At 72.2% G+C, this 57671-nt stretch carries 44 protein-coding genes (1 of these 44 only partly in view); 26 read left to right on the top strand and 18 right to left on the bottom strand.

From position 1 onward, the window contains the following. Positions 1-3193: the 3' portion of a type VII secretion protein EccCa gene (gene eccCa, locus AB0L00_RS20965; protein ID WP_364436519.1), read on the top strand. Its footprint begins 755 nt before the window's first position; 3193 of the gene's 3948 nt are visible here — the last part of the coding sequence; the start codon falls outside the window, past its left edge; its stop codon occupies positions 3191-3193. Positions 3194-3325: 132 nt separating this feature from the next. Here eccCa and AB0L00_RS20960 read toward each other — a convergent pair whose 3' ends face one another. Continuing rightward, positions 3326-3883 carry a sigma-70 family RNA polymerase sigma factor gene (locus AB0L00_RS20960; protein WP_364436516.1) on the bottom strand — a complete coding sequence of 186 codons (558 nt, stop codon included), beginning with the start codon at positions 3881-3883 and terminating at the stop codon, positions 3326-3328. A 291-nt stretch (positions 3884-4174) separates the two neighbouring features. Continuing rightward, entirely contained in the window at positions 4175-5431 is a 1257-nt protein-coding gene (locus tag AB0L00_RS20955) for a S8 family serine peptidase (RefSeq protein WP_364436513.1), read from the bottom strand. Between the two features lie 157 nt (positions 5432-5588). Between AB0L00_RS20955 and AB0L00_RS20950 the strand changes: the two genes are divergently transcribed. After that, entirely contained in the window at positions 5589-8906 is a 3318-nt protein-coding gene (locus AB0L00_RS20950; protein WP_364436510.1) for a right-handed parallel beta-helix repeat-containing protein, read from the top strand. A gap of 4 nt (positions 8907-8910) precedes the next feature. Here the strand turns inward: AB0L00_RS20950 and AB0L00_RS20945 are convergent, their stop codons facing one another. Beyond that, on the bottom strand, positions 8911-9474 hold the full coding sequence (locus tag AB0L00_RS20945; protein ID WP_364436507.1) for a hemerythrin domain-containing protein: 564 nt from the start codon (positions 9472-9474) through the stop codon (positions 8911-8913). A 239-nt stretch (positions 9475-9713) separates the two neighbouring features. On the opposite strand from AB0L00_RS20945, the gene AB0L00_RS20940 reads away from it, so the two are divergent. Beyond that, on the top strand, positions 9714-11165 hold the full coding sequence (locus tag AB0L00_RS20940) for an aminotransferase class V-fold PLP-dependent enzyme (protein ID WP_364436504.1): 1452 nt from the start codon (positions 9714-9716) through the stop codon (positions 11163-11165). Positions 11166-11207: 42 nt separating this feature from the next. Here AB0L00_RS20940 and AB0L00_RS20935 read toward each other — a convergent pair whose 3' ends face one another. Further along, complete coding sequence (locus AB0L00_RS20935; RefSeq protein ID WP_364436501.1) at positions 11208-13319, bottom strand: ATP-binding cassette domain-containing protein; 2112 nt, start codon at positions 13317-13319, stop codon at positions 11208-11210. A gap of 183 nt (positions 13320-13502) precedes the next feature. Between AB0L00_RS20935 and AB0L00_RS20930 the strand changes: the two genes are divergently transcribed. The 3 genes from AB0L00_RS20930 (at position 13503) to AB0L00_RS20920 (ending at position 16886) form a co-directional block, all read left to right on the top strand. Further along, positions 13503-14411 (top strand): YndJ family protein, encoded by a 909-nt coding sequence (locus AB0L00_RS20930; RefSeq protein ID WP_364436499.1) that lies wholly within the window; start codon positions 13503-13505, stop codon positions 14409-14411. Then, positions 14398-14943 (top strand): DUF1990 domain-containing protein, encoded by a 546-nt coding sequence (locus AB0L00_RS20925; RefSeq protein ID WP_364436496.1) that lies wholly within the window; start codon positions 14398-14400, stop codon positions 14941-14943. Before AB0L00_RS20930 ends, AB0L00_RS20925 begins: the two co-directional genes overlap by 14 nt. A 401-nt stretch (positions 14944-15344) precedes the next feature. Further along, complete coding sequence (locus tag AB0L00_RS20920; RefSeq protein WP_364436493.1) at positions 15345-16886, top strand: cellulase family glycosylhydrolase; 1542 nt, start codon at positions 15345-15347, stop codon at positions 16884-16886. 70 nt (positions 16887-16956) lie between these two features. On the opposite strand, the gene AB0L00_RS20915 is transcribed toward AB0L00_RS20920, so the two are convergent. From AB0L00_RS20915 to AB0L00_RS20905, 3 genes are all read right to left on the bottom strand, one after another. Continuing rightward, complete coding sequence (locus AB0L00_RS20915; RefSeq protein ID WP_364436490.1) at positions 16957-18792, bottom strand: glycoside hydrolase family 76 protein; 1836 nt, start codon at positions 18790-18792, stop codon at positions 16957-16959. Positions 18793-18902: 110 nt separating this feature from the next. Beyond that, positions 18903-19961 (bottom strand): cobalamin-dependent protein, encoded by a 1059-nt coding sequence (locus AB0L00_RS20910; protein ID WP_364436488.1) that lies wholly within the window; start codon positions 19959-19961, stop codon positions 18903-18905. Further along, entirely contained in the window at positions 19958-21541 is a 1584-nt protein-coding gene (locus tag AB0L00_RS20905) for a PP2C family protein-serine/threonine phosphatase (protein ID WP_364436485.1), read from the bottom strand. The genes AB0L00_RS20910 and AB0L00_RS20905 overlap by 4 nt, the downstream gene beginning before the upstream one ends. Positions 21542-21979: 438 nt before the next feature. Here AB0L00_RS20905 and AB0L00_RS20900 point away from each other — a divergent pair, with 438 nt between their 5' ends. The 8 genes from AB0L00_RS20900 to AB0L00_RS20865 all read left to right on the top strand — a co-directional run bounded on the left by AB0L00_RS20900 (position 21980) and on the right by AB0L00_RS20865 (position 31392). After that, a complete protein-coding gene (locus AB0L00_RS20900; RefSeq protein ID WP_364436482.1) occupies positions 21980-22801 on the top strand; it encodes an alpha/beta hydrolase in 822 nt (273 codons plus the stop codon). A gap of 167 nt (positions 22802-22968) precedes the next feature. After that, the gene (locus tag AB0L00_RS20895; RefSeq protein ID WP_364436479.1) at positions 22969-25767 is read left to right on the top strand and encodes an AAA family ATPase; all 2799 of its coding nucleotides are present in this window, start codon (positions 22969-22971) and stop codon (positions 25765-25767) included. A 614-nt stretch (positions 25768-26381) separates the two neighbouring features. Continuing rightward, positions 26382-26705: a GNAT family N-acetyltransferase gene (locus tag AB0L00_RS20890; protein ID WP_364436476.1), complete on the top strand. Its 324-nt coding sequence runs from the start codon at positions 26382-26384 to the stop codon at positions 26703-26705. Between the two features lie 5 nt (positions 26706-26710). Further along, positions 26711-28003, top strand: a complete 1293-nt coding sequence (locus AB0L00_RS20885) for an acyltransferase (protein ID WP_364436473.1) — start codon at positions 26711-26713, stop codon at positions 28001-28003. A 223-nt stretch (positions 28004-28226) separates the two neighbouring features. Further along, complete coding sequence (locus AB0L00_RS20880; protein ID WP_364436470.1) at positions 28227-29996, top strand: SulP family inorganic anion transporter; 1770 nt, start codon at positions 28227-28229, stop codon at positions 29994-29996. Between the two features lie 57 nt (positions 29997-30053). Then, complete coding sequence (locus AB0L00_RS20875; RefSeq protein WP_364436467.1) at positions 30054-30515, top strand: universal stress protein; 462 nt, start codon at positions 30054-30056, stop codon at positions 30513-30515. Positions 30516-30697: 182 nt separating this feature from the next. Continuing rightward, positions 30698-31105 (top strand): DUF202 domain-containing protein, encoded by a 408-nt coding sequence (locus AB0L00_RS20870; protein ID WP_364436464.1) that lies wholly within the window; start codon positions 30698-30700, stop codon positions 31103-31105. Next, the gene (locus tag AB0L00_RS20865) at positions 31102-31392 is read left to right on the top strand and encodes a DUF202 domain-containing protein (RefSeq protein WP_364436462.1); all 291 of its coding nucleotides are present in this window, start codon (positions 31102-31104) and stop codon (positions 31390-31392) included. The genes AB0L00_RS20870 and AB0L00_RS20865 overlap by 4 nt, the downstream gene beginning before the upstream one ends. Positions 31393-32112: 720 nt before the next feature. Here the strand turns inward: AB0L00_RS20865 and AB0L00_RS20860 are convergent. Next, positions 32113-32622: a hypothetical protein gene (locus tag AB0L00_RS20860; RefSeq protein WP_364436459.1), complete on the bottom strand. Its 510-nt coding sequence runs from the start codon at positions 32620-32622 to the stop codon at positions 32113-32115. A 222-nt stretch (positions 32623-32844) separates the two neighbouring features. Here AB0L00_RS20860 and AB0L00_RS20855 point away from each other — a divergent pair, with 222 nt between their 5' ends. Beyond that, the gene (locus AB0L00_RS20855; RefSeq protein ID WP_364436456.1) at positions 32845-34260 is read left to right on the top strand and encodes an NAD(P)/FAD-dependent oxidoreductase; all 1416 of its coding nucleotides are present in this window, start codon (positions 32845-32847) and stop codon (positions 34258-34260) included. Between the two features lie 113 nt (positions 34261-34373). Here the strand turns inward: AB0L00_RS20855 and AB0L00_RS20850 are convergent, their stop codons facing one another. After that, positions 34374-36035 (bottom strand): beta-N-acetylhexosaminidase, encoded by a 1662-nt coding sequence (locus AB0L00_RS20850; protein WP_364436453.1) that lies wholly within the window; start codon positions 36033-36035, stop codon positions 34374-34376. Between the two features lie 445 nt (positions 36036-36480). On the opposite strand from AB0L00_RS20850, the gene AB0L00_RS20845 reads away from it, so the two are divergent. After that, complete coding sequence (locus AB0L00_RS20845) at positions 36481-40080, top strand: discoidin domain-containing protein (protein WP_364436450.1); 3600 nt, start codon at positions 36481-36483, stop codon at positions 40078-40080. 69 nt (positions 40081-40149) lie between these two features. Here the strand turns inward: AB0L00_RS20845 and AB0L00_RS20840 are convergent, their stop codons facing one another. Beyond that, the gene (locus AB0L00_RS20840; protein WP_364436448.1) at positions 40150-41061 is read right to left on the bottom strand and encodes an NAD(P)-dependent oxidoreductase; all 912 of its coding nucleotides are present in this window, start codon (positions 41059-41061) and stop codon (positions 40150-40152) included. A gap of 124 nt (positions 41062-41185) precedes the next feature. Here AB0L00_RS20840 and AB0L00_RS20835 point away from each other — a divergent pair, with 124 nt between their 5' ends. Together AB0L00_RS20835 and AB0L00_RS20830 are read left to right on the top strand one after the other, a co-directional pair. After that, entirely contained in the window at positions 41186-41503 is a 318-nt protein-coding gene (locus tag AB0L00_RS20835; protein ID WP_364436445.1) for a YciI family protein, read from the top strand. Beyond that, positions 41500-42687: an RNA polymerase sigma factor gene (locus AB0L00_RS20830; protein ID WP_364436442.1), complete on the top strand. Its 1188-nt coding sequence runs from the start codon at positions 41500-41502 to the stop codon at positions 42685-42687. Before AB0L00_RS20835 ends, AB0L00_RS20830 begins: the two co-directional genes overlap by 4 nt. Before the next feature lie 4 nt (positions 42688-42691). Here AB0L00_RS20830 and AB0L00_RS20825 read toward each other — a convergent pair whose 3' ends face one another. Continuing rightward, positions 42692-43324, bottom strand: a complete 633-nt coding sequence (locus AB0L00_RS20825; protein ID WP_364436439.1) for a DedA family protein — start codon at positions 43322-43324, stop codon at positions 42692-42694. A 37-nt stretch (positions 43325-43361) separates the two neighbouring features. Beyond that, entirely contained in the window at positions 43362-43607 is a 246-nt protein-coding gene (locus AB0L00_RS20820; RefSeq protein ID WP_364436437.1) for a hypothetical protein, read from the bottom strand. Between the two features lie 149 nt (positions 43608-43756). Here AB0L00_RS20820 and AB0L00_RS20815 point away from each other — a divergent pair, with 149 nt between their 5' ends. The 3 genes from AB0L00_RS20815 (at position 43757) to AB0L00_RS20805 (ending at position 45865) form a co-directional block, all read left to right on the top strand. Then, complete coding sequence (locus AB0L00_RS20815) at positions 43757-44662, top strand: aminoglycoside phosphotransferase family protein (protein ID WP_364436434.1); 906 nt, start codon at positions 43757-43759, stop codon at positions 44660-44662. Between the two features lie 118 nt (positions 44663-44780). Further along, positions 44781-45389: a hypothetical protein gene (locus AB0L00_RS20810; protein ID WP_364436431.1), complete on the top strand. Its 609-nt coding sequence runs from the start codon at positions 44781-44783 to the stop codon at positions 45387-45389. 215 nt (positions 45390-45604) lie between these two features. Then, positions 45605-45865 carry a hypothetical protein gene (locus AB0L00_RS20805; RefSeq protein ID WP_345350179.1) on the top strand — a complete coding sequence of 87 codons (261 nt, stop codon included), beginning with the start codon at positions 45605-45607 and terminating at the stop codon, positions 45863-45865. A 10-nt stretch (positions 45866-45875) separates the two neighbouring features. On the opposite strand, the gene AB0L00_RS20800 is transcribed toward AB0L00_RS20805, so the two are convergent. Both AB0L00_RS20800 and AB0L00_RS20795 read right to left on the bottom strand, forming a co-directional pair. Further along, positions 45876-46871 (bottom strand): phosphotransferase, encoded by a 996-nt coding sequence (locus AB0L00_RS20800; protein WP_364436428.1) that lies wholly within the window; start codon positions 46869-46871, stop codon positions 45876-45878. A gap of 170 nt (positions 46872-47041) precedes the next feature. Further along, a complete protein-coding gene (locus AB0L00_RS20795) occupies positions 47042-47425 on the bottom strand; it encodes a hypothetical protein (RefSeq protein WP_364436425.1) in 384 nt (127 codons plus the stop codon). A gap of 109 nt (positions 47426-47534) precedes the next feature. Here AB0L00_RS20795 and AB0L00_RS20790 point away from each other — a divergent pair, with 109 nt between their 5' ends. Further along, entirely contained in the window at positions 47535-48152 is a 618-nt protein-coding gene (locus AB0L00_RS20790) for a TetR/AcrR family transcriptional regulator (protein ID WP_364436422.1), read from the top strand. Between the two features lie 121 nt (positions 48153-48273). On the opposite strand, the gene AB0L00_RS20785 is transcribed toward AB0L00_RS20790, so the two are convergent. From AB0L00_RS20785 to AB0L00_RS20770, 4 genes are all read right to left on the bottom strand, one after another. After that, positions 48274-48969 (bottom strand): GNAT family N-acetyltransferase, encoded by a 696-nt coding sequence (locus tag AB0L00_RS20785; RefSeq protein WP_364436420.1) that lies wholly within the window; start codon positions 48967-48969, stop codon positions 48274-48276. Between the two features lie 57 nt (positions 48970-49026). After that, the gene (locus AB0L00_RS20780) at positions 49027-49608 is read right to left on the bottom strand and encodes a helix-turn-helix domain-containing protein (protein WP_364436417.1); all 582 of its coding nucleotides are present in this window, start codon (positions 49606-49608) and stop codon (positions 49027-49029) included. A 100-nt stretch (positions 49609-49708) separates the two neighbouring features. Further along, on the bottom strand, positions 49709-50137 hold the full coding sequence (locus tag AB0L00_RS20775; RefSeq protein ID WP_364436414.1) for a nuclear transport factor 2 family protein: 429 nt from the start codon (positions 50135-50137) through the stop codon (positions 49709-49711). After that, complete coding sequence (locus AB0L00_RS20770) at positions 50134-51711, bottom strand: cytosine permease (RefSeq protein WP_364436412.1); 1578 nt, start codon at positions 51709-51711, stop codon at positions 50134-50136. The genes AB0L00_RS20775 and AB0L00_RS20770 overlap by 4 nt, the downstream gene beginning before the upstream one ends. Positions 51712-51864: 153 nt before the next feature. On the opposite strand from AB0L00_RS20770, the gene speB reads away from it, so the two are divergent. Genes speB through AB0L00_RS20750 form a run of 4 tightly spaced genes read left to right on the top strand, consistent with a single transcriptional unit; the run spans position 51865 to position 57114 of the window. Then, positions 51865-52839, top strand: a complete 975-nt coding sequence (gene speB / locus AB0L00_RS20765) for an agmatinase (protein ID WP_364436409.1) — start codon at positions 51865-51867, stop codon at positions 52837-52839. 2 nt (positions 52840-52841) lie between these two features. Then, the gene (locus AB0L00_RS20760; protein WP_364436406.1) at positions 52842-54278 is read left to right on the top strand and encodes a gamma-aminobutyraldehyde dehydrogenase; all 1437 of its coding nucleotides are present in this window, start codon (positions 52842-52844) and stop codon (positions 54276-54278) included. Between the two features lie 34 nt (positions 54279-54312). Beyond that, positions 54313-55659 (top strand): 4-aminobutyrate--2-oxoglutarate transaminase, encoded by a 1347-nt coding sequence (gabT, locus tag AB0L00_RS20755; RefSeq protein WP_364436402.1) that lies wholly within the window; start codon positions 54313-54315, stop codon positions 55657-55659. 21 nt (positions 55660-55680) lie between these two features. After that, on the top strand, positions 55681-57114 hold the full coding sequence (locus AB0L00_RS20750; protein ID WP_364436399.1) for an aldehyde dehydrogenase family protein: 1434 nt from the start codon (positions 55681-55683) through the stop codon (positions 57112-57114). Positions 57115-57671: the final 557 nt, after the last annotated feature.

Raw genomic sequence — 57671 nt, 5'->3', positions numbered from 1 at the left:
CGCCCCGGACCGGCTGGCGGAGTGGGAATGGGTCAAGTGGCTGCCGCACAACCTGAACCCGCACGACACCGACGCCGCCGGCCAGGTCCGCATGATCGCCTCAGACTTCCCCGAGCTGGAGGGCATGCTCGGCGCGGAGTTCTGGGAGCGGCCGGCGTACGACCCGGAGGCCATGCCCGCGCGGGAGGAGCCCTACACGGTGCTCATCGTCGACGGGGGCACCGTGCCCGCCGGGCACGCGCTGGACGGCCCCGGCATGCGCAACGTCGTCGTGCTCGACCTGTCCGGAGCGCTGACGTGGCGGCCCGGCCGTACCACCCTCCGCCTCGACGTGCAGGACGGCGAGACCCGGCTCGTCCGCACCGACCGGGAGCGCAAGGAGCAGCTCACTCTGCTGGGCCGCCCCGACCGCCTGGGCGTGCGGACCGCGACCGCGTTCGCCCGGCGGCTCGCGCCGTACCGCCTCGGCGTCGGGGCCGACAACACCGAGCCGCTGTCGGCCACCACGGACCTGGCCGCCCTCCTGGGCATCCCCGACCTGTACCGGCACGACCCCCACACCCTCTGGCGCAAGCGCACCGCCGCGGAACGGCTGAAGGTCCCGATCGCGGTCGGCGCCGACGGGAAGCCGGTGGAGCTGGACATCAAGGAGTCCGCCCAGGGCGGCACCGGCCCGCACGGCATGCTGATCGGCGCCACCGGCTCGGGCAAGAGCGAGCTGCTGCGCACCCTGGTGCTGGCGATGGCCCTGACCAACTCCTCCGAGACGCTCAACTTCGTCCTGGTGGATTTCAAGGGCGGCGCGACCTTCCTCGGCCTGGACGAGCTGCCGCACGTCTCCGCGGTCATCACGAACCTGGCCGACGAGGCGGCGCTCGTCGCCCGCATGCGCGACGCGCTGCACGGCGAGCTCATGCGCCGTCAGGAGCTGCTGCGCGCGGCCGGCAACTACGTCTCCGCCCTCGAGTACGAGAAGGCGCGCGCGGCCGGGGCGGCGCTGGAGCCGCTGCCCAGCCTCTTCGTGGTGGTCGACGAGTTCAGCGAGCTGCTCGCCGCGCACCGCGACTTCATGGAGCTGTTCGTCATGATCGGCCGGCTGGGCCGCAGCCTGGGCGTCCACCTGCTGCTCGCCTCCCAGCGGCTCGACGAGGGCCGGATGCACCAGCTCGAGAGCCATTTGTCCTACCGCATCGGCCTGCGCACGTTCTCGGCCATGGAGAGCCGCGGCGTGCTGGGCGTGCCCGACGCCCACCAGCTGCCGCCGCAGCCCGGCGCCGGTTTCCTCAAGACGGGCGTGGAGGCGCTGACCCGGTTCCGCGCCGCCTACTCCTCCGGTCCCTACCGGCGACGCGGCAAGGCCGACCAGGCGCGGGTGGCGAGCCAGGTGGTCCCCTGGTCCGCGTCCCGGATCGCCCAGGTCCAGCCCGCCCCGGTGGAGGTGACGCCGGAAGAGCCGGACGAGACCGCCGAGACCCTGCTGTCGGTGGCCGTCGAACAGCTCCGCGACGCCGGGCCGCCGGCCCACCAGGTGTGGCTGCCGCCGCTCGACCTGCCGCCCACCCTCGACCAGATCCTCCCGCCGCTCGCGCCCGACGACGCGTTCGGCCTGACGACCGTCGACTGGGAGCGGCGCGGCGGGCTCACGGTGCCGGTCGGCATCGTCGACCGGCCCTTCGAGCAGATCCGCGACCTGTTGGTCGTCGACCTGTCCGGGGCCGGCGGGCACGTCGCCATCGCCGGCGGCCCGCAGAGCGGCAAGAGCACGCTCGTCCGCACGCTGATCAGCGCCCTGGCGCTCACCCACACGCCGCGCGAGGTGCAGTTCTACTGCCTCGACTTCGGTGGTGGCACGCTCGCCGGCCTCACCGGCCTGCCGCACGTCGCCGGGGTCGCCAGCCGCCTGGACCACGAGCGCGTCAGCCGCACCATCGCGGAGGTCACCGCGCTGCTCGCCGACCGCGAGCAGTTCTTCCTCCGGGGCGGCATCGACTCGATGGCGACCTACCGGCGCCGCCGGGCGGCCGGGGAGTTCGCCGACCAGCCGCACGGCGACGTGTTCCTCGTCGTGGACGGCTGGTCGACGGTGCGCCAGGACTTCGACCGGTACATCCAGACGTTCAGCGCGATCGCGGCGCGCGGCCTCAGCTTCGGCATCCACCTGATCGTCACCACCGCACGGTGGGTGGAGCTCACGGCGGCCGTGCGCGACCAGGCCGCCACCCACCTGGAGCTGCGGATGGGCGACCCGATGGACTCGGAGGTCGACACCCGCCGCGCGGCGAGCGTGCCGCGCGCCCCCGGACGCGGCATCACCCGCGACAGCAAACTGCACTACCTCACGGCGCTGCCGCGCATCGACTCGGTGGAGAGCGCCGACGACCTCGCCGACGGCATCGCCGGCCTGGTCGCCGCGGTGCGCGAGAGCTGGGCCGGCCCTCCCGCGCCTCCGGTGCGGATGCTGCCGGCGCAGCTCAGCGTGCGGGAGCTGCCGGCGCCCGAGGGCGACTTCCGGGTGGCGATCGGCCTGGAGGAGGAGCGGCTCTCCCCCGTGGTGCACGACTTCGCCGAGACCCCGCACATGGTGGTCGTCGGCGACACCGAGAGCGGCAAGACGAACCTGCTGCGCCTGGTCGCGCGGGCCGTGACCGAGCGGTACACGCCCGCGGAGGCGCGTATCATGGTGGTGGACTACCGCCGTGAGCTGGTCGAGGTGGTGCCCGAGGAGTACCGCCTCGGGCACGCGGTCAGCATCGACGCGCTGCGCGACCTGGTCGTCGGCGCGGGCCAGGCGATCAAGGCCCGGGTGCCGGGACCGGACATCACCCCGGCCCGGATGAGGCTCTGCGACTGGTGGAACGGACCCCGGCTGTTCATCCTGGTCGACGACTACGACATGGTCGGGGCGGGCCCCATGCAGCACCCGTTCGACCCGATCGTCGACCACCTCGCGCTCGGGTGGGAGGTCGGGCTCCACATGGTCGTCGCCCGCTCCGCCGCAGGCGCTGGCCGCGGCATGGGCGAGATGATGATGCGCCGCCTGCAGGAGGTCAACACGCCGTCCCTGCTGATGTCCTGCCCGCCCGACGAGGGATACCTCTTCGGCAACGTCAAGGGCCGCATCCTGCCGCCCGGCCGGGCGATCCGGATCGCCCGGCGCAAGGCCGTGCAGGTCCAGACGGCCATGCTCGACTGAAGCCGAGAGCACGAGGGGCGCCGCTCGATCCGCGACCCGCTCACGAGCGGCGCCGTTCGATCCAGGGGCCGGCTCCCGGGGGCCGACGTACCGGGGGTTCTCCGGGAGGCTCGGAGACCGGAGCGGCGCCGCTCAGTCCATCACGGCGCGGTCGCGCAGGGACGCCCGCAGCGCGCGCATGGCGTAGTGCGCGCGGGACTTGACGGTCCCCGGCGCGAGGCCGAGCGCGGCCGCCGTCTGCTCCACGCTGTGGCCGAGGTAGTAGGTGTAGATCAGGATCTCGCGCTGCTGCTCGGTGAGCTCGTTCATGACCTCGAGCACCGCCCGGAGCGTGACGACGCGCTCGGCCGGATCGGGCACGGCGCGCTCTTCGGACTCACCGTCGCCGACCTCGTTCGGCCGCGCCTGCCGGGCGCGGTAGTGGTCGATCACGAGCCGGTGCGCGACGGTGAACAGCCAGGTGCGGACCCGGTCCGTCGTGGGGTCGAGGATCTCGCGGTGCTGCCAGGCCCGTACCGCGGTCTCCTGGACGATGTCCTCGGCCCGGTGCCGGTCGCCGTTGCAGAGCCGGAGGGCGAAGTTGAGCAGCACGGCGCCGTGCCTCTCGTACAGCACGCGGGAGAAGGCGTCGTCGTGCGCCAGATCGTGCGGCCGGGCCGGAACACGCGGGGCGTCATGCCGTCGCGGCACGGCTACTCTCTGGGCGGCCGCGGACGGCCGGTCCAGCACTCGGCTGCGCGTCATGGAAGGCGACCCCATTCTCACGATTCGTCATTGCGGACCGGCCACGGCGCTACTTGACCTCGGCCGTTAATGAAGCTTCAACGATTCAGCCGTGGTCTTGGCGACTCCTTGCCGCCGACTTGCCGCTATTGACCGGCCGGAGTCAGGTGACCCCTCCGATGCCCTCCCGGTGCGAGGCTCCGGCTCGGCTGCCGGACCGCCGGGGCGGACGCCGGAGACCGCCCCGAACAGGCGTCGTCACGCCGAAGTGGACACTTTCGGTCGTTCTTTCGAGGGGTCGCCGCCGGCCGGCCGCCAGCCCCGGGCCCGGCCGAGCGGGACGATCACCGCCGCGCCCGCGACGAGGGCCACGAGCCCGCCTCCGACCGAGGCGACGACCAGCGCACGGGTGCGGGCGGCGTGTGAGGCGGTCCGGGCCGGCAACCGCATGGCGGCCGCGGGCGTCGGCCGTGCGGCCGCCGGGGACGACACCGCCGCCACGGCGGCGTACGGGTCCAGGACCGGCTTGGTCGCGGGGTAGGCGGACGCGACGAGCCGGTTCGCCACCTCGGCCGCCGTCAGCCGGGGCTGGTACGCGCGCACGAGGGCGGCCGTACCGGCGACGAACGCGGCGGCCAGCGAGGAGCCGGACCCGATGTAGTTCCCGGCGCCCTTGGGGCCGATGCTCACGACGGCGTCACCGGGCGCGGCCAGGTCTGCGGCGAAGACGTTCGGCGCCTCCTGCGGGCGCGAGCCGTCCGGCCCGAAGTCCTCGACCGCGACGACCTGCGGGATGAAGGCGGGGAAGTAGGGCCGCGCGGGCGGCGCCGAGGGCGTCCCGCCGACGGTGGTGGGCACGGCGTCCGGCGCGGCCGGCGCGACCACGACGGCGTCCTTGCGGGTGGCGTAGGCGACCGCGGCCGTCAGCTCCGCTCTGCCCTCGGTCAGGGCCGCGCCGACGTACACGACGCCGGCGCCGCGGTCGACGGCGGCGCGGATGCCCGCCGCGACCGTGCCCGGCGAGGCGACGCCGTTCTTGCCGGTGCCGCGGACGGCGAGGATCCGCGCCTGGGGCGCGATCCCGCCGCCGGTCGCGTCCTCGGCACGCCCCGCGATCAGGCCGGCCGCGAAGGAGCCGTGCCCGACACAGTCCTGCCCGGCGTCCGCCACCGCGGTGACCCGGCCGGCCAGCGCGGGGACGTTCGCGGCCACGCCGGTGTCCACGACGCCGACGGTGACTCCGGTTCCGTCGCTGAGCTCGCGGACCCGGGCCACTCCGAGCGCGCTCATCGTCCACGGCTGCGCGTGGGCCGGGGTGGGGGACGCACCGGTGCACGACCGGCCGGACGCGAGCACCGACGGGATGACGGGCAGGCCGACAGGGCCGGGCGCGGCGCCGGGGGGCCGTTCGTACGCCGTGGCCGCCGCGGCTCCGGGAAAGGCGGAGACGAGAAGCGAGGCCGTGGCGGCGGCCACCGACGCCACGGCGCGCAGGCGCCGGGGGACACGTCGCATGCGCTCAGCGTAGAGATCCGATCTTGTCGTTCTCTTGTCGCCTGGGACAAGTATCCCCGCTGGTCAGAGGCCTTGCGGGCGAGGGTGTCAAGCGGCCCGCGCGAACGGCATGATGGTTGTCTCGTCGGCACCCCCACCGACCCGAGGAGGGTTCAGCGTGTCTCGGCAGTTGCTCACGGTCTCCCCGGATGAGCCAGGCGCTTTCCGGACAATCGAGGAGGCGCTGGCGGCGGCACGTACCGGGTCGGTGATCCGTATCCGGCCCGGCCGGTACCCCGAGAGCCTCTTCATCCGCACCCGGGTCACGATCGTGGCCGACGGGGACCGGGGCAGCGTCGAGATCTGCCCGCGGAGCGGCACCGCGGTGATGCTCGTGGCGGACGCCGTGATGCTCACCGACCTCACGCTACGCGGTGGCGGCGACGACGTGCCGGTCGTCGACGCCGCGCGCGGGCAGGTCGCGATGGAGGGCTGCACCGTGGCCGGTTCCGGCTGGACGGCCGTGCTGGCCCGTGGGTCCGGTTCGCTCGCGATGCGCGGCTGCCGGATCACCAACGCCGAGGGCGCGGGCATCGTCGACACCGCGGACGCGGCCAGCGTCATCGAGGACTGTCTCATCGAGAACCTCGGCACCTCCGCCGTCGTGCTGGGGGAGAAGTCCCGGTCGACGATCCGGGGCTGCCGGCTGCGGGACGCCCGCGGCAACGGCGTGCTCGCCAACGGCGAGGCCCAGGGTGTGATCGAGGACTGCGAGATCTCCACGACCTCGAAACCGGCCATCGCCCTCGAGGGCGACAGCGCCACCCGGATCGTGCGGACGAGCGTTCGCGACTGCGCGACCGGCGTGTACGTGACGAGCGGGTCGCGCCCGGCGCTGGAGGAGGTCGCGGTCACCGACATCACCGCCGGTTCCGGCATCGTGCTGGCCGGGGGCGCGGATCCGCTGCTGCGACGCTGCCGGACGGCCCGTACGAAGGACAGCGGGCTGTCCGTCACCGAACACTCGCGCGGCACGTTCGAGGACTGCGAGTTCGCCGGGTCGGCCGCGCCCGCGATCAGCGTCGTGGGGTCCAGCTCGCCGACGCTGATCGACGCGACGGTGCGCGAATGCGCCGACGCGTCCGCGTCCGTGCTGCTGGCGGACGACTCCGTCGCGGAGTTCGACCGGCTGGAGGTCGTGGACGCCGCCGGCACCGCGATCGCCATCCGGTCCGGCGCCAACCCGCTCGTGCGCAACGCGACGATCACCGCGGCCGGCGGGACCGGCGTCGAGGTCACCGAGGACGGGCGCGGACGGCTGGAGCACTGCGTCGTCGAACGGGCCGGCGGCGCCGCCGTGCGCATCGCGAGCGGGGCCAACGTCTCCATCCGCGACTGCGACCTCCGCTCTCCCGGCGACGCGGGGATCGCCGTCGACTCCGGCGGGATGGGCACGATCCAGGACTGCGCGGTCTCCGGGAGCGACGCCTCCGGCGTGGTCGTACGCGAGGGCGGCGACCTGAGCCTCACCCGGGCGCGGATCAGCGACTCCGGCGCCCACGGCGTGCTCCTCATGGCCGGCGCGCGGGCCACGTTCGGCGACTGCGAGATCACCGGGAGCGTCGGTGACGGCGTCCGGGTCGACACCGCCGAGGCCGTCACCGTCACCGGCTGCGCCGTGCGCGACAACCGCGGCGCGGGGCTGCGGCAGTCCCGCCCCGGCGGCCGGCTGACAGTGCGCGACCTGGACAGTTCCGGGAACGCCGTCCCCGACTCCTGGGGCGACGAGGTCGCCGCGGAGACCGGTGGCGCGCCGGGCGGCAAGGACACCCGCGCGCCCGCGCCCGCCGGGCCGCTGGAGGAGCTGGAGTCCCTCATCGGCCTCGAGGGCGTGAAACGCCAGGTGCGCGCGCTCGTCAACCTGAACCAGCTCTCGCAGCGCAGGGCCCGGCTCGGCATGCCGGCCCCTCCGATGAGCCGGCACCTGATCTTCGCGGGCCCGCCCGGCACCGGCAAGACCACGGTCGCCCGGCTGTACGGCGGGATCCTCGCCTCCCTCGGCCTGCTGCCCTCCGGGCACCTGGTGGAGGTCTCCCGCGCCGACCTGGTCGCGCAGTACGTCGGCGCCACCGCCATCAAGACGACGGAGGCGTTCAACGAGGCGCTCGGCGGCGTCCTGTTCATCGACGAGGCGTACACGCTCGTCACCGAGGGCAGGGGCGGCTCGCACGACTTCGGCCGCGAGGCCATCGACACCCTCGTGAAGCTGATGGAGGACCACCGCGACGAGGTCGTCGTGGTGGCGGCCGGGTACACCGCCGAGATGCAGACCTTCCTGTCCGCCAACCCGGGCATGGCCTCGCGGTTCAGCCGGACCGTGGAGTTCACCAACTACTCGGTCGACGAGCTCGTCACGATCACCGAGAAGATCTGCGAGAGCCACCGCTACGAACTGGACCCGACCACCCGTCAGGCGCTCGCCGCGCACTATGAGCGGATGCCGCGGGACGCCACCTTCGGCAACGGCCGTACGGCGCGCCTGGTCTTCGAGGAGATGATCGAGCGGCAGGCGTTCCGGCTCGCGTCCATGACCGACCCGGCCGAGGGCGACCTCAGCCTGTTGCTGCCGGAGGACGTCAGCGACGCCGCGGCCACGGACGGCGCGGTGGGCGCGGAGCGCGAGACGCTGCTGGCCCGGCTGTCGGACATGATCGGCCTGGCCGGCGTGAAACGCGAGGTCAAGGACATCGTGGACCTCCTTGCGACGGCCCGGCAGCGGGAGGCCGCCGGACTGCCCGTGCCCCGGCTCAGCCGGCATCTCGTCTTCACCGGGTCGCCCGGTACCGGCAAGACCACCGTTGCCCGGCTCTACGCCGAACTGCTGCACAGCCTGGGCGTGCTGCCGCGCGGCCAGCTCGTGGAGGTGGCGCGCGCCGACCTCGTGGGCCGCTACGTGGGCCACACCGCGCAGCTCACCAAGGAGGTCTTCCAGCGCGCGCTGGGCGGTGTGCTGTTCATCGACGAGGCGTACACCCTGACCCCCGAGGGGGCGTCCAACGACTTCGGCCGTGAGGCGGTCGAGACCCTGCTGAAGCTGATGGAGGACCACCGCGACGAGGTCGTGGTCATCGTCGCCGGCTACACCGACGAGATGCGGCGCTTCTTGAACTCCAACCCCGGCCTCGCCTCCCGGTTCTCGCGGCAGGTGGAATTCGAGGACTACAGCACCGACGAGCTCGTCGCCATCACGCGGAACCAGGCCGTGACCGCGGGCTACGAGTGCGCTCCCGAGACTCTCGCCGCGGTGCGCGCGTACCTCGACGCCCTGCCGCGGGACCGGACCTTCGGCAACGCGCGCCTCGTCCGGCAGATGCTGGAGACGATGATCACCTATCAGGCGAGGCGGCTCGGCGGGATGCGGTCGCCCGGCGTGGCGGACCTGCGCCTCCTGCTGCCCGAGGACCTGCCCTCCGCGAACACGCCCAGCGCGCGCTGACCGGTCAGAGCGGGTAGGCGCCGCCGTGCAGATACGCGCGGACCCGTTCGACCATGGTCGTCCCGGAGGTGACGAGCCTGTCCCGCAGGGATGAGTCCGGCTGCGCGAGGTACTGCCGGAGCGACGCCTTCTCCTTGGCCGCCGCCGCGTTCTCCCCGACCGCGACGAGCTCCTCCGGCGTCAGGTACCGGGCCAGCAGCGGGAACAGATGGTTCTCCTCGGCGCGCGCGTGCGGTCCGGCCTCGGCGTTCAGCTCCGCCAGGAGGCTGGAGAACTCGGCACTGGTCAGGTCGGGTAGATCCATCCTCCTCAGGACGCGCTCGAGCTCGATGTGCCCGGCGATCTCGCGCTCGATGATCCGCGTCCCCTGGGGCAGATGGGTGCGGGCCACCGGGTACATGTAGGTCTCTTCGGCGACCGTGTGCCGGACCATCTCGGCGATCAGCAACTGGGTCACCGAACGCCGTAGGCGTTCGAACTCGACCAGATAGCCGAGCTCGATCAGCAGTTGCCGCAGGTCGTTGTGGTCCTCTTGGAGGACGCTGATCAAAGTTTCGGACTGGTTCATGGCCCGGCCCCTCGAGAGCCGCTCGCGACCGCTTACCCCGAGCCCCCTGCCCCGGATGCGGGCGCCGAAACGCCTCCGTGCGGAGCGGCGGCCGGTCGGCCGTGCGGGCCGGTCCGCGACTGACCGGCGGTAATACGGCCTGCAAAGCACTTGTCGCATACCGGAAATCGCGGTTGAATGCGGCGATATGCGACAGATCCGGCGATATGGACTGTCATGATCTCTTGGAGCGTGCGGCCGTGACCGAGCTCAAGGCCGAGCAGATCAGCGACGACAATATCGATGGCGATTTTCTCGCACGTTATCCGGATTATCCGCTGACGCGGCGACTGGACGAGCTACGCGCGACGGACTACGCGTACCTCGACGCGGGCGGTCACCTCTACCTGGACTACGGCGGGGCGGGCCTGCCGGCGGACGGCCAGATCTCCGCGCACGCGGCACGGATGCGCGGGAACTGCTTCGGCAATCCGCATTCGTCGAACCCGACCTCGGCGAGCGCCACCGAGCTGGTCGAGCACACCCGAGCGCGGATCCTCGCCCACTTCAACGCGTCCGCCGACGAGTACGCCGCGATCTTCACACCGAATGCGAGCGGTGCGTGTCGGCTGATAGGTGAATCCTACCGATTCGACCGAGAAAGTCGTTACGTCCTCACCCTTGATAACCACAATTCGGTGAACGGAATTCGGGAGTTCGCCCGCGAACACGGCGCCGGAACCGAATACGTGCCGATGCGGGGCCCCGACCTACGGACCGAAGCGGGCGACGTCCGCGCGGCACTCGGGAAAGGCCGCGGCGGACTCTTCGCGTTCCCGGCACAGAGCAACTTCACGGGCGTGCAACATCCCCTGGAGTGGATCGACCTCGCGCATGAGAACGGCTACGACGTGCTGCTCGACGCGGCCGCGTACGTGCCCACCAACCGGCTCGACCTCGGCGTCACGCATCCCGACTTCGTCTCGGTGAGCTGGTACAAGGTGTTCGGCTACCCGACCGGCGTCGGGTGCCTGATCGCCCGCCGCGAGGCGCTCGCAAGGCTGCGGCGCCCCTGGTTCGCCGGCGGCACGATCCAGGCGGTCAGCGCCCAGGGCGACTGGCACGTCCTCGCCGGGGACGAGACGGCGTTCGAGGACGGCACCCTGAACTTCCTGGCGATCCCGGACGTGGCGGTCGGCATCGACTGGGTGGAGGGCATCGGGGTCGACACGATCCACCGGCGCGTCAGGTGCCTCACCGGCCGGCTGCTCGACCGCCTCCACGGACTGCGGCACACGAACGGCCGGCCGATGGTCGAGGTCTACGGCCCCCACGACACCGACCGGCGCGGCGGGACCGTCGCGTTCAACTTCCGCGACCCGGACGGCCGGATCGTCGACGAACGCGTCGTCGAACGCGACAGCGCCGCGCTCGGCATCTCCCTGCGGACCGGCTGCTTCTGCAATCCCGGAGCGGGCGAGGCGGCGTTCGTCATCGATCGGGACGCCCTCATGAGGTCCGCCGGCCGAAGGGTCGACACGCTGGACGAACACCTCCGGATGCTGGGCCTGCCGAGCGGCGGGGCCGTCCGCGTGTCGATCGGGCTGGCGTCCAATCTCGCCGACGTCGAGCGGTTCGTACGGTTCGCGGAGCAGACCTACCGCGACCGTCGCCCGTCGCATCAGGGGCTGAAGGCACGGGAGCGCTGCTGACCGCCTACGGCGGCGACAGGGTTTCCAGGCCGGACGACGCCGCTACCGTCGGCCGTAGGCGGTCCCGCGCGCCAGCACGACGCAGGTCAGCGCCAGGAAGAGGGCGGTGAACCCGGTGAGGATCACCCAGTCCACGACGACCGGGCGGGAGAAGGTCGCTCCGTACGACGCCAGGAGCGGCGGCCCGAGCGGCGATCGCCCATGGGCCCACAGCCGCGCCACGCCCAGGCTGTGGCCCAGCGCCTCGAACGCCCACCGGTTCGACATCCCGTAGCTGAGCACCCGGCCGGCCACCGCCATGACCGGCACGGGAAGGATCGCGCCGACGAACAGCACCTGCGGGAAGCAGAGCATCGGCAGCGCCATCGTCGCCTGCGCCGGATCGCCGACGACCGCCGAGATGAGCAGGCCGAGGCCGAGCCCCGCCGCCGACGTGAGCAGCAGGGTCACGAACAACTCGCCGTAGGTGGACCAGCCCGCCGCGGGCAGCCGGTCCAGGGCGCGCAGCACGAGGAGCATCACCGCGTCCGCCACCGCGAGCAGCGGCAGCAGGACCGCCACCTTCGCCGCGACGTACGGGGCGATGCCCAGGCCGGCGAGGCGTTCGCGGCAGAGGATCGCCCGCTCCGTGCAGATCTGCAGCAGCCCGTACGTCAGGCCGAAGAAGAACCCGCCGAACGCGATCCAGAACAGGATCATCACCGTGGCGGCCGGGCTGGGGCGCGCGTACGAGAACGCGTGCGGCCGGAACAGCACCGCGAACATCAGCAGGACCATCACCGGTGAGCCCGCCAGGATCGCCGCCGTCAGCCGGTCGCGGAGCAGGATGTCGAGGTCCCGCCGGGTCAGCACCCGCCACTGCCGGAGCGCGCGCACGGAACGGCGGCCCGCCGGGGCACGGGGGCCCGGCGCCGGACGGCGCCCCGCGGCGGGACGGCGGTCCGGCATCGGGCGGCGCCCCGCGGCGGGACGGCGGTCCGGCGCCGGACGGCCGGCCGCGGCGGGTTCGCCCGATGGCGCGGGCGGGTCCTCCGGAACACCGCGGGCGGCCGTGAACCGCCGCGCCCATTCCTCCGGGGTGTCCTCGTCGGCCAGACGCTCGTAGACCTCCTCGATGTGATCGGTCTGGAAGTACGTGCGCGCGGCGTCCGGCGTGCCGAAGAACGCGAGCCGGCCGTCGGTCGTCAGGAACACCACCTTGTCGCACAGGGCCACGTCCGGCGGATCGTGCGTGGTCACCACGACGGTCGAGCCGGCGCCGGCGAGGCGGCGCAGCAGGCGCATGAAGTCGGCCGCCGTCGCCGGGTCCAGCCCCGAGGTCGGCTCGTCCAGGAACAGCACCCTGGGCCGGGTGAGCAGGTCGACGGCGATGCTCGCCCGCTTGCGCTCACCGCCGCTCAGCGAGCCGACCCGCGTGTCCGCGCGGTCGGTGAGGTCGAGGGCCCGCAGTACCCGGCCGACCGCCTCGTCGACGCGGTCGGCGGAGGTGCCCGCCGGAAGGCGCAGCCGCGCGGCGTACCGGAGGGTGCGGGCGAGCGGCAGCTCGCGGTGGATGATGTCGTCCTGCGGGACGTACCCGAAGGAGTCCGGGTCGCCGTCGAGGCGCACCTCGCCGGTCGTCGGCGGGCGTACGCCCGAGACGGCGTCCAGCAGGGTGGTCTTCCCGCTGCCGCTGGCGCCGACGATCGCGACGAGCTCGCCCGGCTCGATGGTCAGCGAGATGTCCTGCAGCGTCCGCCGGCCGCCGATGTGCCGGCCGACCCCGCGCACGTCGATGCGCAGCCCCGCCGTGCCGGTCTCCGCCGTGGCCCGCAGCGCGCCTCGCGCGGTGTCGGCGGGAAGCGTCCACAGCCGCGCCGGGGTGAGCGCGCGGACCGTGCGCCCGTACCGGCCGTCGACCGTCGTCACCGGCCCGTCGAGCTCGCCGGAGGCAACCGCCACGAGCCGGTCGGCCGGACCGGCCTCCTCGCACACGACGTCTCCGGCGCCGACCTCCACGAGCCGCAACTCCGGCTCGAGCTCGCGGAGCCGCCGCCGGGGCAGACCGCCCAGTTCGGGAATCCGCCGCAGGACGCGCAGGCGTTCGCCCACCTCACGCCACCCGCCGTCCACCGCGACCGGGCCTGTGGTGCGCGCGTCCACGTCGTCCCGCACGTCTCCCCCATCCCCGCCCGCCGGGACGATCCGGCGATCGCTCCGTCGCGCGGTCGATGCGCTCGTGTTCGAGGTGGTCTGCCGCGGTCACTCTCACACACGGCGGCGACGGTGGGAAGACGCCCGGTTCGGGGTGTAGGGTGGCCGCGACGTTGAACACGTTCAAATGTGGGGTCGATCGACATGATCGTGCTCGTCGACATCGTGATCGCGGTGGGGATGCTCGTCGTCGTTCCGATGGGGCTGACCCTGATGGACGGGCCGGGGTTGACCCGGCTCCGCACCCTCTGGCCGGCGGGCGCCGCACTGGGCTCGATCGCCTTATGGCTGCCGCGCGGCGCGACCGCCGGCGTCCTCGCCGGCGCGTACGCCCTGTTCACCGTGGCGCTGGCCCTGCAGGCACCCTGGCGGATCGTCCGTCGCCGAACGGCCGCTCGGTCCGACCCGGCGGCGGCCGACCTCGGTCCGCCGCCAGGCCGCTCGCCGCTCCCGCGTGAGCTCGCCTTCCTGACCGCCCTCGTCACGCCCGCGGTCGCGGGCACGGCCCTGGTCGCGGAGCGTTCCGGGTTCCGGCTGTTCGGGTTCCGGCTGGAGACGCTCCGGCTCACCGAGGCGCACTTCCACTTCGCGGGCTTCGCGGCGGCGTTGATCGCCGGGCTGGTCTGCCGGGCGGAAGGCGACAGCGCACCCGCACGCGCGGCGGCGCTCACCGTCCCGGGCGGGACCGCGGTGGTGTTCGTCGGATTCTTCGTCGGTGACTGGGTCCAGTTGGCCGGGGCCGCGATCCTGACCGCCGGAATGTGGCTGGTCGGCTGGCTCACCTGGCGGGACGTACGCGGCGTGGAGACGGATCCGGTCGCGCGCGGGCTGCTGGCGCTGTCGGCGTCCGTGCTGGCCGTGACGATGCTGCTCGCGCTGGACTGGGCCCTGGGCGAGGCGACCGGCCTGCCGCACCTGCCGATCGCCTGGATGGCCGCGACCCACGGCGCCCTCAACGCGTTCGGATTCGCGTTCTGCGGCGTCCTCGCCTGGCGGCGCCTGCGGCCGACCGGACCGGACCCGGCGATCGGAGGCTCCCATGCCACAGGATGACCGCGCCGAACCGACCTACGCCGAGGTGGGCGCCACGCGGGACGGTCCGCTGCCGCCCGGCTACCACCACCTGCGTCATCGGGTCCTCATCGGCCACGGACCGGACGTCATGCGGGCGGCGACGGACGACCTGCTGGAGTGGCGGATGCACCGGGCGACGGGCGCGCGCGTCGGCGGCGCCGCTCCCCGCGCCCGGTCCGGCGTCCGGGTCCGGATCTCCCTCGGGATCGGGCCGCTGCGGCTGGTCGCGCCGTGCCTCGTCGTCTGGGCGGAGGACGGCGAGCGCCGCGCCGGTTTCGGGTACGGGACCCTGCCCGGGCACCCGGAATGCGGCGAGGAGAGCTTCGTCCTCGAACGCGACGACGATGACGCCGTATGGTTCACGATCACCGCCTTCAGCAGGCCCGCCCGCTGGATGACGCGCCTGGCGGGGCCCGCCGCCCCGTTGCTGCAGCGCGCGTACGCACGGGCGTACGGAAGCGCGCTGCGCCGTCTCGCCGCGAAGCGGGGTCGGCCACGCCTCGGGCGGTGACCGACCGCCCGAGCGGATCCGCGCCGACCGCGGCGCCGACGGCGCGTGACCGACGGCATGTGACCGACGGCACGTGACCGACGGCACGTGACCGACGGCACGTGACCGAGGGCACGTGACCGACGGCGCGTGGCGAAACTTTCATGCTCACGGGCGTGCGCCGCCCGCACCGCGGCTCGGCCGGAGGCGGGCGGCGACCCGGCGCGCGCTCGCGTCGGGCCGCAGGTCACCCCCGGCGGTTCGTACCCCAGGGGCATCGGCGCGGACGCCGCGGCGTGGATCTCCGCTCCACCATCCTGGGCGGTCGCCTCGACGTTGCTGTGGGAGCGCTCCCATAATCCGGGACATCGGGGGGACGCCGGGGCCTGAACCGCACGAAATGACTGACGTTAGGTGGTGTCATGCTCGCCCAGGGAGCACGCCTGAAAGTTAGATCCATCCCGCTGGTCGTCCTACTCCTCGCCCTCCTCGCCGCGTTCACCGGCGGCGTCTCCCTCGCTCCGAAGGCACGCGCCGCGGGCACCGGTTACTGGCACACCAGCGGCCGGCAGATCCTCGACTCGAACGGCGCTCCGGTACGCATCGCGGGCATCAACTGGTTCGGCTTCGAGACGGCGAACTACGTGGTGCACGGGCTGTGGAGCAGGGACTACAAGAACCTGCTCGACCAGATCAAGTCGCTGCGCTACAACACGCTGCGCCTGCCGTACTCCGACGACATCTTCAAGCCGGGCACGGTGCCCAACAGCATCGACTTCTCGAGCGGCAAGAACGCCGATCTGCAGGGCCTGAACTCGCTTCAGGTCATGGACCACATCGTCGACTACGCCGGGTCCATCGGCCTGCGGGTCATCCTGGACCGGCATCGCCCCGACTCCTCCGGCCAGTCCGCGCTCTGGTACACCTCCAGCGTCCCGGAGTCGACCTGGATCGCGAACCTGAAGGCCATCGCGAGCCGTTACGCGAACAACCCCGCCGTCGTCGGCATCGACCTGCACAACGAGCCGCACGATCCGGCCTGCTGGGGCTGCGGAGACACCTCGACCGACTGGCGGCTGGCCGCCGAGCGCGGTGGCAACGCGGTGCTCTCGGTCAACCCGAACCTCCTCATCTTCGTCGAGGGCGTGCAGACCTACAACGGCGACTCCGGCTGGTGGGGCGGCAACCTCGAAGGCGCCGGCACCTACCCGGTCCGTCTCTCGGTGGCGAACCGCCTGGTCTACTCCGCGCACGACTACGCCACGAGCGTGTCCGACCAGACCTGGTTCCACGCCTCCGACTTCCCCAACAACCTGCCCGGCGTGTGGGACAGGTTCTGGGGCTACCTGTTCAAGCAGAACGTCGCACCGGTCTGGGTCGGTGAGTTCGGCACCACGCTGCAGTCGACCATCGACCAGCAGTGGCTCGCCGCCCTGGTGAAGTACATGGGCACCGGCACGGACTCGTTCCAGTGGACCTTCTGGTGCCTGAACCCGAACTCCGGGGACACCGGCGGGATCCTGAACGACGACTGGACGACCGTCAACACCACGAAGGACGCCTACCTGTCCTCGGTCAAGTCGACCGCCTTCGACCCGGTCGGCGGGGGCTCGGGCGGTGGCGGTGGCGGCGGAGGTGGCGGCGGAGGTGGCGGCGGCACCTCGGCCTGCACCGCGAGCTACCACGTGGACAACGACTGGGGCAACGGCTTCACCGCCACCGTGACCGTGAAGAACTCCGGCACCGCGGCCACGCGAGGCTGGAAGGTCACCTGGTCCTTCGGCGGCAACCAGTCCGTCAGCAACGGCTGGAGCGCCACGGTCACCCAGTCCGGCGCCGCCGTCACGGCGACCAACGCCTCCTTCAACGGCGCCCTGAATCCCAGCGCCTCGACGTCGTTCGGATTCCAGGCGACCTATTCCGGTTCCAACTCCGCCCCGACCCCGACCTGCGCCGCCACCTGATTCCAGAGAGGACACCGCGCGTGTGGCGTGGCGGCCACCGGCCGCCACGCCACACCGCCGGTGAACCGGCTCAGGGACCGGTTCGGGGCGGCCCGGTGAGGGCGCCCAGGCCGCTGGCCTGGGTGCGCCAGTCGGAGGGGTTGGGGCTGCCGCCCGCCCAGCGCTGGCCGATCCGGTTGAGCGGGTCGCGGTCGGCGGCCCAGATCGAGTCCGCCTGCCGCTGGGCGAACGACTGGTAGGCGGAGCTCCCGGTCGCCGCCGCGAGGTCGGCGAGGTAACGGCTGAAGATCCCTTTGAACTGCTTCTGGTTGTCGTCGCAGGTGCTCTGTCCAGCGTCGCACGACTCGGCCAGGATCCCGTTCTGCGTGAGACCCGTCATCGCCGCGTCCGCGAGTCGCCGCGCGGCCGCGAGCAGCGTGGCGTCGCCGGTGGCGCGCCACGCCTCGACCAGGCCGCCGATGGCGAGGCCCTGGTTGTAGGTCCAGACCGTCTGACCGTTGTTGCGGCAGTCCTGGGTGAGGCCGTCGTTGACGAGGTTCGCGGAGTTGATCAGCCCGCTGTTCAGGTACCAGGTCGCCGCCGTGCGGGTTCGCTGCAGCCAGACGGTGTCGCCCGGCGTGCGGCGGTGGATCGACGCGGCGAGCCGCAGGTAGAGGCCGCTCGTCACCGCGTTCTTATACGTGCGTTCCCGGTCCCACCACACCCCGCCGCCGCACGTGCCCGGATCCCAGTACTGGTTCACGTAGTTCGCGATCGTCGTGGCCATGGCGAGGTAACGCCGGTCGCCCGTGTGGTCGTACGCCGCCACCCACGCGAGGCCCCACCACGCGCTGTCGTCGATGGCACGGCTGACGAAGTTCCCCTCGATCGGATCGGTGCCGCGCTGCCCGGCCGCGAACGTCCCCTTGTTCTGGTCGAACGTGCGGGCGATGACCCAGTCGTACTGGTGGTCGCCGTGGTCGATGAGCGTGGTGAGCGTCGCCGCGGAGTTCCACCAACTGCTCGGCCACCATCCGGCGTAGGGGTCGTAGGAGTACATCAGGGCGTCCGCGGCCGCCGGGGCGCGGGACGGCGCGGGCCGGGCCCATGCCGTGCAGCTGCCGTTCTGCCCGGACACCGCCCGGCCGCAGGCCCGGACGGCGCCGCCGTAGAGCCGGCCGCGCGGGTCTCGGGTGGCGAACATCGTGGTACGGGTGCCCGTCGCGCCGCTCGCGACCGAGAGGCGGCCGAGCGAAGAGCCGTCGGGCCAGGTGGCGCCGCCGTCCCATGAACGGTCGAGCCACACCTCGTCGCCCGGGGCGCCCGCCTCGGTGCTCGCCCAGGCCATCCCGTTCTGATCGACGTGCAGCCGGATCACCCGGCCGGAGAGGGTGGTCGCCGGGACGGGCCGGCTGTCGCCGTTCGCCTGCCCCGCGTCGGTGCGGTCGCAGTGGACGTCGCAGACCGTCGGGTAGACCCAGTCCGTGCACGCGACCGCGCCGGCGTCACCGCAGGCCCGGATGAGGCCGCGGCGGTGGGCGCGCGGGTCGGAGATGTTGTACATGAGCGTCCGCGTGCCGGTCCACGTGCTGGGGATGCTCGCCTTTCCGAGCAGGCCCTCCCACGTCTGTCCGCCGTCCCAGGACCGGTCGAGCCACACGGCGTCGCCGGTGGTGCCGTCGTCGATGCTTCCCCAGGCCATGCCGTCGGCGTCCGACACGTGCAGCACCAGTTCGCGGCGGTTGAGGTTCTTCTGCGGCACCGGGAACGTCTCCTGCGCGGCCCGCGACGGGTCGAGGGTGTCGCAGGACAGGAAGCACACCTGGGACGCGGCGGCCGCCGGTGCCGCGCGTACGCCGGGCACGACACAGAGCAGGACCAGTCCGGCGATGGCGGCGGGGAGACGGCCGAGCGGATTACGTCGCATTTGACGTTGGTAAACCAGGATGGTCAATTCCGTCAATAAGCTAGCGACTTTGTGGGAATCGACCGAATCACCGTGTTCGATTCCGTGGGATTCCTGCGTCCCGCGCCTCGTCAGCGGGGAGTGGGGACGGCGGCGCGGCCCTCGCGGAGCAGGCGAACGGCGCGCGGGAAGTCCTTGAGCTGCTCGGCCAGCAGGTCCAGGCCCAGGGCGACCGAATGCGCGGGGACGCCGCGTGCGGCGAGGATGTCGCCGGTCCAGGAGATGAAGCGGGTGAACAGCGCGGAGTCGTCCAGGTAGAGCGCCACACCGAGGAATTCGGTGATGTGGGCGATGTCCTCGGCGGTGTGCTGGCGCTGCCGTTCGCTGTAGTTCGCCATGGCCGGGAAGCGTTCCTCCAGTGCGGCCAGGATCGCCGCGACGAGGCGGGGCGCGCTGCGGGTGACCAGGGTGTACTCCTGGTCGACCAGGTGCGGCAGGTCGTCCACCGGCTCGTGCACGGGCGGCGGGACGTACGGCCGGACGAGGATCTCCTCGAGACGGCCGGCCGCGGTCCGGGCGTCGGGCGCCCAGGCGTCGGCGCCCAGCCGGTCGGCATGGCGGCCGTCGGGTCCGAAGGCCGCGCCGCCGACCATGACCGGGACACCGGCGGCCTGGCAGGCGGTGATCGTGGCGTGCGCGGTGGGCAGACGCGTGGGGATGGAGGAGGACAACGCCAGCGCGTCGGGTCCCGTACGGTGCAGGTGTTCGATCAGGTGCGGGACGGGTACCTGCGCGCCGAGGAAGTCGACGTGCCAGCCCCGCAGTCGCAGGGTCTCGGCCAGCAGGCGGGCGGGCAGCGCGTGCCACTCGCCGTCGACGCACGCCACCGCGACCCGGCCCCGCCGCGGCCGCCGGGGCGCGGACGCGTGGTGGGCCAGGGCGGCGACGACACGGTCGTTGATGGCCGTCGCGGTGTGCTCCCGGGCCACGCTGATCCGGTTCGCGGCCCACTCCACGCCGACCCTCGCCTGCACCGGCGCGATCACATCGAGCAGCGCCGACTCCGCGTCCAGCCCGGCGTCCACCGCCGACAGCACGACGTCGACGGCGGTGTACTCGTCGCCCTCCCGCACGGCGTCCCACAGGCGGGCGGAGACGGCCTCGGTGTCCATGCGGTCCGTGACGGTCATCGCCGGGTCTCCTCGTGTCGTGAGCGTCGCTCCGCCGGCTCCGGTCCCCCGGTGTGCGGGGCGGTGATCGCCACGACGGCCATGTCGTCGTGGTCGCGGCTCCCGGTCCACTGCGCCGCGAGCATCTGCACGCGCTCCACCACCGCTCCGGCCGGCATTCCCCCGCATTCGGACAGGGCGTCCTTCAACCGCTCATCACCGAACATGGCGTCGCCGAGCGGCCCGCCGCGGGCCTCGGTGATGCCGTCGGTGTAGAGCACGCACGTCTCACCCGGCGCCAACTCCACCTCGGCGGTGGACGCGAAGATGTCGGGGAACGCCCCGATCAGGCAGCCCCGGGTGGCGGCCTCCTCGACCGCACCGCCAGAACGGACGATCAACGGCGGCGGATGCCCGGCGGCGGTCAGCCGCAGCCGCACCCGATCCCCGGCGCGCACCGCCGACGCGAGCACGAGAGTGGCGAACCGGCTCGATCCCGTGTTCAGCAACGCGCCGTTGAGCAGGGACAGCATCCGCAGGTGGTCATCGGCCATGGGCAGCAGCGCCTGCAGCGTGGTACGGATTCGGCCGGTGGTGACCGCCGCCTCCAGTCCCTTGCCGCACACGTCGCCCAGGACGACGAGAGACTCCTCGCCCTCGTCCGCGCCGGGGTGGACGTCGTAGAAGTCACCGCCGACGAGCTCACTGCGCACCGACGCGCGGTACCCGCCGGCGAAGTCCACACCGTGCACGTGGTGCAACCGCGGCGGCAGCAGCTCGCGCATGAGGATCTCGGTGATCCCCGTCTGCTCGGCGTACACGCGGGCCGCCGACAGCGCCGCGCCCGCCCGCGCGGCGAACAGCCGGGCGAAGTGCTCCTCGTCGTCGCTGAACGCCGACCGGTCGTTGCGCCGCAGCAGGACGAACGCGCCGGCCGGGATGCCGTGTCCGGGCAGCGGTGTGATCGCCACCGCGCCGACCGGCCCGTCGAAGCCCTCCGGAATCACCCACGGCGACAGGTCGCGCGGGTCGATCCAGCGAGAGGGGATCGGCGGGAAGCCCTGCAGCGCCTCGCTCAACCCGGGCACCTCGACGGGGTCCACCTGCACCGTGCGGCGGTGGACCGCGCCACCGCGCATCGCGTACGCCACCGGCAGCCGTTTTCCGACCGCGGGCGCGACGAGGACCGCGGCGTCGGCCAGGTGCTCGGCCGCCAGCCGTACCGCGACCTCCATGCATCGCTCGAGGTTCAGGGTCGACAGCAGGGCGTTGGACGCCTCCGCCAGGAGCGCCGTGCGCTTCCGCTCCTTCTCCAGCGCCGTCTCGGCGCGCCGCCGCCCGGTGTCGTCGGCCAGCCACCAGACCACGTTCCCGTCCGGCGCGCGGGTCGGGTACGCCGCGAGACCGAGCTCCCCCACCTCGCCCCGTACGGGCCCGGTCCCGTCTTCTCCCAGAGTGCGGTGCGCCTCCGCCAGCCACCCGGCCGTCGTCGCGGCGAGCTTCGCGCCCGGCGCCGCTCGCGGGAACAGCCGGACGGCGGCCTCATTGAGCTCGACCACCCGGCCGTCGGCATCGGCCGTCACGAGGGGGTACGGGGCCACGCTCCCCGGGGTGCCGGTCACCAGCCCGGGGCCGGGCCGATCCGCGGAAGCAGTGCTGGAGACATCCACGCGTCGGGGCCCACGGACGCGTGAGCCCCCACCACCTTTCCGGTTGAAAAAAGCTTGTCTGACGACAACCGTCCCTTATGGACGGTATAACAGGCAAGTTCCGGCAGCTCCCGCCACGCTAGCCGCTCCCCACGGGTGCCCTGCCACAGGGTCACGGCCCCATGCGCCGCCACGCTAGCCGCTCACCACAGGTGTCCTGCCACAAAGTCACGGCCCCATGCGCCACCCCGCCGCCGCCTCCTCGGGTGCCCGGGCCGGACGAAGTCGCAAGTCATTCGACTTATGTGCGTGCCGCGCCGCCGCGGGACATTGGGACGGCGGTGGTCTCTCGGCCGTCCGCCGACCCGACCTTCCCCTGAAAGGACACCCATGCCCACCATCACGACCGCCGATGGCACGCGCATCTTCTACAAGGACTGGGGCAGCGGACAGCCCGTCGTCTTCAGCCACGGCTGGCCGCTGAACGCCGACGCCTGGGACGAGCAGCTGCGCCTGCTGGCCGAGAACGGCTACCGCGCCATCGCCCACGACCGCCGCGGGCACGGCCGGTCCGACCAGTCCTGGTCCGGCAACGACATGGACACCTACGCCGACGACCTGGCCGCCCTCATCGAGCACCTCGACCTGCGCGACGCGATCCTGGTCGGCCACTCCACCGGCGGCGGCGAGGTCACCCGCTACCTGGGCCGCCACGGCAGCGCCCGCGTCGCCAAGGCCGTCCTGCTCGGCGCCGTGCCGCCGGTGATGCTGCGGAGCGCGGACAACCCCGAGGGCACGCCCCTCGAGGCGTTCGACGCCATCCGCGCCGGCGTGGACGCCGACCGCTCCCAGTTCTACTGGGACCTCAGCGAGAGCTTCTACGGCTTCAACCGCCCGGACGCGGCCGTATCCGAGGGCGCCCGCCGCGCCTTCTGGCTCTGGAGCATGCAGGTCGGCGTCAAGGCCGCCTACGACTGCGTCAAGCAGTTCTCCGAGACCGACTTCACCGAGGACCTCAAGGGCATCGACATCCCCGTCCTGATCGCCCACGGCGACGACGACCAGATCGTCCCGATCCAGGCCGCCGCCCTCAAGACCGCCGAACTGGTCAAGGACGCCACGCTCAAGGTCTACCCCGGCGCGCCGCACGGCCTCTACGGCACGTTCCGGACCGCGTTCGAGAAGGACCTGCTGGACTTCATCCGCGGCTGAACCGGTCGCGCGTTCCGGGCGGTCCCCCGGACCGCCCGGAACGCCGTCCGTCCTTCCCCCTGGAAGGCGGCCCCCCGCCGAGCACCCGCTCGACCAGATGAAACGGTCTTTTAGTCTTGAAGGCCGCAATCATGCGGTTGACCGGCGGAACGGGCGGAGGAGCGGCGATGGGTCGCGGGGGCGATGCGGACCTGCCCGAGAGCCAGGTGATCGGGCGAGAACCGGAGCTCACCCGCATCCGGCGGCTGCTGGACACCACGGGCGCGGACCGCTCCCCCCTGCTGCTGGTCGTCGGCGAGCCCGGCTCCGGCAAGAGCACCCTGCTGGACGCCGCCGCCCGCGAAGCCGGGCACCGGGGCCTGCGAGTCCTGCGCTGTCAGGGCCACGAGGGCGAGACCGGACTCGTCTTCGCCGGGCTGCACCAGTTGCTGGCCCCGATGGCGGCCGACGTCCGGGAGCTGCCCGGCCCCCAGCGCGACGCCCTGCTGGGGGCGTTCGGCCTGGACGAGTCCGGTTCCGCCGGAACGGCGGGGGAACCCGAGCGGCTGCTGATCAACCTCGCCGTGCTGACGCTGCTGTCCGACACGGCGTACCGGCAGCCGCTCTTGATCATCGTCGACGACGCGCAGTGGCTCGACGCCTGCTCGCTGGACGTGCTGGCCTTCGTCGCACGGCGGCTGGCCGACGAACCGGTCTCCGTCCTGGCGGCCACGCGCGGCGAGTCCGTGCCCGAGCAGTTCGGGCCCGAGTTCCCCCGGCTGGTCGTACCGCCGCTCGCCGCGGCGGCCGCCGGCCGGCTGCTGGACGTCCAGCCGGTCCCCCCGGCGGGGCCGCTGCGGGGGCAGATCCTGCGGCAGGCGGCCGGCAACCCCCTGGCCCTGGTCGAGCTGGCCAGAGCGACGGCCGACTCACCGGCCTCCCTCACGGACGACGCCGTCGAGAGGCTCCCGCTCACCGCGCGGCTGGAGCGCATCTTCGCCGACCGCCTGGCGGGACTGCCGGAGGAGACCCGGCGCGCGCTGCTGTTCGCCGCAGCCGCGGACGACCCGGACCTGCCCGCCGCGCTGCTCGCGTCATCGGCCGTCGGCCCGGACGGCGGGCTCGAGGCGTGGCTGCTCGCGGAGAAGACCGGCCTGGTCACCCTGGACAGCGGCCACGTCGCCTTCCGGCATCCGCTGATGCGCTCCGCGGTGTACCAGGCCGCGCCCTTCGCGGCCCGCCGGGAGGTTCACCTCGCCCTGGCGGACGCGCTCGCGGGCAACCCCGACCGCCGCGCCTGGCACCTCGCGGCCGCGACCCTCGCCCCGGACGAGACGATCGCCGCCGCGCTGGAGGCGACCGCGGACCGGGCGCGCAGGCGCGGCGGCTACCGCGTCGCCGCGGCGGCACTCGAACGCGCCGCACGGCTCAGCCCCGACCCCCACCGGCAGGCGCGGCGCCTGCTGGACGCCTGCAACCTGGCGATGCACGCGGGCCGGCCACTGTGGGTGGAGCGGCTCACCGCCGGAGTCGTCGCCGCCACCGACGACCCGGACCTGCTGACCGAGGCGGCGCTGTGGACCGGTTGGGCGCTGGCGGCCACCACCCGCCAGAAGGCCGCGCTGTCCCGCCTGCTGCCGCTCGCCGCGTCGACCGTGGACACCGCGCCGGTCGTGGCCCTGGACGCGGTCCGCCACGGAGCAATCGTCATCTACAACATGGGCGACGAGGGCTATCGCCGCGAGGCACTGGAGTTGCTGGCCCGGATACCGGCGGACGTCGGGGAGCCTTTCAAGCAGGCGTGGCCGCGGGCGGCCTGTGACCCCTTCGGGGACCGGGAGGGCCACCTGCGGTCGCTGTACCGGGCCCTCGATGTGCCGGACCCGGGCGCCACGGAACTGACCGTGCTGGGCGGGTGCGCCTGGGTGCTGGACGAGACCGCCACCGCGGTCCGGCTGATGAGCGAGGGCATGGAGCACCTGCGGCGCGTGACCACCGCAGGGGCCAACGCCGTCCTGGGCCAGGCACTGGCGATCGCGCAGTTCGAGAGCGGAGCGTGGGACGCCGCGGAGGTGACCGCCGACGACGCCCGCCGGGTGGCCGCCGAGAACGGCCTGGACATGGCCGGGCGGGCCACGATGTACGTCGAGGCGGCGCTGCTGACCCTGCGCGGGAACACCGGCCGGGCGCGCGAGCTGATCGACCGGGCGGTGGCCGGCATCGATCCCGCCGAGAGCCGTGCGCTGCAGGCCCGGGCGCTGGTCGTACGGGGCGCCATCGCGGCCGGCGACGGCAACCACGCGCTGGCGTACGGGCTGCTGCGAGGGCTGTTCACGGTGGATCCCGACCCGATGCCGCTGCACTACCACGCCTCCTACTACGGTGTCGGCGACCTGGCGGCCGCGGCCGTACGCGCGCGTCAGGAGAAGGACGCCGCGAATGTGGTGGACTCCGTCGAACGCCGGCTGGCGGGCGGGATGTCGACACGGCTGACCCTGATCGTGCACCGGGCGCGGGCGCTGCTGGCCCCGGCCGACGACGCCGAGGAGCACTTCCAGGCGGCGCTGACCGACCCGGCGTGCGAACAGTGGCCCTTCGAGCGCGCGCAGACCCGCCTGGAGTACGCCGAGTGGCTGCGTCGCCGCCGCCGCACCGGCGAGGCCCGTACGGCGCTGGCCCAGGCCCTGGCGGTGTTCGAACGGCTCGGTGCGCGGCCCTGGGTCGCGCGCACCACCGCCGAACTGCGCGCCTGCGGGGTCGCCCTGCCCGCCGAGAAGAAGCGGGCGCGGAACGTGGAGCAGCTCACCGCGCAGCAGTTGCAGATCGTGCGGCTCGCGGCCACCGGGCTGACCAACCGGGAGATCGGCGAACGCCTGCTCCTGTCGCCCCGCACCGTCGGATTCCACCTGTACCAGGCGTTCCCGAAACTCGGCGTCACCACGCGGGCCCAGTTGCGCGACGCCCTGGGCGACGCGGAACTCCGCTGATCCCCGGCGGGGCGGCGGCCGTGCTGATCGGGACCATGCGGGGCGTGTGGTCCGCGACGCCGTGCCGGCCGGCGATCGCCGAGCAGGAGCGGTGATCGCCGACCGGACGCGGTCGACCGGCCGGTGACTCAGAGCCGCCCCGGTGATCGTCCCCAAGCCGCCGTCGTGGCCGAGAGATCGGGGGACTCGTGGACGCACTCGACCGGGCGCGGCCGTACGTGCTGTCGCTCTACCGGATCGTCGTCGCCGCCCTGTTCGGCTGCCTCGGTCGCTGTTCGCGATCCAGAACGCCGGCGAGCCCGCCATCCTGTTCTGCCGGGCCTTCCTGCTGCTGGCGGTGTTCGGCCCCGGCGCGTGGGCCCTCGACAGCGTGGTGCTCCGGTCGAGCGCCGTCACCGGTCACGGTCACGCGGGTGCGATCGCGGCTCGACGGTCTCGACCGCGCCGGTGATGCCGCCCACGCCGCCTGGGGGCGCTCGGGAGGCGGCTCCGCCGTGAGGCTCCGTCGTGAGGGTGTTCTCGCAGGTCATCCTGAGAAGCAGCCGTAGCTCCAGCATCCGGCATCACACCGGTAACTGGCACAATACGGACCACCTGCAGCAGGGAGGACCCTCATGACGGCCACCGTCCGCGACAATCCGGCCGAGAACCGCTTCGAAATCTTCGAAGACGGGCGACGGGTCGGGTTCGCCGACTACAAGCTCAACGGCGACACGATCGCCTTCACTCACACCGAGGTCGACTCGGCGTTCGCCGGCCGGGGCCTGGCCCGGCGGCTCGTCACGACCGCGCTCGACGACGCCCGCCGACGCGGACTCGCCGTCCTGCCGTTCTGCCCGTACGTCCGCAAGGTCATCGCTGCGGACCCGGAGGCCTATCTCGACCTGGTCCCCCGGGACAGGCGGAGCCGGTTCGGGCTCACCGCGGCCACCGGCTGACGCCTGTGGACACGGACCGCTCCGCCTCGCCCGGCGCCCGGCTGGCCTGGCTCGACCTGCTGCGCGGGATCGCGGCCATGGTCGTCGCGCTGCACCACGCCACGTACTACTACACCCCGCGATGGCGTGCCGGGCTGGTCGACTGGTTCGACCCGGGGCTGTACGGCGTCCTGGTCTTCTTCCTGGTCAGCGGCTACATCATCCCCGCCTCGCTGGAACGCCACGGACAGGTCCGCCGCTTCTGGATCAGCCGGGTGCTGCGCATCTATCCCCTGCTGACGACCGCCTGCGCGATCACCCTGCTGCCCTACCTTCTCGGTGTCCGCGGCCTGCGCGCCGGGCTGGAGGCCTACCGCCCGGCGACCGCCGTCCTGGCGCACCTGACCATGCTCCAGGACGTCCTCGCGGTGCCGAACGTGATCAACGTGCTGTGGACGCTGTCGTACGAGATGCTCTTCTACCTGCTCGTGGTGGCCCTGTTCGTCACCAGGACGCACCGCCTGTCCGCGCCGATCGCCGTGACGCTCGCGACCGCCGCCGTGCTGGTCGGCGGGCTGCTGCCGATGGCGGCGCTGTCCAGGACGGTCGGAATCGGACCGGTCGTCGCGCTGACCGCGGTGGTCATGGTGACCGCGATCGTCGCGGCCGTCTCGGCCCGGCCGTCGGTCCGGGTGGCGGGCGGGGTCCTCGGTGGTGTCCTGGCGCTCGCTCTGGTCTGCGTGAACGGCCGCATCGGCCCCTGGCAGAGCCTGATCATCCTCGCCGTGATGTTCACCGGCACCGCGCTGTACCGCGCCGAACACCGGCAGATCCGCCGCCGTACGGCGGTGCTCTCGGCGGCCGTCGTGCCGGCCTGCGCGGTGCTCGCCGGAGCCTGGCACGCGCAGGTCAGCATGCCACCGGCGCAGGCGGACGCCTTCGCGGTCTACTGGGCCGGTTCGCTGCTCCTGGCCGCTGTCACGTTCGCGGCGGGCTGGGCAGTGCGCCGCCGTCGGATCCCCCGGTGGCTGACCGGCCTGGGCGCCATCAGCTTCTCCCTCTACCTGCTGCACCCGGTCCTGCTCATGCTGTCCGACCAGTTCGGCGGCACTCCCGACCATGACGACGCCTTCCGCCTCGCCGTCTTCGTCGCCGTCCTGATCGCGGTCAGCGCCTTGACCTACCGGTACGTCGAAGTCCCGTTCCAGCGCCTCGGCCGCCGCATCGGCCGCCGCGCGGCCCCGGCCGCCCGGCGGCCCGCCGACGGCGTCGCGGCCGCCCCGCTCGCCGCGCCGGCAGCGGACAACGTCTCTCCGTAGGACCAGGCGGGACCGGTTCGTCCACCCGCGTTCCCGGACCTGCCGGCCTTGATACCGCCGGTGGGGATGTGGCCGGAGGGACCGAGCGTGTTGTCCCCCGGGATAGTCCATCGACGTCCTCGCCACCCATTGCCCTCGACGCCGTTACCGTCGGTAGTTGCCGCTGGTCAGAAAGTCCAGAACCGGCGGCGACGGGACTTCCGCACCTGCCGAGGAGCGTGAGATGCCGGGACGCACGCCAGCCGGGTCGTCGTTCGAGGGTCCGGCGTACGGAGCGCCGCAGACCGGCATCGCCGTCGGGCGGCGTCTCGGCGGTCGTCTCTCCCGGCTCGGCGAGTTGCTGCCCGGACGGGCGGACCTGGCGGCGATGCGTCGCCATCCCCGGCGGGACGTGCTCGCCGGGCTGTCCGTCGCGGTGGTGGCCCTGCCGCTGGCGCTGGCGTACGGCGCCGCTTCGGGCCTGGGGGCGCGAGCCGGGCTGGCGACCGCGGTGGTGGCCGGCGCGCTGGCGGCGATCTTCGGTGGCGGCGCGCTGCAGGTGTCGGGCCCCACCGGAGCGATGACCGTCGTGCTCATCCCCGTCGTACATCGTTTCGGTCCCGGCGGTGTCATGCTGGCCGGGGCGATGGCCGGTGTCGTACTGATCGCCGCGGCCCTGGTCCGGCTGGGCCGGTTCGCGCGCTGCGTACCGGCCGCGGTGGTGGAGGGGTTCGCCGTCGGAGTCGCGGTGGTGATCGCCCTGCAGCAGGTCCCGGCCGCGCTCGGCCAGGTCACCCGCCGCCACGACAAGGTGTGGCGCGAGGCCGTCCGGGCGGTCACGGACCACGTCCACGAGCTCCGGCCGGCGCCGCTGCTGATGGCCGTGGCGGTGGCGGCGGTCGTGATGACGGGCAACCGGTGGCTGCCCAAGGTGCCGTTCCCCCTCGTGGCGATCGTCATGGCCACGGTGATCGCCGAGGCCTTCCCGCTCGGCCTGCACCGCATCGGCGCGGTGCCCGCCGGGCTGCCCGCGCCGTCACTGGACTTCATGCACCCTGACCTGCTGGCGGCCCTGCTGCCGTCGGCGCTGGCCATCGCCGTGCTGGCCGCGTTGGAGGGGTTGCTGTCGGCGGCCGTGGTGGACGCGATGGGCGGGGACCGGCCCAGCGACCCGGACCGGGAACTGTTCGGGCAGGGCCTGTCCAACCTGGCGGTGCCGCTGTTCGGCGGGGTGCCGGCCACCGCCACGCTCGCCCGGACGGCGGTCAACGTACGGTGCGGCGCCACGTCCCGGCTGGCCGCGCTCACCCACGCCATCGTGCTCGCGGTGATCGCGTTCGCCGCCGGGGGCCTGGTCGCCGACATCCCACGCACGGCGCTCGCCGGGCTGATGTTCGGCGCCGCCGTCCGGATGATCAAAGTGGCGTCGCTGGCGTCCATCCTGCGGACCAGCCGCATCGACACCCTGATCGTGGCGTTCACGTGCACGGTGACCGTCGCGGTCAACCTCATCGCCGCGGTCGCCGCCGGGGTCGTGATCGCGACGTTGGTGACGATCGCCACCCTCGCGCGCGGCAGCCGCATCGAGGCCGTCCCCTGTACGGCGGACGGTGCCGGCACCCCGCGACCGGACATCGCCGACGGGGTGACCGGCGGGACGGCCGGCGGCGGGATCAGTCTGTACCGCCTCGACGGGCCCTGGTTCTTCGCCACCACGCACCGGCTGCTCGCGAGCTTCGCGCACCTCACCGGGCCCGGCGTGGTCATCCTCAACATGGCCGGCGTCTCGGCCCTGGACCTCACCGCGGCCCGCGTCATCGGCGAAGTGATCACCTTCCTTCGCGCCCGCGGCGTCACGGTCCTGCTCGCCGGGGTGCGGCCCGACCACCACCGGCTGCTCGTCAACGCGGCCGACGCGCGGCCGTCCCTGGTCGATCTCATCCATTCCGATCCGGACGCCGCGCTCTCCCACGCGAGATCGCTGCTGGCCGGCGCCGACCGCCGCACCTCATGACGTCCGTTCGCGTCGATCGGCGCACGCCGACCGCGGCCTCAGCACCCGGAGTCCGACATGGACGGCGGTGAGACCGTACTGGTGGGGGTGGACGGCGGCGACTCGGGTCGGGCGGCGCTGCGGGCGGCCGCGGCGCACGCGGCGGAAGGCGGCGTCCGGCTGCGGGCCGTCCACGTACGGCCCGGCCCGCTGCCCGGCGAGTGTTTCGGCTGGCCGGCGATGGACCTGTACGACACGTCCTGGCGCGACGCCCTCGAACTCGACGCGTGGTTGTGCTGCACGCTCCTGCTCGGCGGGCGGAGCCTCGAGTGGGAGTTCGTCGTCACCGAGGGCAGGCCGGCCGAGGCACTGCGCGAGCGGGCCCTGCTCGACACCGCGTGCGCGGTGTACGTCGGCGCGCGGGTCCGTTCCCGGTGGGCGGCGCGCCTGCATCGGTGCACGGCCATGGACCTGGCGCGGGACTGCCCCTGCCCGGTACGAGTGATCAACTTCGCGGACCGGGGTCCGATCACGCCGTGAGCCCGCGCCGTTCACCGGAGCCGTCCCGGCCTGCGTGGTCGATGCCAGGGACAGTGAGTGCTTCCCTTCGGTGCACATTCAGCACACCGATCGGCGATGTCACTTAACGTTAGATTCTGATTATTCTGCGTGAAAAGCACCATCGGACGCCCGTCGACGCCGATCCTGGAGGCCATCCGCGCATGGACACGCCGCGTCAGCCCCAGATCTCCGATCGCCGGCCGGCCGCGACCGATCCGGGCGAAGCCGCGGCACCGGACGTACGGTTCCTGTTCGCGAACGAGCGGACGTTCCTGGCCTGGAGCCGGACGGCGCTCGCCCTGGTGGCCGCCGGACTCGCCGGCGTTCAGGTCCTGCGGCCCTTCCCCGGGATCCCCTGGAGCCGCGACCTGCTCGGCGTCCCCCTCATGGTGCTGGGCGCCGTCATCGCGACGGTCGGCTACCTCGAGTTCCGGCGCAATCATCGCGCCCTGCACCAGCGAAGGCCGCTGCCACGATCGTGGCTGCCGACGATCCTGGCGGTGGCCGTCACCGTGACCGCGCTCACCTCCGTGCTGTTCGTCCTCGTCTCCACGGTCCGCAGCCGATGACCCCCGCGTCGCGGCCGGACCGCGACTCCGGCCTGGCGACAGAACGAACGCGCCTGGCCTGGACTCGGACCGCCGTCGCCGTCACCGCGCTCGACGTCGCGATCATCAAGGCCGCCCCGGTCATCGGCCTGCCCGTTCTGGCGGTGACCTCCGTGTTCTGGGTGGTCTGCCGCCGCAGGGGACCGTACGGTGCCCCGTGGCGGTTCAAGCTCACGACCGGGGCCATCGTCGGGGTCTGCGCGGCGGCGCTCGTCGCGGCGCTGGTCGGCGGCCACGTCTCCCACTGAGCGATCGACGCGGCCCCGGACCTTTGTGGCCTTCAACAAGGCCGCGACGATCGACCACGTGATCAACGGAATCGGCGACCCGGTGACACCGACCTACCAGGGCCCCGCCTACGTGGTCGCCTACCCCTGAACCGCAGCCGGTCCGGGGCCGCGCCGACGGCTCCCTTCGGATGAGACATCGCCGGCATCCGCGGACGCGGAACCCGGATCTCCCGGGCTCCGCGTCCGTGATGTCCAGCCGGTCTGTGACGTAGTGATTCAGCGACCCGGGTGATGCCCGGGGTGCCCACCGTAGCCAGGGTGCCCCGGATGGGTTGGATGGCCCGGATGGGTCGGCTTGGGATGCACTGGAACATCCAGCGGCGAGTGACGGTCCGCTCGCCGGGTGGGGCGTCGTTTCTGGCGGTGTCTACTCAGCGGAGAGAATTCTCCGCTGAGTAGACACCGGTGGAAGAGGACCTGGGGACCCGGGTGCGCGATCCGTGGAGATTGCCCGTCATCTCCTCGGAGTGGTCATGCGGGGCCGTACCGGATGCTCGGCAACGGCCTCACCCGTGGTGCCGATATGGGGGCTCTTGCCCTCGTCCTGGGTCGCGGTCGCCGAGCATTCGGTACGCCGTGGGTGGCGGGCCGAAGCCGTCCCGGGCGTCGGCTCGGCCGACCGGGGCGACGAACCCGCCGTCCACAAGATCCACCGGACAGGTCCTCGTTGCCACCCGGTCAGGGCAGGGAGTGCAGGCGGCGGCGGGCTTCGGCGGCCAGGTCGGCGCCACCGTGCGCGGCGGCCTGGCCGTAGTGGTCGCGCGCGGCGTCGATCTCGCCGCGACCGGCGAGGAGATCGGCGAGTTCGAAGGCGGCCGCGGCGCTCCCCGCCTCGGCACCACGCCTTAGCAGCGCCTCGGCCTTGCCGTTCTCGTCGAGTTCCTGCCACATCCGGGCCTGGCCGAGCGTCTCCTCCGCGATCACCCTCTCCAGGTGAAACCGGAACACGAACTCCCGGGCCCTGCGCACCCGGTCGTTGGCGGGGTCGCCGCCGATCCACAGGATGCTCTCGAGCACCGAACGCTCCGGGTCGAAGCCGGGCGGTGGCACCAGCCGGGGTTTGGGCAGGGCTCCCAGGTTGACCAGGGCGTTAACCGACCAGATCCCCCTGTTCTTCCAGCGGCGTCCCCTGCCGCAGGTGCCGGAGGGCCGAGACGACCCGATCGGCTCCCGGGTCTTCGCCCGCACCACGGTGACCGTCGTCGCTGCGCCGCCCGCGCCCCTTCCACCACGTCGTCGAAAGATCGTAAGCGCGATCATCGGCGTGTCGGCGCCTCGTCCGCGTACCCCCGCGCTCGACGGGGCGCGTCACCGCGCGACCCTTGCGTGAGAAGCTCAAGGCCTCGGCCGGTGCGGCGCGGAGGCGCGCCCGAGCGCGAGCATGAGCAGGTGGATCAGGAAGGACGAGCGGTGGACGAGTTCGATGTCGTGGTGCTGGGCGCCGGCCCGACCGGGGAGAACCTCGCGGAGCGCGCCCACGCGGGCGGGTTGACCGTGGCGATCGTGGAGAGCGAGCTGGTGGGCGGGGAGTGCTCGTACTGGGCCTGCATGCCCAGCAAGGCGCTGCTGCGCCCGGCGGCCGCGCTGGCCGACGCGGGTCGGGTCGCGGGCGCGCGTGAGGCCGTGACCGGGGCGTTGGACCCGGCGGCCGTGCTGAAGCGCCGTGACGAGTTCGCGTCGCACTGGAAGGACGACGGTCAGGCCGGCTGGCTGGACTCGGCCGGGATCACCCTGGTGCGCGGCCACGGCCGGCTGGACGGGGAGCGCCGGGTGGTCGTGGACACGCCCGACGGCGGGCGGCGCGTGCTGTCGGCGCGGCATGCCGTCGCGGTGTGCACGGGCACCCGGGCGGCGCTGCCGGAGCTCCCCGGCCTGACCGAGGCGCGCCCGTGGACCAGCCGCGAGGCCACCAGCTCGCCGCGGGTGCCGGGGCGGTTGGCGGTGGTCGGCGGGGGCGTGGTGGCCGTCGAGATGGCCACGGCCTGGCGGGCGCTGGGCAGTGACGTGGTCCTGCTGGTGCGCGGTGATCGGCTGCTGCCGAAGCTCGAGCCCTTCGCGGGAGAGCTGGTGGCCGAGAGCCTGCGGGCGGCCGGCGTCGAGGTGCGGTTCGGCACGACGGTGACGGCGGTGCGCCGCGACGGCCCGGTGGTCCTGACGCTGAGCGGCGGGGAGGCGCTGACGGCGGACGAGGTGCTGTTCGCGACCGGCAGGGTCCCGGCGACCACCGATCTGGGCCTGGAGAGCGTCGGCCTCGAGGCGGGCAAGCCGATCGAGGTCGATGACACCGGCCTGGCGGTCGGCGTCACGGGCGGCTGGCTCTACGCGGCCGGAGACGTCAACGGCCGCGCGCTACTCACGCACCAGGGCAAGTACCAGGGCCGGATCTTCGGCACGGTGATCGCCGACCGCGCCGCAGGCCGTGAGCTGGACCAGGCCCCCTGGGGCCGCAGCGTGGCGACCGCCGACGAGCGGGCGCTGCCGCAGGTGGTCTTCACCGACCCCGAGGTCGCGGCCGTCGGCCTCAGCCTCGAACAGGCCGAACGCCGGGGGCACCGGGTGCGGGCGGTCGACTACGACCTGGGCGGCGTCGCCGGGGCCTCCCTCTACGCCGACGACTACCGCGGCCGTGCCCGTGCCGTGGTGGATCTGGACCGGGAGACACTGCTGGGGGTGACCTTCGTCGGCTCCGGTGTCGCGGAGCTGCTCCACTCGGCGACCATCGCGGTGGCCGGCGAGGTCCCGATCGCGCGGCTGTGGCACGCGGTGCCCTCCTACCCGACCATCAGCGAGATCTGGCTGCGCCTCCTGGAGACCTACCGCGGCTGACAGCGAGCGCGGGCACCGGCGTCGCGACCGCGGCCGTTCGGGCCGCGCGGACGCCGGCCTGATCGTCCCGGCCGGCGCGGGCCGGGCCGGCCGGGGCGATCAGAGCGACGGGGTCAGCCGACCTGGTCCCAGGGGATCTCCGGCGAGTGGTAGAAGTTCACGCCGAGCTCCGTCCAGCGGGGGCCCTGCGCGGCCAGTCGCGTCCGGTACTCGTCCCACGACCGGCCCTGCTGCCGCGACCAGCCGATCTCGGCGATCCCGGGGAGCCGCGGGAACGCCATGTACTCGACCTCGTGGATCTTGGTGAGCGTCTCGCTCCAGATCGGCGCCTCCACGCCGCGCACGTTCTTCTCCGTCACGCCGGTGAAGATCGTGGTGGGATCCCACTGGTACGACTTCTGGACGCTGACGTAGCCCGCCCAGTGCAGGCCGTACGGCGAGTCCTTGTCGTACTGCATGTCCAGGTAGGCGTGGTTGGCGGGTGCCAGGACCAGTTGGACGCCCTTCTGCACCGCCGCGGTGGCCAGCGCGTTGCCGACCGGCTTGGTCCCGTCGGCGATGCTCCAGTTCTGGGCGAGGGTGGCCGGGCCCGGCTTGACGTCCGCCTGCGCGATCTCGTTCCAGCCGATCACGTTCTTGCCGTGCGCGTGGACGATCGGCTGCAGGCGGTCGATGAACTTGACGTAGTCGGCGAGCGGTGTGCTGTGCGCCTCGTCCCCGCCGATGTGGACGTACGAGCCGGGGGTCAGCTTCGCCAGTTCGCCGATCACGTCATTGAGGAACCGGTACGTGATGTCCTTGTCGACGCACAGCGAGCTGAAGCCGACGTTCGTGCCGGTGTAGAGCGGCGGCGCCTTGCCGTCGCAGTTCAGGTCCGCGTACGACGCGAGCGCGGCGTTCGTGTGACTCGGCGTGTCGATCTCCGGGACGACGGTGATGAAGTGCTTCTTGGCGTAGGCGACGATGTCCTTGTACTGCGCCTGCGTGTAGTAGCCGCCCTGGCCGCCGCCGACCTCGGTGCTGCCGCCGTAGGTGGCCAGCCTCGGCCAGCCGTTGATGGCGATGCGCCAGCCCTGGTCGTCGCTGAGGTGCAGGTGCAGGACGTTGATCTTGTACAGCGAGACCTCGTCGATGTACCGCTTCGTCTCGTCGACGGTGAAGAAGTGCCGGGACACGTCGAGCATCGCGCCGCGCCAGGCGAAGCGCGGCTGGTCGGCGATGTGCACGGACGGGACGGTCCAGGGGCCGGGCCGTACGCTGCGCGCCTCCACCTTGGCGGGCAGCAGCTGCCGGAGCGTCTGGACGCCGTAGAACAGGCCGGCGGCGGTGGCGGCCTGGATCTGCACGCCGCCGCCCGTGACGTCGAGCCGGTATCCCTCCGTTCCGAGGCCCGCCGCCGAGGTCAGGCGCAGGGAGATGGCGTGCGGCGAGCCGGCGGGTCCGGACACGACCGGCAGGCGGTACCCGGTCGACGGGCGGACCAGCCCGGCCAGGAACGTCGCCACGCCGGCCGCGTCGCGGGAGCGCGACGCCACCACGATCTTGGTTGCGCGGGTCAGAGTGAAGGACTTCCCGGGGACGGTCCGCATGGACGCCGGAGCCGGGATGATCTGGGGCACCGCAGTCACCGCCTCCGCCTGCACCGGCGCGGTCAGGGCCACGACCAGCGGGCTCGCCGTGGCCACGACCGCGGCGGCGGTGAGCCTCGTACCGGGATGGCCGGCTGTCCGGTCGGCGCGCCGCTGGGGCATCAGTGCGCCAATTAGTTTCCTCACCATAAGTAAGATCGAACATAACTTTCGAAACGTCGTCAAGAGGCCCGAAAAGGTGGCGCCCGGCGGCGCCCCCCGTACGGAAGCCTCGGAAATCAGCGCCGCAGCCGCACAGATCGCCCTTTTGTTTCCTCCGCGGGCCGATGGGATCGGCGTTCACCGAGCGTTCCGCCCCGCCGATGACGCGGGCAGGGGGCGGCGGGCGTACGGGATCCCGGCGCGCCGCGGTGGCCTGATCCGGCCGCGCCGGACCGCGACGGAGTCCTTGACCACGGTCGACTTCCCCAAGCCATATGCCGTTCTTGCGTTGTTCTGTTCGTATATTGCAATGAACTGTCGGTGAATTTAGCCTCAATGGTGCGTCCCCCACATGCCCCGCCCGGCAGGTGGCCCCGCCCAACGCGCCCCCGCCCGCGTGCGGTCGGCGCTGTTCGAAACGAGAGGCGCAATGAGACCGAAGCACGCACGGCTGCGGTTGCTCGCAGGAGGCGTAGTCATCAGCCTCATCACATCCGTGGCCGCCGTCCTGGGGGTGGCGTCGCCCGCGTCCGCCGCCGACGGCCCCAACCTGGCGGCGGGCAAGGCCGTCTCGGCCAGCAGCTACACCGACGTCTACCCCCCGGCCAACGCCAATGACGGGAACCAGTCGACCTACTGGGAGAGCGCCAACAACGCCTTCCCGCAGTGGATCCAGGTCGACCTCGGCGCGGCCGTCAGCACCGACAAGGTCGTGCTCAAGCTGCCGACCGCGAACTGGGGCGCGCGGACCGAGACGTTCGCCGTCCGGGGCAGCACCGACGGCACGAACTTCACCGACATCGTCGGCTCGGCGGGGCACACGTTCGACCCCGCGAGCGGCAACACGGTGACCGTCGGATTCAACGCGGTCGTCACCCGGTACCTACGGCTCGACATCACCGCCAACACGGGCTGGCCGGCCGGGCAGATCTCGGAGTTCGAGGTGTACGGGCCGGCCACCGGCGACCAGCAGCCGCCGACCGCGCCGACGAACCTGGCCTACACCGAGCCCTCCTCCGGCCAGATCAAGCTGACGTGGAACGCCGCCACGGACAACGTCGGCGTGACCGGATACGACGTGTACGCCAACGGCGCGCTGCGCGGGAGCGTGGCGGGCAACGTCCTGACCTACACCGACACCCAGCCGGCCGCGGCGACGGTCACCTACTACGTCCGGGCGAAGGACGCCGCGGGGAACCAGTCGCCGAACAGCGACACGGTGACCCGTACGGGCAGCGGCGGGACCGGCACCGACCTCGCCGCTGGCAAGCCGATCACGGCCTCGTCCCACATCTACGACTTCGTGGAGACGAACGCGAACGACGGCAACGTGGGCACCTACTGGGAGGCCGCGGCCAACGCCTACCCGGACACGCTGACGGTGAACCTGCGGGTCAAGGCCGACCTCGGCTCCGTCGTCGTCAAGCTCAACCCGGACGCCTCCTGGGGCAGGCGCACCCAGACGATCGAGGTGCTCGGCAGGGCGAGCCACTCCGGGTCCTTCACCAGCCTCGTCGCCGCCAAGTCGTACACCTTCGACCCCGCCTCGGGGAACACGGTGACGATCCCGGTGACGGCCACGGCCGTCGACGTGCAGCTGAAGTTCACCGCCAACTCCGGCGCCACCGGCGGCCAGGTCGCCGAACTGCAGGTCATCGGCACCCCGGCACCGGCCCCCGACCTGACGATCACCGACGCGTCGTGGACCCCGGCGTCGCCGACCGAGACCGACTCCGTCTCGCTCAAGGCGACGGTGAGGAACACCGGGACGGCCGCGTCCGACGCGACGGACGTCAACTTCTACCTCGCCGGGCAGAAGGCCGGCACCGCGGCGGTCGGCGCCCTGGCGGCAGGGGCCTCCACCACGGTCACCACGTCCATCGGGACCCGCGCCGCGGGCACCTACCCGCTGACCGCCAAGGTCGACGAGGCCGACAACGTGCTGGAGCTGAACGAGGACAACAACTCCTACACGAGCCCGTCCTCGCTGGTCGTCGCGCCGGTCGCCAGCTCCGACCTGATCGCCTCGTCGGTGACCTGGACGCCCGGCAACCCCGCGGCCGGCAACACCGTGACGTTCGGCGTGACGGTGAAGAACCAGGGCACCGTCGCCTCGGGCGCGGGCTCGCACGGCGTCACGCTGACGCTGCTCGACGCGAACGGCAACACCGTCAAGACGTTCACCGGCTCGGTCAGCGGGACGATCGCCCCGGGCGCCACCGCCGGAACGGTGAGCCTCGGCTCCTGGACGGCGGTGAACGGCAGATACACCGTCAAGGTCGTGCTGGACAATGACGCGAACGAGCTTCCGGTCAAGCAGGCGAACAACACCAGCACGACGCCGTTCTTCGTCGGACGCGGCGCGAACATGCCCTACGACACCTACGAGGCCGAGGACGGCGTCCTGGCCGGTGGGGCGACCGTCGTCGGCCCGAACCGTACGATCGGCGACCTGGCCGGTGAGGCGTCCGGCCGCCGGGCGGTGAAGCTCGCCACCACCGGCAGCAGCGTGGAGTTCACCACCAAGGCGAGCACCAACACGCTCGTCACCCGCTTCGCCATGCCGGACGCCTCGGGCGGCGGCGGGATCAACTCGACGCTGGACATCTACGTCGACGGGACGTTCCTCAAGACCATCGACCTGACCTCGCACTTCGCGTGGCTCTACGGCAACGAGACGGGCCCGGGCAACTCGCCGGACTCCTCGCCGCGGCACATCTACGACGAGGCGCACGTCATGCTCGGCACGACCGTCCCGGCCGGGCACAAGATCAGGCTGCAGAAGGACGCGGCCAACACGGCGGCCTACTACTCGATCGACTTCGTCGACACCGAGCAGGTCTCCCCCATCGCCAACCCCGACCCGGCCAAGTACGCGGTGCCGGCCGGCTTCACCCAGCAGGACGTGCAGAACGCCCTGGACAAGGTGCGGCAGGACTCCACCCTGGTCGGCGTGTACCTGCCTGCGGGCACGTACCAGACGTCCGGCAAGCTCCAGGTCTACGGCAAGGCGATCAAGCTCGTCGGCGCCGGCCCCTGGTACACCCAGTTCCAGGCGCCCACCGGCCAGGAGAACACCGACATCGGGATCCGCGCGGACGCGACGGCGAACGGCTCGACCTTCTCCGGCTTCGCCTACTTCGGCAACTACACCTCGCGGATCGACGGGCCGGGCAAGGTGTTCGACCTCCAGAACGTCGCGAACGACACCATCGACAACATCTGGGTCGAGCACATGGTCTGCATGTACTGGGGCAACAACACCGACCACATGACGATCACGAACGCGCGGATCCGGGACACGTTCGCCGACGGCGTCAACATGACCAACGGCAGCTCGGACAACCTGGTGTCCAACGACGAGGCCCGCAGCACCGGCGACGACAGTTTCGCGCTGTTCGCCGCGACCGACTCCGGCGGCACCGGCGAGAAGAACAACGTCTTCCAGAACCTCACGGCGATCCTGCCGTGGCGTGCGGCGGGCGTCGCGGTGTACGGCGGGCAGGACAACACCGTCAAGAACGTCTACATCGCCGACACGCTGACCTACTCCGGCATCACGATCAGCTCGCTGGACTTCGGCTACCCGATGGAGGACTTCGGACCGGACCAGACGACGTTCGCCAACATCTCGATCGTGCGGGCCGGCGGCCACTTCTGGGGCGCGCAGACCTTCCCCGCGATCTGGATGTTCTCCGCCTCGAAGCAGTTCCGGGCGATCCGGGTCAGTGACGTCGACATCATCGACCCGACGTACTCCGGGATCATGTTCCAGACCGACTACGTGGGCGGCCAGCCCCTGAACCCGGTCACCGACACCGTGCTCACCAACATCACGATCACGGGCGCGCACAAGAGCGGCGACGCCTACGACGCCAAGTCGGGGTTCGGCCTCTGGGCGAATGAGCTGCCCGAGCCCGGTCAGGGCCCGGCGGTCGGCTCGGTCACCTTCCACAACCTCAAGATGAGCGACAACGCGGTCGACATCAGGAACACGACGTCCACCTTCACGATCAACGTCCAGCCGTAGGAGACGACGAGACGCCCGGCCGGGAGCTCCCGGCCGGGCGTCTTCCTCATCCGCGCGGCGTCATCCGGGTCACTCGGCGCGCAGCCACCGGCCGGACTCCTCTTCGAGCAGTCTGACGGCCAGCAGCTCCCCGTCCGCGCTCCCATACCGCGCGGCGGCCCGCTCGTAGATCCGCCTGACCGCCTCGGACACCTCGAAGGGCACCTGGTGCGCGCGGGCGAGCTCGGTCACGGCCGCCAGCTCCTCGTAGCAGCGGTCCACACCGAAGGTCGTCATGTAGTCCCCGGCGAAGAGCGCGTCGAGGTTTCGGCGGATGAAGCGGCTCTCGGCGGCGCTGTCGGCCAGCACCCGGCGGAGCGTGGCCAGGTCGACTCCCATCCGCAGGCCCAGCAGCAAGGACTCGGCCGTGGCCACCGCCTGCCCGAACCAGAGCAGATTGACGATCAGCTTCACGGTGTACCCGCTGCCGTGTCCCCCGACGTGCGTGATCCGGGCGGGATCGCCCAGCACCTCCAGGAGCGGCCGGTGACGCTTCAGCACCGCGCCGTCCCCGCCGACGAAGAACTGCAGCGTCCCCGCCTCGGCGGCGGGCACGCCTCCTCCGACGGGCGCGTCCAGGACGTCGATCCCGCGCGCGTCGGCCAGCCGCCGGATCGGCTCCGCGGCGGCCGGGGAGTTGCTGGACATGTCGATCCACACGGCGCCGGACGGCAGCGCGTCGACCAGCCCGCCGTCGACCATCGCCGCGGCGACCGCCTTGGCGCCGGGCAGCATCGTGATCAGCACGTCCGCGGACCGCGCGGCCTCCGCGGTCACCGGAGTCCACGCGGCGCCGCACGCCTCCACCACGTCCGCACGCGCCGGATCGATGTCGCTCGCCAGCACCCGGTAACCGTCGGCCCGTGCGAGGTTCCGGCACATCGGCGTCCCCATGCGGCCCACGCCGACGAACCCGACTCTCGTACCGTCCACACCGCCCATGACCGACTACTCCCCCGAGGACCACGAGGCGAACCCGCCTCGCTCGCCAAGGTTGACGCACGTGTCGAGAACCGTCCTTCGCCGTTCGTCGTTCCGGAGGGACGATCCCCTTCGAGGAGGAGACATGAAATACCTGCTGCTCGTCTGCGTCGACGAGGACGTGGAGCGAAACGCCGATCCCACCCCCTGGATCGAGGAGATGGAAGGGCGGGGCGTACGGCTGACCGGCAACCGGCTCCGTCCGGTCCGAGACTCGACGACGGTACGCCGGAGGGACGGCGAGCTGCTCATCGCCGACGGGCCGTTCGCCGAGACCAAGGAGCAGATCGGCGGATTCGACATCCTCGAGTGCGCCGACCTCGACGAGGCGATCGAGGTGGCGTCGAAACACCCGGCGGCGGAGTTCGGCACCATCGAACTCCGGCCGTTCTGGACCGAGTGAACGCCCGGGACGCCGTCGCCGCCGCCTACCGCGACGAACGGGCCAAGGTGCTGGCGACCCTCATCCGCCTCACCGGCGACTGGGAACTGGCCGAGGAGTGCGTCCAGGACGCCTTCGAGGCGGCCCTGATCCACTGGCCCGGCGAGGGCGTCCCCCGCCGCCCCGGGGCGTGGCTGACCACGACCGCGCGCAACCGCGCCCTGGACCGGCTGCGCCGCGGCACGGTCGAGGCGGCGAAGCTCAAGGAGGTGGCCGAGGTGCCGGGTTCCGGAGACGGCGCGTGGGACGACGACCGACTGCGGCTGATCTTCACCTGCTGCCATCCCGCGCTCGCGCTGGACGCCCGGGTCGCGCTCACCCTGCGGACGGTCGCCGGCCTGACCACCGAGGAGATCGCCCGGGCGTTCCTGACGCCGGTGACGACGATGGGGCAGCGGCTCTTCCGCGCCAAGCGGAAGATCAAGGAGGCGGGCATCCCGTACCGGGTGCCCCCGCCGGACCTGCTGCCGGAGCGGCTCGCCGGGGTGCTGGGCGTGCTCTACCTGCTGTTCAACGAGGGCTACTCCGGGCGTCGTGAGCTCGCCGAGGAGGCGATCAGGCTCGGCCGGCTGCTGGAACGCCTCATGCCGACCGAGACCGAGGTACGCGGCCTCCTCGCGCTGATGCTGCTGCATCACTCCCGCGTGGACGCGCGGGCGGACCACGACGGTGTCCTGATCCCCCTGGAGGAGCAGGACCGGACCCGATGGCACCACGGGCTGATCGGCGAGGGGGTACGGCTGCTCACCGGGACGGCGACGCCGTACCAGCTCCAGGCCGCCATCGCCGCGTGCCACGCCACCGCGGCCACGCCCGAGGAGACGGACTGGGCACGGATCGCCGCCCTGTACGAGCGGCTGGCGGGCCTCGCGGCCTCCCCCTTCGTCGAACTGAACCGGGCGGTCGCGGTCGCGATGGCCGAAGGGCCGGCGGCCGGGATCGCGCTCGTCGACGCGCTGTCCGACTCCGGCGCGCTGGAGGGCTACCACCTGCTCCCGGCGACCCGCGCGGACCTGCTGCGCCGCCTCGGCCGGTGGGCGGAGGCCGACACCGCCTACCGCCGGGCGCTCGCCCTCGCGCCCGGCGAACCCGAGCGGCACTACCTGCGCCGCCGGCTGGACGAGGTCCGCGGCCGGATCGGCTGAGCGATCATCCGGTGCGGCGACGGCCACGGCGACGGCGGTACCAGTGGTACAGGAGGCGGGCCAGGAGCACCGCGGCCAGACCGGCGAACAGGTAGATCTGGTACCGGAAGACCTGCTGGGAGATCGACGCGATGTGGGTGCCCGCCGCGTACCCCAGCCCCGTCCACATGCCGACCCACAGCACCGCGCCCAGGAGGTTGAAGGCCAGGAACCGTGGCCAGGGCATGCCGGTGATGCCGGCGAGGATCCCGTTCGCCTGGCGGAGCCCCTCGACGAAGCGGGCGATGGTCACCACCTTCCCGCCGTGATGGACGAAGAAGTGCTCCGCGCGGCGCAGGCGCTCGGGCGTGAGCAGCACGTACTTGCCCCACCGGTGGACGAGGGCGGAGCCGCCGGTGCGGCCGATCAGGTAGCCGACGTTGTCCCCCGCCACCGCCGCCGCGACGGCGATGACGCCGATGAGGACGATGTTCAGCCGGCCGGCCCCCGCGTAGACGGACGAGGCGATCAGGATGGTCTCGCCGGGTGCGGGCACACCGAAGTCCTCGACGAAGATCAGCACCCCGACCGCGGCATAGCCGTAGTGGTCGAGTATCGGAGCGAGATGGGCCAGCGGACCGGGCAACGGCGGCGCCATGCCCGTCCCCTACCCGTTCGGGCGCTCCGCCGGGGGCTCAGGCCTCCTCCAGCGCCTCACCCAGGGCGTGCAGCACCCTCCGGTGCTGCTGGTCGGCGAGCCAGTGTCCCGCGCCGACCACCAGCGCGACCGGCCACTCCACCACCTCGAAGGCCGCGAGGAGCCCGAGTCCCGCGTAGTAGACCAGCTTCTCGGGCGGCGGCAGCACCACCTGCCCCAGGACCGGCAGCTCCACAGACCGTCCCAGATGATGTTCGATCTTCTTGATCGCCAACTCGGACATCGCACGGCACCTTCGGCTCGGCATCGCCGTCACCACGACATACCCCCTGCGACCTGGCCTCATTCCAGAGGCCGGTCACATCCGCCCGTCCCCTCGCACGGCGGCAAAACCGGTTGCCCGCGCGGCGGGGCGGCCGTCACACTCCTCCGGTGGTCGACACGTACGAGGACGGACGGGCGGGGATCGACGCGGGGCTGGTGAGGCGGCTGCTCGCGGCGCAGTTCCCCCAGTGGAGCGACCTGCCGGTCAGGCCGGTGCGGGTCGACGGGTGGGACAACCGCACCTACCGGCTCGGCGACGAGATGACGGTACGCCTGCCGACCGCGGCGGGCTACGCCCCGGCGATCGACAAGGAGCACCGCTGGCTGCCGGTCCTCGCCCCGTCGCTGCCGGTCCCGATCCCCACTCCGCTCGCGAAGGGGGCGCCGGGCGAGGGATATCCGTTCCACTGGTCGATCCGCCGCTGGCTGAACGGACGACTCGCCAGGTCGCACCGCATCGCCGACCTGTCCGCGTTCGCCGCCGACGTGGCCGGCTTCATCCGCGCCCTGCAGCGCGTCGACGCCACCGGCGGGCCCGCGGCGGGCGCGCACAGCTTCTACCGAGGCGCCTCCCTGACCCATTACGACGACGAGACCCGGCGCTGTCTCGCCGCACTCGACGGCCGCGTCGACACCCGCCGGGCGGCGGCCGTGTGGGACGCCGCCCTGGATGCCGAGTGGACCGGCTCGCCGGTGTGGTTCCACGGCGACATCGCCGTCAACAACCTGCTGGTCGGCGAGGGGAGGCTGGCCGCCGTCATCGACTTCGGCACCTCCGGGGTCGGCGACCCCGCCTGCGACCTGGTCATCGCGTGGACGTTCTTCGCCGGCGAGAGCCGGGAGACCTTCCGGTCCGCCGTCGACCAGGACCCCGGCACGTGGGCGCGAGCCCGCGGCTGGGCCCTCTGGAAGGCCCTCCTCGGCCTCACCGGGAACGGCTCCGACGCCGCCGACGACCACCATGTGGTCGACCAGGTCCTGGCCGACCACGCGTTCGCTCCCCCTGTCGGGTGACCACGGGATCCGCCGGAGGGCCGAAGGGACCGGTCATCCGGAGGGAGGTCGCCGATCGCGCCGCCTGGGAGCTTCGAGGTACGGGCAACCCGGCCCGTACGTTCGCAAGGAGCCGTACATGGCAATCTCCCTCGCCCGGATCGCGGCGGCCGGGGCCGGTGGCCTCGTCCTGCTGACGGGCACCGCGTCGCAGGCCGCCGCCGCGCCTCCCAAGGAAGGGCACGTCACCGGGGACGCCTGGGTGAAATACTCCCTCGACCCGCAGAATCCCCTGCGGCGCTTCGTCTTCGACGCGCACGGCAACGCGTTCCGGTTCGACGGCAAGCAGATGGTCATGGGGGCCGCCCACGGCACCGTACGGTTCGATCACCCCGTTCCCCAGCCGGACGGCACCGTGCGGCACTACTGGGGCACCGTGCGGGTCGACTACCTGATGACCGCCGGTCCCGTCGCCGTCGTCTCGGGGACCAGCGAGGGCGTGATCGGCGAACCGGACGGTACCCGCATGGCGTTCAGCGTCTACGCCGATCCCCGCGGCCACCGGTACGACCGGATCGGCTTCTCCTGGGGCGCCGTCGACGGCCGGTGCCTCCACATGGGCCTGGCCCCCGCACCCTTCACGACGTACGCGTCCGGCAAGGGATACCGGGTCCGGCACGCCGAACTGCCGGCAGTTCCGGACGGTGCGCAGCCACCTGTCGACCCGCCACCCTGCACCGAGAAATAGAATGTGAGATCATTGTCCTTGTCGTCCTCGATGACCGAGGGCGGCAAGGACCGGTAACGATGTCCTGACCTACCCCGTCTTCGACGGACGGTACGACCGTCCGGGGCCGTGCGGACACGGCCGCAGAGGACGTCGCGGGCGAGAAGGTCGCACACGAGACCACGGACGACTCCGGGTCGGCGGCCTTGCCTCGGACTCAATGGCGAGCCGGGGCGGTGGCCGTCACGTGGAGGTCGGCGCGCTTCCGTTACCGGCTGATCCACAGGAAGAGCTCATTGAAAATCCCCCGCGATCTACGACAGCTTGCCCGCCGTGCCGAAGCCGCCGGCTGGACCATCACCCTGACCAGCAACAACCATCTCGCCTGGAAGCCGCCGTCAGGGCGCACCGTGTTCTGCCCGTCGACACCGTCGGATCACCGCTCCGTCCAGAACGTCATCGGCAAGCTCCGCAGGGCCGGGCTGAACACCCGATGACGGCCGGGGGTCACTTAGGAGAGACCGCCGGGCAGCGCCCGAGGCGGTCGAGGACCCGCGTCAGCGCGGCGGTGGTGCGGTCGCGGACCCGCGCGTACTCCTGCTCCGGATACTGCCGGGGCCCGTTCTCCACCAGCATGATCAGGTACAGGTAGGCCCGGTAGAGGTCGAGGCGGACGCGGGCCGCCGGGGTCAGCTCGAGCGGGGTCACCTCCCGGTAGCCGGCCAGCAGCGGGTCGTCCTCACGCAGTTCACCGAAGATGGTCGGCGTCACGAACTCCGCGAGCGGGTCACCCCAGAACGCCCGCTCGTGGTCGATGATCGCCTGGATCCGCGGCGTGGTGGTCAGATCGAGGAAGACGTTCCCCGGCCACACGTCGAAGTGCACGAGGCGCGGCGTCACCACCTCGTCGAGGACCGGCGAGGCCGCGGTGAGCACCGCGCCGATCTCCTCGACCGGCAGCGGCAACGGCGTCGGGTAACGCTCGACGTCGGCCAGCAGGGCTCCGGCCATCGCGAGGTACGCCGCACGCCAGGTGGGCCCGGTGATCCCCGCGTACGGGTAGCCGAAGACCGCGCCGGTGACCGTGTGCAGCCGCGCGAGGTGGCGGCCCAGCTCCCGGCGGAGCGCGTCCGCCCCGTCCGGCTCGACGTCGTTCCAGGAGACGCCGTCGAGCGCGTCGAGCAGCAGACAGTCACCGCCGAGCACCGGATCGTCGAACACCGCGCCCAGCAGCGTCGGCACCGGCACCCCCGCCGCCGCGGCCAGCTCGTGCGCCTCGGCCTCCGTTCGCAGCAGGAAGCGCTCGTAGCTGAGCTGTTCGAGCTCCGGGGGCGGCGACAGCTTGAGCACCACCTCGCGGCCGTCGTCGAGGGTGAGCCGCCAGACCGCGTTGGCGAACCCGTCCGTCAGCTCGACCGACGCGGCCACGCCCGTACCGAGGGCCCGCCGCGCCAGCGCGTCCAGCTCGGCTCCGGTCAGGCGCCGCTTGGTCCTGCTCTCCACGGCCCGATTGTCCGATCAGACCCGTCGCCCGTCCACCGCGTTTCATCACCTGCCACGGACCCGCGAGTGAATCCAGCGACCACGGGTCTCGATGCCGAGCCGGATGCCCGGATCGGCCGCGGCCTGATCACTGGCATCCACTGCTCTGTAGCGGCAGCGTCCGCCAGTGATCACGCGCGGGGAGCGCGGGTCATCAGGTAGGCCGCAGTCAGGGCGATGGCCAGGCCGCCGTCCCAGCCGATGGTCGAGGCGGCCTCCGCGGCGCCGCCGCGCGCGAGGTAGACGGCGGCGGTCAGGGCCAGTGCCGCCTTGTCGGCGATCAGCAGTGCCCACACCGCGCCGTGCACCCGAGGCCGCAGCGCCACCAGGACGAACAGCCCCGTGCACAGGAACAGCCCGTACATCCGCCAGGTCTGGACGACCAGCACCGTGTCATCGGCCCGGGTGACATCGGAGATGGCCGAGACCGCGGCGGCCAGCGCCGACACGGCCACGAGCCAGGTGAGCACGCGGCCGGCGGCCCGCCGTCGGGACGGGACAACGGCGACGGACATCGAAGGATTCATGATCAGCTCCCCTATGCGACAGGGTGTCGCGTTAGCGGGTAGCATGACATGCCGAGACGCTTGATGCAACGAGTTGTCGCATTAGATCCGAGGAGCCATGTCACAGGCCCGGCCCGGAGGCCGCACCGCACGCACCCGCACGGCCGTGCTCGAAGCGGTCATCGACCAACTGACCGAGACCGGATACGCGGGGCTCAGCGTCGACGCCGTCGCCCGTCGCGCGGGCGTCCACAAGGCGACGCTCTACCGCCGCTGGGGCACCGTCGACGGCCTCCTGCTCGACGCGCTGACGCTCTTCGCCGACCGGTCCGTGGCCATGCCGGACACCGGCACCCTCGACGGCGACCTGCGCGACCTCGCCCGCTCCGCCCTCGCGATCCTCACCGACCGCGCCGGGCAGGCACTGATCCGCGCGGTGGTGTCGGCCGGCCACGACAGCCAGGTCGCCGAGGTCATCCGCGCCTTCTGGACCGGTCACAACACGATGGTCGCCCGCATCGTCGAACGGGCCGCCGACCGTGGCGAACTCCCCGCCGACACCGACCCCGCCGACGTGTCCCGCGCCATCGGCGCTCCCCTGTACATGCGCCTGCTCGTCACCGCCGAACCCCTCGACACCGCGGCCGCCGACCAGTCCGCGGCCGCCGTGGCCGCCGCCGCCCGCGCCGGCGTCTTCACCCGCCCCACAGCCCAGGACGCCGAACCCCCCGCCTGATGGCCTGTCCGCCTTTGGCAGCCCCGACGCGCGGCACCCGAGCGGTCCGCTGGCGACTACTGTCGCGCGCTGGCCGGATCGCGAAATACCGGCCGGTGCTCCTATGACCGGCTGCGTCGGGTCAGCGGGCTGCCGGATCCGGCGCGGGGGGCAGGTCCAGCATCATGTCGAGCGATAGAGAGCCATCCGCCTCGGTGAAGAAGCCGACCGGTCGGAAGCCGTTCTTCTCGTAGTAGCGGATGGCGCGGGGATTGTCAGCGCGGACGCCGCCCCACAGGATGATCCTCGTCCTGCCGAGCAGCCGTGCGACCTCCGTGATGAGCGGGATGACGATCGTCCCGACGCCCCGGCCCTGGTAGTCATCCGCCAAAGTGGGGCCGAAGCGGCAGTCAGTCGTCTCAGCGAGGCGGATGCCCGCCTCCTGGTAGCGCGAGACGTCCGCGGAGGTCAGATCGAGGCTGAATTCGAGCAGGCCGACGATCCTGCCGGACGGTACCTCCTCGAGCACCAGCCTGAGCTTGTCGTAGCGCGCGATCGCGTCACACAGCTCCCGGGCGGTCGCGAGGTCGTACCCTTCGAACGTACTGAACCGCCGTGATTCGCAGGACAGGGCCTCGAGGAACGCGGCCAAGTGCTCCGTGTCGGCGTGCGTCAGCGGGCGGAAGATGACCTCCGAACCGTCATGAGATTTCAGACGGTTCGTCAGGCGAAGGGGATCCTCAGCGATCTCCGTCAGCGTAAGCACCCAGCAGCCTCTCTCCGTACCAGCTTCGACGAGACGACCTCTGCTACCGAGATTCCGTAAGACCGGTCGCATCCGCCAGTGTCATTCCGTTTCCGCGCCGTCTGAGCCGCACCATCCGTTGCGGCGGGGTCAGGATTCCCAAGGGGCGGGGACGATGACCCACAGCGCCTCGGTGCTGGCGCTGTCGTCGGGGTTGAGCCAGCTGTGCGGCTCGCGGCCGGAGAACGTCAGCGTGTCGCCTTCGGCCAGTAGCGTCGCCGACTCACTGAACTGCACCCGGAGGGTGCCGCGCAGGACGTGCACGACCTCGACCTCGCAGTTCAGGGTGTACAGCTCCGCGCCGCCGGTGCCGCCGGGCTCGATGACGGAGCGCACGAGCTGGACCCGCCCCTGGCCGCGTGGGGTCAGGAGGCGTTCTTCCGCACCGTGGCCGGTGAGCTGGATCTCCGGCGCGTCGTCCTTGCGGACGACGTCGGTCTTCGGCGCGGTGAACAGCTCGCCGACCGGCAGCGACAGCGCGGCGCACACCGTCACCAGCGTCGACACGCTGGGCGAGGTGACGTCCCGCTCGATCCGGCTGATGAAGCCCTTGGTCAGCCCGGTGCTCTGCGCGACCTGGTCGATCGTCAGGCCCTGGCGCTGCCGCGCGTCGCGCAGTCGGGCGCCGATACGAAGCTCCTGGTGGCCGGCGGCGATCGGCACTGACTTCATCCGACCCCTTCGTCCTGTCGTGTGTGCCGGGCCGACGGCGCGGCGGCGGCCGGTCCGGGCCGCCGTCCGCACTCTACTGGGCCGGTCGATTCACCGATCGTCACCGGTGGCCGGGGGCGGGTGACAGGTGCTCGTGGACGGCCAGCCAGCGCGGGCCGACCCGCTCGAAGACGATGGTCTCGCGCTCGAACACGGTGCTGGTCTCGCCCTGCGCCGCGACGTTGGTCTCCACGTCATGGCTGAACACGGCGCCGTCGCGGCCGACCATCCGTACCTCGCCGTTGCGCGAGCGGCAGGACAGGACGCGGAAGCCGTCCTCGGTCTCCCAGCGCTCCCACAACCGCTCGTACTCGGCGCGCGACCCGAGCCGTGCGTCGGTGGTGTGGAAGATGAAGGTCGCGTCGGCGGTGAAGGCGTCGAAGTAGGCGGCGGTGTCGTGGCGGGCGAACGCGGTCACGAGGTCGCGTGCCGCGGCGAGCACCTCCTCGGCGTCGGACGCCACGGCCGTCTCCTCGGCTCGGTCGATCATGCGTTGGGCCTTTCTTCAGGACTGCCGGCGAGGACCTTGGTCCGGTGCCGTACGCGGTGGACGGACGCCTTGGGATCGTCGACGACCGCCGGCCTGGCGCCGGACCGAACGGGCACGACCCGCGGTCCCTCGTCGGGGAAGACGTAGGAGGGTTCGGGGAACAGGTACAGGGCGGCGACGTACAGCACCACGGCGCTGACCAGGGTGACGACGAGGCTGATGTCGATCCCGCCCGCGACGTCGCGGAACGGCCCCCGCAGCAGCGGCGGGACGTTCGCGAACAGCAGGCCCGCCGCCGTGGCGACGATCCAGGTGGCCATCGAGCGCCAGTTGACGCCGCGGTTGAACCAGTACGCTCCGCCGCGCTGGCCGCGGTTGAAGACCTGCAGGTCCGCCGACACGTAGTGGCCCCGGCGCACGAAGTAGCCGATCGACATGATCACCATCCACGGCGACGTGCAAAGGATGATCAGCGTGGCGAACGCGTTGATGCTGTCGACCAGGTTGAACACGAACCGGCCGACGATGATGAAGACGAACGCCAGTGTGCCGATGAGCAGGGTCGACCGAACCCGGTTGAGCCGGGGGAACACCGAGGAGAAGTCCAGGCCGGTGCCGTACAGCGCGGTGACGCCGGTGGACATGCCGCCCAGGAAGGCCACCACGAGCAGCAGCAGCGCGTACCAGAGCGGGGAGATCTTGATCAGGCCGGCGGTGTAGTCGGCCGCGTTCGTGACGAGTGTCGCGGTGGCGACGCCGAACAGGAACGGGATCAGGCTGCAGAGCTGGGCGAAGAACGGCGCCGCCATCAGTGTGCGGGGCCGGTGCGTGTCCGGGATGTAGCGCGACCAGTCCCCCAGGAAGGCGCCGAAGGAGATCGGGTTGGCCATCGTGATGAGGACGGAGGCGACGAACGTCGCGGTGAACGACCCGCCGAGGTAGAGGTGCGGGTCGCCGGCGTACGAGGCGTGGAAGGTCCCCGAGTACGCGACGATCGCCAGCAGGATGAGCGCCGTGCCGAGGACGACCACGACCTTGTTCACCAGCAGCATGAACGCGTAGCCGTACACGCAGATCACGATGACCAGCAGGCCGAACGCCGCGTAGACGAGGCCGCGCACCAGGTCGTTGTCCGGCACGTGGAACAGCCGGTTCGCCCCTCCGACGAACGCGTCGCCGCTGACCCAGACGGAGATCGCGTAGAAGGCGATCGCGGTGAGCAGCGACAGGTACGAGCCGACGATCCGGCCGACGACGCCGAAGTGCGCCCCGGACGACACCGCGTTGTTGGTGCCGTTGCGCGGGCCGAACAGGGCCATCGGCGACAGGATGAGCGCGCCGAGGAACACGCCGGTGACCGTGGCGAGCACGGCGTTCCAGAAGGACAGGCCCGAGGCGATCGGGATCGTGCCGAGGATGATGGTCGCGAACGTGTTGGCGCCGCCGAACGTGATGCGGAACAGGTCGAGCGGCCGGGAGTGCCGGTGGTCGGCCGGGATCGTCTCGATCCCGTAGGGCTCGACCTCGGTGGCCTTCGGCCGTGCGGCGGGTTCGTCGACGGACTCGGGGGTCATCTGGCTCCTTTCCCGCTGTTTGTGCAGGTTAGTGGGGGTTTGCGGAGTAACGCGCCTGCCGAGTGGTGCGTAATGCTTGCAGATGGTTTCTTCACAGACAACCCCTGTTGCCCTATGGTTACCTCGCCAGGTAAGGACGAGAGGAACCCCCGCATGTCTGACGACCTGCCGCGCAGCACTGAGAACGGCCGCGTCGGCCCGGTGGTGGCCAGCGTCGTGCCCCGCTTCGCCGGGCCCGCGACCTTCGCCCGGCTCCCCCGGCTCGACGAGGTCTCCGACGTCGACGTCGCCGTGGTCGGCGTGCCCTTCGACGCCGGTGTGAGCTACCGGCCGGGCGCCCGGTTCGGCCCCGCGCACGTACGGGAGTCGTCCCGGCTGCTGCGCCCGTACAACCCGGCGCTCGACGTCAGCCCGTTCGGCCGGCAGCAGGTCGCCGACGCGGGCGACATCGCGGTCAACCCGTTCTCGATCGACGAGGCCGTACGGGCGATCGAGGCGGGCTCGGACGCGCTGCTCGACCGGGTGGGCCGGCTGCTGACGATCGGCGGCGACCACACGATCGCCCTCCCCCTGCTGCGGTCGCTGACGCGCCGCCACGGTCCGGTCGCCGTAGTCCACTTCGACGCGCACCTGGACACCTGGGACACCTACTTCGGCGCGGCCACCACGCACGGCACCCCGTTCCGCCGGGCGTCCGAGGAGGGCCTGCTCGACCTGTCCGGCTGCCTGCACGTCGGCATCCGGGGCCCGCTGTACGACGCGGCGGACCTGACCGAGGACGCCGAGCTCGGCTTCCAGGCGGTGCACGCCCGGGAGATGGAGGACCTCGGCACGCGCGGCGTGGTCGAGCGGATCCGCGAGCGGGTGGAGGACCGCCCGGTGTACGTCTCGGTCGACATCGACGTGCTCGACCCGGCCTTCGCGCCCGGCACCGGAACGCCCGAGTCCGGCGGCCTGCTCAGCCGTGAGCTGCTCGCCATCCTCCGCGCGTTCGCCGGTCTGAACCTCGTCGGCGCCGACATCGTCGAGGTCGCGCCGGCCTACGACCACGCCGAGATCACCGGCATCGCGGCCTCCCACGCGGCGTACGAACTGCTGTCCGCGATGGCCCTGAGCGACGGGAAGTGACCATGGAGCACATCCGGAACGTCATCGCCGGCAGGAGTGTCGACGCGGCCTCCGGCCGTACGAGCGAGGTGATCGACCCATCGACGGGCGAGGTCTACGCGACCGCGCCGGTCTCCGGGAGCGAGGACGTCCACGCGGCGTTCGCCGCGGCGGAGCGGGCGTTCGAGACGTGGCGGGACACGACGCCGTCGGAGCGGCAGCGCGCGCTGCTGGCGATCGCCGACGCCATGGAGGCGCGGGCCGAGGAGTTCGTCCGCGTCGAGGTGCGCGATACCGGCAAGCCCGTCGCGCTGACGGCGACGGACGAGCTGCCGCCGATCGTCGACCAGATCCGGTTCTTCGCGGGCGCCGCCCGCATGCTGGAGGGTCGTTCGGCGGGCGAGTACGCGCCCGGCCTGACCTCGGTGATCCGGCGGGAGCCGATCGGCGTGTGCGGCCAGATCACCCCGTGGAACTACCCGCTGATGATGGCGGTGTGGAAGTGGGCCCCGGCCGTCGCCGCCGGGAACACCGTCGTGCTCAAGCCGTCGGACACGACCCCGGCCAGCACGGTCCTGATGGCCGAGCTGATGCACGAGGTGCTGCCGCCCGGCGTCGTCAACGTCGTGTGCGGCGACCGCGAGACCGGCCGGCTCGTCGTCGACTCACCGGTCCCGCAGATGGTGTCCATCACCGGTTCGGTCCGGGCCGGCATGGAGGTCGCCTCGGCGGCGTCCCGTGACCTGAAGCGCGTGCACCTGGAGCTGGGCGGCAAGGCGCCGGTCGTCGTGTTCGACGACGCCGACGTCGCGGCCGCCGCCGAGGGCATCGCGGCGGCGGGGTACTTCAACGCCGGGCAGGACTGCACCGCCGCCACCCGCGTGCTCGCGGCCCCGGGGATCCACGACGACCTCGTCGCCGCGCTCGCCGAGCAGGCCCGCGCGACCCGCACCGGGCGGCCCGACGACGCGGACGTGGCGTTCGGCCCGCTCAACAACGCCGGGCAGCTCGACCGCGTGCGGGGCTTCCTGTCCCGGCTGCCCGACCACGCCACGGTCGAGGCCGGCGGCGACCGCCTCGGCGGCGACCTGGCGTCCGGCTACTTCCACGAGCCGACCGTCGTCTCCGGGCTGCGGCAGGACGACGAGATCGTGCAGAACGAGGTGTTCGGCCCGGTCATCACCGTGCAGCGGTTCACGGACGAGGACGAGGCCGTACGGTGGGCCAACGGCGTCGACTACGGCCTGGCGTCCAGCGTGTGGACCCGCGACCACGGCCGCGCCATGCGCGTGACGCGGCGCCTGGACTTCGGCTGCGTCTGGGTCAACACCCACGGCGTCCTCGTCGCCGAGATGCCGCACGGCGGCTTCAAGCACTCCGGATATGGCAAGGACCTGTCGATGTACGGGTTCGAGGACTACACCCGGATCAAACACGTCATGCACCACATCGCATACTGAGCGGCACACACCGCACCACCTGGAGAACCACAGCATGACCCCGCCCCCCGGCATCGAACAGCGCCGCGTGCTCAAGACCGCCATCCCCGGTCCCCGCTCGGCCGAACTGCACGCACGCAAGAACGCCGCGGTCTCCGCGGGCGTCTCCACCGGCCTCCCCGTCTACGTCGAACGCGCCGGTGGCGGCATCCTGGTCGACATCGACGGCAACCAGCTCATCGACTTCGGCTCGGGCATCGCCGTCACCACGGTCGGCAACTCGGCGCCGCGCGTGGTCGAGCGGGTGCAGGCGCAGGTCGCCGACTTCACCCACACCTGCTTCATGATCACCCCGTACGCGGAGTACGTCGAGGTCGCCGAGGCCCTGAACGAGCTGACGCCGGGCGAGCACGAGAAGCGCTCCGCGCTGTTCAACTCCGGCGCCGAGGCGGTGGAGAACGCCGTCAAGATCGCCCGCTCGTACACCGGCCGGTCGGCCATCGTGGCCTTCGACCACGCCTACCACGGGCGTACGAACCTGACCATGGCGCTCACCGCGAAGAACATGCCGTACAAGCACCGCTTCGGGCCGTTCGCCAATGAGATCTACCGGGTGCCGATGGCGTACCCGTACCGCTGGCCGACCGGCCCGGAGAACTGCGCCGACGAGGCGTTCGAGGCGTTCGTCTCCCAGCTGCACGCCCAGGTCGGCGAGGAGAACACCGCCGCGGTGATCATCGAGCCGATCCAGGGCGAGGGCGGGTTCGTCGTGCCGCCCGCCGGGTACCTCGCGCGGATCGCGGAGTGGTGCCACGACAACGGCATCCTGCTCATCGCCGACGAGATCCAGACCGGCTTCTGCCGCACCGGCGACTGGTTCGCCTGCGACCACGAGGGCGTCGTCCCGGACCTGATCACCACGGCCAAGGGCATCGCCGGCGGTCTGCCGCTCGCCGCGGTGACCGGGCGCGCCCAGGTCATGGACGCCGTCCACGGCGGCGGTCTCGGCGGCACGTACGGCGGCAACCCGGTCGCGTGCGCGGGCGCCCTCGGCGCGATCGAGACGATGAAGGCCGAGGACCTGCCGGCGCGGGCCCGCGCGATCGAGGCGCTGTTCGTGCCGCGGCTGCGCGAGCTGGCCGCCAAGTACCCGCAGATCGGCGACATCCGTGGCCGCGGCGCCATGCTCGCCGTCGAGCTGGTCTCCGACCCCGCGGCGAAGACCCCGGACGCCGGGCTGACCGCCGCGGTGAGCCGGGCCTGCCACGCCGCCGGCCTGGTCACCCTGACGGCGGGAACATACGGCAACGTCCTGCGGTTCCTGCCTCCGCTGTCCATCACCGACGACCTGCTCACCGAGGGCCTCGACATCCTCGAGCAGGCCTTCGCGGCGTCCGTCTGAGTCCGGAACGAGGTCGCAGTCTTGTCAGACGTCATCCCCTTCCACCTGTCCGGCGCGCCCACGACCGGCGCGGACACCCTCGAGGTGACCTCCCCCTGGGACGGCTCCGTCGTCGGCGTCGTCTCCGTGCCGACCGACGCCCAGGTCGAGCAGGCCGTCGCCGACCTGGACGCCGTACGACGCGAGGCCCAGGCCACCCCCGCGCACGTACGGGCCGCCGCCCTCGACCACATCTCGCGGCGGCTGGCGGAACGCGCCGAGGAGATCGCCCGGCTGATCACCGCGGAGAACGGCAAGCCGCTGGTCTGGTCGCGCGGTGAGGTCTCCAGGGCCGTCTCGACCTTCCGCTGGGCCGCCGAGGAGGCCCGCCGTTTCTCCGGTGACCTGCAGCGGCTGGACACCGACGCGGCGGCGACCGGACGGCTCGCCGTCGTCCGGCGCTTCCCGCGCGGCCCGGTGCTCGGCATCGCGCCGTTCAACTTCCCGCTGAACCTGGTCGCGCACAAGGTCGCGCCCGCCATCGCGGCCGGCGCCCCGATCCTCGTGAAGCCGGCGCCCGCCACTCCGCTGTCCGCGCTGCTGCTCGGAGAGATCATCGCGGAGACGGACCTGCCGCCGCGGATGGTCTCGGTGCTCCCGGTGCCGAACGACCGGATGGCCGCCCTGGTCGACGACCCCCGGCTCCCGGTGATCTCGTTCACGGGGTCCGGCCCGGTCGGCTGGGCGATCCAGCGGCAGGCGCCGCGCAAGCACGTCACCCTGGAACTCGGCGGGAACGCCGCGGTGGTCGTGAACGACGACTGGCCGGACCTGCCCGGCGCGGCCCGCCGGATCGCGCTGTTCGCCAACTACCAGGCGGGCCAGTCCTGCATCTCCGTCCAGCGGGTGCTCGTGCACGCGAGCATCTACGACGCGTTCGTCGCCGACCTCGTCGCCGAGGTCGAGCGGCTTCCGACCGGCGACCCGACGGCCGACGGGGTCCAGGTCGGCCCGGTGATCAACGACGCGGCGGCCGAGCGGATCACGGACTGGATCGACGAGGCCCGCCGGGGCGGCGCGTCGGTCCTGACCGGCGGCGGCCGCGACGGCCGTACGGTGGCGCCGGCCGTTCTCTCCGATGTCCCCGCCGGAAGCGCGCTGGCGGAGGAGGAGGTCTTCGGCCCGGTCCTCACGGTCGCCCCGTTCGGCGACCTGGATGAGGCGTTCGAGGTCGTGAACGCCTCGAAGTACGGGCTGCAGGCGGGGATCTTCACCACCGACGTGCAGGCCGCCTTCCGGGCGCACCGCGACCTCCAGGTCGGCGGTGTGATCATCGGCGACGTCCCCAGCTTCCGGGCGGACCAGATGCCGTACGGCGGGTGGAAGGAGTCCGGTGTCGGCCGGGAGGGCGTCCGATCCGCGATGAACGACCTCACCGAGGAACGCGTCCTGGTCCTCACCGGTCTCGACCTCTGAGGCCGTATCCCCGCGGCCGGGACCGCCGTCACCGGCGGCGGCCCCGGCCGCAGGGCACGTGAGCGACACCGACCGGCGGCCTTACCGGGCGTGACGGAAACGGCAAGTGCAGCGCGCAAGGGACTTCGGCATACCGCTTTCCGGGTACGCCGAGGTAGCCCGGCATCCGTCAGCGGCGCGTACGGGAGCCGCCCTAACCTCGACTCATGGACGTCGCGGACGGCGAGGACGGAGTCCCCGAAATCTCGATGCCGGGAAACGCCTCCCGAGACCATTCCTCCGGTGCCACGGAGTTCTCCGTCGCACTGCGGACGGCGATTCACGAGAGCGGCCTCACCCTGGAAAGCCTGCGGAATCGGCTCCGCCAGCGGGGAGTTTCGGTCAGCACCGCCACTTTGAGTTACTGGCAGGGCGGACGGAGCAGACCGCAGCGCCCCGACTCCATGGCCGCCGTCGGCGCGCTCGAGCGGATTCTCGAGCTGCCGTCCGGCGCCCTGACCGATCTGCTGGGACCGCGCCGGCGCCGCGGCCAGACGGGGGGCGGGCCACTGTCTCCG

Origin of the sequence: Actinoallomurus sp. NPDC052308 (genome assembly GCF_040679195.1) — a bacterium.
Classification (GTDB): domain Bacteria; phylum Actinomycetota; class Actinomycetes; order Streptosporangiales; family Streptosporangiaceae; genus Actinoallomurus; species Actinoallomurus liliacearum.
Note: the sequence above shows the minus strand (reverse complement) of the source record. Positions and strands in the feature narration are given on the sequence as shown.

Coding starts and splice junctions, on each gene's coding strand:
- AB0L00_RS20955 (WP_364436513.1), bottom strand. CDS start 5,431: ATGCGACGTGTCCCCCGGCGCCTGCGCGCCGTGGCGTCGGTGGCCGCC.
- AB0L00_RS20945 (WP_364436507.1), bottom strand. CDS start 9,474: ATGAACCAGTCCGAAACTTTGATCAGCGTCCTCCAAGAGGACCACAAC.
- AB0L00_RS20930 (WP_364436499.1), top strand. CDS start 13,503: ATGATCGTGCTCGTCGACATCGTGATCGCGGTGGGGATGCTCGTCGTC.
- AB0L00_RS20925 (WP_364436496.1), top strand. CDS start 14,398: ATGCCACAGGATGACCGCGCCGAACCGACCTACGCCGAGGTGGGCGCC.
- AB0L00_RS20920 (WP_364436493.1), top strand. CDS start 15,345: ATGCTCGCCCAGGGAGCACGCCTGAAAGTTAGATCCATCCCGCTGGTC.
- AB0L00_RS20915 (WP_364436490.1), bottom strand. CDS start 18,792: ATGCGACGTAATCCGCTCGGCCGTCTCCCCGCCGCCATCGCCGGACTG.
- AB0L00_RS20910 (WP_364436488.1), bottom strand. CDS start 19,961: ATGACCGTCACGGACCGCATGGACACCGAGGCCGTCTCCGCCCGCCTG.
- AB0L00_RS20900 (WP_364436482.1), top strand. CDS start 21,980: ATGCCCACCATCACGACCGCCGATGGCACGCGCATCTTCTACAAGGAC.
- AB0L00_RS20895 (WP_364436479.1), top strand. CDS start 22,969: ATGGGTCGCGGGGGCGATGCGGACCTGCCCGAGAGCCAGGTGATCGGG.
- AB0L00_RS20890 (WP_364436476.1), top strand. CDS start 26,382: ATGACGGCCACCGTCCGCGACAATCCGGCCGAGAACCGCTTCGAAATC.
- AB0L00_RS20880 (WP_364436470.1), top strand. CDS start 28,227: ATGCCGGGACGCACGCCAGCCGGGTCGTCGTTCGAGGGTCCGGCGTAC.
- AB0L00_RS20875 (WP_364436467.1), top strand. CDS start 30,054: ATGGACGGCGGTGAGACCGTACTGGTGGGGGTGGACGGCGGCGACTCG.
- AB0L00_RS20870 (WP_364436464.1), top strand. CDS start 30,698: ATGGACACGCCGCGTCAGCCCCAGATCTCCGATCGCCGGCCGGCCGCG.
- AB0L00_RS20865 (WP_364436462.1), top strand. CDS start 31,102: ATGACCCCCGCGTCGCGGCCGGACCGCGACTCCGGCCTGGCGACAGAA.
- AB0L00_RS20845 (WP_364436450.1), top strand. CDS start 36,481: ATGAGACCGAAGCACGCACGGCTGCGGTTGCTCGCAGGAGGCGTAGTC.
- AB0L00_RS20840 (WP_364436448.1), bottom strand. CDS start 41,061: ATGGGCGGTGTGGACGGTACGAGAGTCGGGTTCGTCGGCGTGGGCCGC.
- AB0L00_RS20835 (WP_364436445.1), top strand. CDS start 41,186: ATGAAATACCTGCTGCTCGTCTGCGTCGACGAGGACGTGGAGCGAAAC.
- AB0L00_RS20825 (WP_364436439.1), bottom strand. CDS start 43,324: ATGGCGCCGCCGTTGCCCGGTCCGCTGGCCCATCTCGCTCCGATACTC.
- AB0L00_RS20820 (WP_364436437.1), bottom strand. CDS start 43,607: ATGTCCGAGTTGGCGATCAAGAAGATCGAACATCATCTGGGACGGTCT.
- AB0L00_RS20810 (WP_364436431.1), top strand. CDS start 44,781: ATGGCAATCTCCCTCGCCCGGATCGCGGCGGCCGGGGCCGGTGGCCTC.
- AB0L00_RS20795 (WP_364436425.1), bottom strand. CDS start 47,425: ATGTCCGTCGCCGTTGTCCCGTCCCGACGGCGGGCCGCCGGCCGCGTG.
- AB0L00_RS20790 (WP_364436422.1), top strand. CDS start 47,535: ATGTCACAGGCCCGGCCCGGAGGCCGCACCGCACGCACCCGCACGGCC.
- AB0L00_RS20785 (WP_364436420.1), bottom strand. CDS start 48,969: ATGCGACCGGTCTTACGGAATCTCGGTAGCAGAGGTCGTCTCGTCGAA.
- AB0L00_RS20780 (WP_364436417.1), bottom strand. CDS start 49,608: ATGAAGTCAGTGCCGATCGCCGCCGGCCACCAGGAGCTTCGTATCGGC.
- AB0L00_RS20775 (WP_364436414.1), bottom strand. CDS start 50,137: ATGATCGACCGAGCCGAGGAGACGGCCGTGGCGTCCGACGCCGAGGAG.
- AB0L00_RS20770 (WP_364436412.1), bottom strand. CDS start 51,711: ATGACCCCCGAGTCCGTCGACGAACCCGCCGCACGGCCGAAGGCCACC.
- speB (WP_364436409.1), top strand. CDS start 51,865: ATGTCTGACGACCTGCCGCGCAGCACTGAGAACGGCCGCGTCGGCCCG.
- AB0L00_RS20760 (WP_364436406.1), top strand. CDS start 52,842: ATGGAGCACATCCGGAACGTCATCGCCGGCAGGAGTGTCGACGCGGCC.
- gabT (WP_364436402.1), top strand. CDS start 54,313: ATGACCCCGCCCCCCGGCATCGAACAGCGCCGCGTGCTCAAGACCGCC.